General features: G+C 43.7%; 57 protein-coding genes, 1 riboswitch and 1 other annotated feature (1 of these 59 cut by a window edge). Of the genes, 38 read left to right on the top strand and 19 right to left on the bottom strand.

The window, feature by feature from the left end; genetic code table 11:
• Positions 1-401, bottom strand: the 5' end (the start) of a protein-coding gene (locus BLS23_RS14210) for a DUF1206 domain-containing protein (protein ID WP_089653418.1). It extends 448 nt beyond the left edge of the window; the window shows 401 of its 849 coding nt (coding positions 1-401); it begins with the start codon at positions 399-401; its stop codon lies off the left edge, out of view.
• A gap of 116 nt (positions 402-517) precedes the next feature.
• Between BLS23_RS14210 and BLS23_RS14205 the strand changes: the two genes are divergently transcribed.
• Entirely contained in the window at positions 518-748 is a 231-nt protein-coding gene (locus BLS23_RS14205; protein ID WP_089653416.1) for an excisionase family DNA-binding protein, read from the top strand.
• Between the two features lie 99 nt (positions 749-847).
• Here BLS23_RS14205 and BLS23_RS14200 read toward each other — a convergent pair whose 3' ends face one another.
• Positions 848-1,228, bottom strand: coding sequence for a RidA family protein (locus tag BLS23_RS14200; protein ID WP_089653413.1), 381 nt, complete (start codon positions 1,226-1,228; stop codon positions 848-850).
• Positions 1,229-1,508: 280 nt separating this feature from the next.
• Here BLS23_RS14200 and BLS23_RS14195 point away from each other — a divergent pair, with 280 nt between their 5' ends.
• The 3 genes from BLS23_RS14195 (at position 1,509) to BLS23_RS14180 (ending at position 5,113) form a co-directional block, all read left to right on the top strand.
• Positions 1,509-1,676, top strand: coding sequence for an aspartyl-phosphate phosphatase Spo0E family protein (locus BLS23_RS14195; protein ID WP_089653410.1), 168 nt, complete (start codon positions 1,509-1,511; stop codon positions 1,674-1,676).
• 360 nt (positions 1,677-2,036) lie between these two features.
• Positions 2,037-3,482, top strand: a complete 1,446-nt coding sequence (locus tag BLS23_RS14190) for a carbon starvation CstA family protein (protein WP_089653408.1) — start codon at positions 2,037-2,039, stop codon at positions 3,480-3,482.
• A gap of 686 nt (positions 3,483-4,168) precedes the next feature.
• Positions 4,169-5,113, top strand: a complete 945-nt coding sequence (locus tag BLS23_RS14180; protein WP_089653402.1) for an ATP-grasp domain-containing protein — start codon at positions 4,169-4,171, stop codon at positions 5,111-5,113.
• A gap of 36 nt (positions 5,114-5,149) precedes the next feature.
• On the opposite strand, the gene BLS23_RS14175 is transcribed toward BLS23_RS14180, so the two are convergent.
• Positions 5,150-6,208 carry an NAD(P)/FAD-dependent oxidoreductase gene (locus tag BLS23_RS14175; protein WP_089653399.1) on the bottom strand — a complete coding sequence of 353 codons (1,059 nt, stop codon included), beginning with the start codon at positions 6,206-6,208 and terminating at the stop codon, positions 5,150-5,152.
• Positions 6,209-7,193: 985 nt separating this feature from the next.
• On the opposite strand from BLS23_RS14175, the gene BLS23_RS14170 reads away from it, so the two are divergent.
• The 6 genes from BLS23_RS14170 to BLS23_RS14145 all read left to right on the top strand — a co-directional run bounded on the left by BLS23_RS14170 (position 7,194) and on the right by BLS23_RS14145 (position 12,682).
• Positions 7,194-8,261 carry a C45 family autoproteolytic acyltransferase/hydrolase gene (locus BLS23_RS14170; protein WP_089653533.1) on the top strand — a complete coding sequence of 356 codons (1,068 nt, stop codon included), beginning with the start codon at positions 7,194-7,196 and terminating at the stop codon, positions 8,259-8,261.
• Positions 8,258-8,770, top strand: coding sequence for a GNAT family N-acetyltransferase (locus BLS23_RS14165; RefSeq protein ID WP_143015276.1), 513 nt, complete (start codon positions 8,258-8,260; stop codon positions 8,768-8,770). The genes BLS23_RS14170 and BLS23_RS14165 overlap by 4 nt, the downstream gene beginning before the upstream one ends.
• A gap of 18 nt (positions 8,771-8,788) precedes the next feature.
• The gene (locus BLS23_RS14160) at positions 8,789-9,460 is read left to right on the top strand and encodes a Dph6-related ATP pyrophosphatase (protein ID WP_089653393.1); all 672 of its coding nucleotides are present in this window, start codon (positions 8,789-8,791) and stop codon (positions 9,458-9,460) included.
• Between the two features lie 53 nt (positions 9,461-9,513).
• Positions 9,514-10,293: an enoyl-ACP reductase FabI gene (gene fabI, locus BLS23_RS14155; protein WP_089653389.1), complete on the top strand. Its 780-nt coding sequence runs from the start codon at positions 9,514-9,516 to the stop codon at positions 10,291-10,293.
• Positions 10,294-10,423: 130 nt separating this feature from the next.
• Positions 10,424-11,800 carry a Glu/Leu/Phe/Val family dehydrogenase gene (locus tag BLS23_RS14150; protein ID WP_089653386.1) on the top strand — a complete coding sequence of 459 codons (1,377 nt, stop codon included), beginning with the start codon at positions 10,424-10,426 and terminating at the stop codon, positions 11,798-11,800.
• 105 nt (positions 11,801-11,905) lie between these two features.
• Entirely contained in the window at positions 11,906-12,682 is a 777-nt protein-coding gene (locus BLS23_RS14145; protein ID WP_089653383.1) for a 3-hydroxybutyrate dehydrogenase, read from the top strand.
• A gap of 89 nt (positions 12,683-12,771) precedes the next feature.
• On the opposite strand, the gene BLS23_RS14140 is transcribed toward BLS23_RS14145, so the two are convergent.
• The 3 genes from BLS23_RS14140 to BLS23_RS14130 form a co-directional block, all read right to left on the bottom strand.
• Positions 12,772-14,058: a GntP family permease gene (locus BLS23_RS14140; RefSeq protein ID WP_208599187.1), complete on the bottom strand. Its 1,287-nt coding sequence runs from the start codon at positions 14,056-14,058 to the stop codon at positions 12,772-12,774.
• Positions 14,059-14,956: 898 nt separating this feature from the next.
• Positions 14,957-17,713, bottom strand: coding sequence for a phosphoenolpyruvate carboxylase (gene ppc / locus BLS23_RS14135; RefSeq protein WP_089653381.1), 2,757 nt, complete (start codon positions 17,711-17,713; stop codon positions 14,957-14,959).
• 406 nt (positions 17,714-18,119) lie between these two features.
• Positions 18,120-18,617, bottom strand: coding sequence for a GNAT family N-acetyltransferase (locus tag BLS23_RS14130; RefSeq protein ID WP_089653378.1), 498 nt, complete (start codon positions 18,615-18,617; stop codon positions 18,120-18,122).
• Between the two features lie 137 nt (positions 18,618-18,754).
• Between BLS23_RS14130 and BLS23_RS14125 the strand changes: the two genes are divergently transcribed.
• On the top strand, positions 18,755-20,245 hold the full coding sequence (locus tag BLS23_RS14125; RefSeq protein ID WP_089653374.1) for a Na+/H+ antiporter NhaC family protein: 1,491 nt from the start codon (positions 18,755-18,757) through the stop codon (positions 20,243-20,245).
• Between the two features lie 49 nt (positions 20,246-20,294).
• Here the strand turns inward: BLS23_RS14125 and BLS23_RS14120 are convergent, their stop codons facing one another.
• Positions 20,295-20,783, bottom strand: a complete 489-nt coding sequence (locus BLS23_RS14120) for a DinB family protein (RefSeq protein WP_089653372.1) — start codon at positions 20,781-20,783, stop codon at positions 20,295-20,297.
• A 428-nt stretch (positions 20,784-21,211) separates the two neighbouring features.
• Between BLS23_RS14120 and BLS23_RS14115 the strand changes: the two genes are divergently transcribed.
• Complete coding sequence (locus tag BLS23_RS14115) at positions 21,212-21,904, top strand: AIM24 family protein (RefSeq protein WP_089653369.1); 693 nt, start codon at positions 21,212-21,214, stop codon at positions 21,902-21,904.
• 171 nt (positions 21,905-22,075) lie between these two features.
• Positions 22,076-22,197, top strand: a riboswitch (SAM riboswitch).
• A 121-nt stretch (positions 22,198-22,318) separates the two neighbouring features.
• Positions 22,319-22,792: a peptide-methionine (S)-S-oxide reductase MsrA gene (gene msrA / locus BLS23_RS14110; protein ID WP_089653366.1), complete on the top strand. Its 474-nt coding sequence runs from the start codon at positions 22,319-22,321 to the stop codon at positions 22,790-22,792.
• Between the two features lie 48 nt (positions 22,793-22,840).
• Here the strand turns inward: msrA and BLS23_RS14105 are convergent, their stop codons facing one another.
• Positions 22,841-23,245, bottom strand: coding sequence for an ion channel (locus BLS23_RS14105; protein ID WP_089653527.1), 405 nt, complete (start codon positions 23,243-23,245; stop codon positions 22,841-22,843).
• 144 nt (positions 23,246-23,389) lie between these two features.
• On the opposite strand from BLS23_RS14105, the gene eutH reads away from it, so the two are divergent.
• Both eutH and BLS23_RS14095 read left to right on the top strand, forming a co-directional pair.
• The gene (gene eutH, locus BLS23_RS14100; RefSeq protein WP_089653363.1) at positions 23,390-24,508 is read left to right on the top strand and encodes an ethanolamine utilization protein EutH; all 1,119 of its coding nucleotides are present in this window, start codon (positions 23,390-23,392) and stop codon (positions 24,506-24,508) included.
• A 23-nt stretch (positions 24,509-24,531) separates the two neighbouring features.
• Positions 24,532-25,185, top strand: coding sequence for a peroxiredoxin-like family protein (locus tag BLS23_RS14095; protein WP_089653360.1), 654 nt, complete (start codon positions 24,532-24,534; stop codon positions 25,183-25,185).
• A 321-nt stretch (positions 25,186-25,506) separates the two neighbouring features.
• Here BLS23_RS14095 and BLS23_RS14085 read toward each other — a convergent pair whose 3' ends face one another.
• Complete coding sequence (locus BLS23_RS14085; RefSeq protein WP_089653524.1) at positions 25,507-26,016, bottom strand: ribonuclease H-like YkuK family protein; 510 nt, start codon at positions 26,014-26,016, stop codon at positions 25,507-25,509.
• Positions 26,017-26,884: 868 nt separating this feature from the next.
• Between BLS23_RS14085 and BLS23_RS14080 the strand changes: the two genes are divergently transcribed.
• Complete coding sequence (locus tag BLS23_RS14080) at positions 26,885-27,406, top strand: AAA family ATPase (RefSeq protein ID WP_089653356.1); 522 nt, start codon at positions 26,885-26,887, stop codon at positions 27,404-27,406.
• Positions 27,407-27,449: 43 nt separating this feature from the next.
• Here BLS23_RS14080 and BLS23_RS14075 read toward each other — a convergent pair whose 3' ends face one another.
• Together BLS23_RS14075 and argS are read right to left on the bottom strand one after the other, a co-directional pair.
• Positions 27,450-27,680 carry a hypothetical protein gene (locus tag BLS23_RS14075; protein ID WP_089653353.1) on the bottom strand — a complete coding sequence of 77 codons (231 nt, stop codon included), beginning with the start codon at positions 27,678-27,680 and terminating at the stop codon, positions 27,450-27,452.
• 72 nt (positions 27,681-27,752) lie between these two features.
• On the bottom strand, positions 27,753-29,435 hold the full coding sequence (gene argS, locus BLS23_RS14070; protein WP_089653350.1) for an arginine--tRNA ligase: 1,683 nt from the start codon (positions 29,433-29,435) through the stop codon (positions 27,753-27,755).
• Positions 29,436-29,473: 38 nt separating this feature from the next.
• Positions 29,474-29,687 (bottom strand) — a binding site (T-box leader).
• A gap of 102 nt (positions 29,688-29,789) precedes the next feature.
• Here argS and BLS23_RS14065 point away from each other — a divergent pair.
• The 5 genes from BLS23_RS14065 (at position 29,790) to BLS23_RS14045 (ending at position 34,398) form a co-directional block, all read left to right on the top strand.
• A complete protein-coding gene (locus tag BLS23_RS14065) occupies positions 29,790-30,404 on the top strand; it encodes a DUF421 domain-containing protein (RefSeq protein WP_406945624.1) in 615 nt (204 codons plus the stop codon).
• Positions 30,405-30,461: 57 nt separating this feature from the next.
• Complete coding sequence (locus tag BLS23_RS14060; RefSeq protein ID WP_089653343.1) at positions 30,462-30,791, top strand: thioredoxin family protein; 330 nt, start codon at positions 30,462-30,464, stop codon at positions 30,789-30,791.
• 314 nt (positions 30,792-31,105) lie between these two features.
• Complete coding sequence (proC, locus tag BLS23_RS14055) at positions 31,106-31,948, top strand: pyrroline-5-carboxylate reductase (protein ID WP_089653340.1); 843 nt, start codon at positions 31,106-31,108, stop codon at positions 31,946-31,948.
• A 39-nt stretch (positions 31,949-31,987) separates the two neighbouring features.
• Entirely contained in the window at positions 31,988-33,118 is a 1,131-nt protein-coding gene (proB, locus tag BLS23_RS14050; RefSeq protein ID WP_089653338.1) for a glutamate 5-kinase, read from the top strand.
• 20 nt (positions 33,119-33,138) lie between these two features.
• Positions 33,139-34,398 carry a glutamate-5-semialdehyde dehydrogenase gene (locus BLS23_RS14045; protein WP_089653335.1) on the top strand — a complete coding sequence of 420 codons (1,260 nt, stop codon included), beginning with the start codon at positions 33,139-33,141 and terminating at the stop codon, positions 34,396-34,398.
• A 160-nt stretch (positions 34,399-34,558) separates the two neighbouring features.
• Here BLS23_RS14045 and BLS23_RS14040 read toward each other — a convergent pair whose 3' ends face one another.
• Positions 34,559-35,512, bottom strand: a complete 954-nt coding sequence (locus BLS23_RS14040) for a nuclease-related domain-containing protein (protein ID WP_089653333.1) — start codon at positions 35,510-35,512, stop codon at positions 34,559-34,561.
• A gap of 71 nt (positions 35,513-35,583) precedes the next feature.
• Between BLS23_RS14040 and BLS23_RS14035 the strand changes: the two genes are divergently transcribed.
• The gene (locus BLS23_RS14035; RefSeq protein ID WP_089653332.1) at positions 35,584-36,363 is read left to right on the top strand and encodes a nucleotidyltransferase domain-containing protein; all 780 of its coding nucleotides are present in this window, start codon (positions 35,584-35,586) and stop codon (positions 36,361-36,363) included.
• 14 nt (positions 36,364-36,377) lie between these two features.
• Here the strand turns inward: BLS23_RS14035 and BLS23_RS14030 are convergent, their stop codons facing one another.
• Positions 36,378-37,214 (bottom strand): STAS domain-containing protein, encoded by an 837-nt coding sequence (locus BLS23_RS14030; RefSeq protein ID WP_089653330.1) that lies wholly within the window; start codon positions 37,212-37,214, stop codon positions 36,378-36,380.
• Between the two features lie 151 nt (positions 37,215-37,365).
• Here BLS23_RS14030 and BLS23_RS14025 point away from each other — a divergent pair, with 151 nt between their 5' ends.
• Together BLS23_RS14025 and BLS23_RS14020 are read left to right on the top strand one after the other, a co-directional pair.
• On the top strand, positions 37,366-37,827 hold the full coding sequence (locus BLS23_RS14025) for a DinB family protein (RefSeq protein WP_089653327.1): 462 nt from the start codon (positions 37,366-37,368) through the stop codon (positions 37,825-37,827).
• A gap of 4 nt (positions 37,828-37,831) precedes the next feature.
• Positions 37,832-38,314, top strand: coding sequence for a hypothetical protein (locus tag BLS23_RS14020; protein WP_089653326.1), 483 nt, complete (start codon positions 37,832-37,834; stop codon positions 38,312-38,314).
• Positions 38,315-38,351: 37 nt separating this feature from the next.
• Here BLS23_RS14020 and BLS23_RS14015 read toward each other — a convergent pair whose 3' ends face one another.
• Complete coding sequence (locus tag BLS23_RS14015; RefSeq protein ID WP_089653324.1) at positions 38,352-38,912, bottom strand: CotY/CotZ family spore coat protein; 561 nt, start codon at positions 38,910-38,912, stop codon at positions 38,352-38,354.
• 893 nt (positions 38,913-39,805) lie between these two features.
• Between BLS23_RS14015 and BLS23_RS14010 the strand changes: the two genes are divergently transcribed.
• The 12 genes from BLS23_RS14010 (at position 39,806) to BLS23_RS13955 (ending at position 50,505) form a co-directional block, all read left to right on the top strand.
• Positions 39,806-41,017, top strand: a complete 1,212-nt coding sequence (locus tag BLS23_RS14010; RefSeq protein WP_089653322.1) for an acyl-CoA dehydrogenase — start codon at positions 39,806-39,808, stop codon at positions 41,015-41,017.
• Between the two features lie 4 nt (positions 41,018-41,021).
• Positions 41,022-41,801 carry an SDR family oxidoreductase gene (locus BLS23_RS14005; RefSeq protein WP_089653320.1) on the top strand — a complete coding sequence of 260 codons (780 nt, stop codon included), beginning with the start codon at positions 41,022-41,024 and terminating at the stop codon, positions 41,799-41,801.
• A gap of 28 nt (positions 41,802-41,829) precedes the next feature.
• Entirely contained in the window at positions 41,830-42,408 is a 579-nt protein-coding gene (locus BLS23_RS14000) for a TetR/AcrR family transcriptional regulator (protein ID WP_089653318.1), read from the top strand.
• Positions 42,398-43,270, top strand: coding sequence for a 3-hydroxyacyl-CoA dehydrogenase family protein (locus tag BLS23_RS13995; protein ID WP_089653315.1), 873 nt, complete (start codon positions 42,398-42,400; stop codon positions 43,268-43,270). Before BLS23_RS14000 ends, BLS23_RS13995 begins: the two co-directional genes overlap by 11 nt.
• 12 nt (positions 43,271-43,282) lie before the next feature.
• Positions 43,283-43,681, top strand: a complete 399-nt coding sequence (locus BLS23_RS13990; RefSeq protein ID WP_089653312.1) for an acyl-CoA thioesterase — start codon at positions 43,283-43,285, stop codon at positions 43,679-43,681.
• A gap of 12 nt (positions 43,682-43,693) precedes the next feature.
• Positions 43,694-44,755: a phosphotransferase family protein gene (locus tag BLS23_RS13985; protein ID WP_089653309.1), complete on the top strand. Its 1,062-nt coding sequence runs from the start codon at positions 43,694-43,696 to the stop codon at positions 44,753-44,755.
• Between the two features lies 1 nt (position 44,756).
• Positions 44,757-45,500 carry a 2-phosphosulfolactate phosphatase gene (locus BLS23_RS13980; RefSeq protein ID WP_089653306.1) on the top strand — a complete coding sequence of 248 codons (744 nt, stop codon included), beginning with the start codon at positions 44,757-44,759 and terminating at the stop codon, positions 45,498-45,500.
• Positions 45,481-47,241, top strand: coding sequence for an acyl-CoA dehydrogenase family protein (locus tag BLS23_RS13975; protein WP_089653304.1), 1,761 nt, complete (start codon positions 45,481-45,483; stop codon positions 47,239-47,241). The genes BLS23_RS13980 and BLS23_RS13975 overlap by 20 nt, the downstream gene beginning before the upstream one ends.
• Before the next feature lie 17 nt (positions 47,242-47,258).
• Positions 47,259-48,044: an enoyl-CoA hydratase/isomerase family protein gene (locus BLS23_RS13970; protein ID WP_089653301.1), complete on the top strand. Its 786-nt coding sequence runs from the start codon at positions 47,259-47,261 to the stop codon at positions 48,042-48,044.
• An 11-nt stretch (positions 48,045-48,055) separates the two neighbouring features.
• The gene (locus BLS23_RS13965) at positions 48,056-49,030 is read left to right on the top strand and encodes a quinone oxidoreductase family protein (protein ID WP_089653298.1); all 975 of its coding nucleotides are present in this window, start codon (positions 48,056-48,058) and stop codon (positions 49,028-49,030) included.
• Between the two features lie 105 nt (positions 49,031-49,135).
• Positions 49,136-49,693: a GNAT family N-acetyltransferase gene (locus tag BLS23_RS13960; protein WP_089653295.1), complete on the top strand. Its 558-nt coding sequence runs from the start codon at positions 49,136-49,138 to the stop codon at positions 49,691-49,693.
• Entirely contained in the window at positions 49,690-50,505 is an 816-nt protein-coding gene (locus BLS23_RS13955) for a protein phosphatase 2C domain-containing protein (protein WP_167356092.1), read from the top strand. The genes BLS23_RS13960 and BLS23_RS13955 overlap by 4 nt, the downstream gene beginning before the upstream one ends.
• A 38-nt stretch (positions 50,506-50,543) precedes the next feature.
• Here BLS23_RS13955 and BLS23_RS13950 read toward each other — a convergent pair whose 3' ends face one another.
• From BLS23_RS13950 to pxpB, 5 genes are all read right to left on the bottom strand, one after another.
• Entirely contained in the window at positions 50,544-51,206 is a 663-nt protein-coding gene (locus BLS23_RS13950) for an O-methyltransferase (RefSeq protein ID WP_089653289.1), read from the bottom strand.
• Positions 51,207-51,594: 388 nt separating this feature from the next.
• A complete protein-coding gene (locus BLS23_RS13940) occupies positions 51,595-52,785 on the bottom strand; it encodes an NRAMP family divalent metal transporter (protein WP_089653283.1) in 1,191 nt (396 codons plus the stop codon).
• A gap of 51 nt (positions 52,786-52,836) precedes the next feature.
• Positions 52,837-53,610, bottom strand: a complete 774-nt coding sequence (locus BLS23_RS13935) for a LamB/YcsF family protein (RefSeq protein ID WP_089653281.1) — start codon at positions 53,608-53,610, stop codon at positions 52,837-52,839.
• Positions 53,611-53,622: 12 nt separating this feature from the next.
• Complete coding sequence (locus BLS23_RS13930; protein WP_089653278.1) at positions 53,623-54,624, bottom strand: 5-oxoprolinase subunit C family protein; 1,002 nt, start codon at positions 54,622-54,624, stop codon at positions 53,623-53,625.
• Positions 54,621-55,340: a 5-oxoprolinase subunit PxpB gene (gene pxpB, locus BLS23_RS13925; protein WP_089653276.1), complete on the bottom strand. Its 720-nt coding sequence runs from the start codon at positions 55,338-55,340 to the stop codon at positions 54,621-54,623. Before pxpB ends, BLS23_RS13930 begins: the two co-directional genes overlap by 4 nt.
• Before the next feature lie 216 nt (positions 55,341-55,556).
• Here pxpB and BLS23_RS13920 point away from each other — a divergent pair, with 216 nt between their 5' ends.
• Together BLS23_RS13920 and BLS23_RS13915 are read left to right on the top strand one after the other, a co-directional pair.
• Positions 55,557-56,024, top strand: a complete 468-nt coding sequence (locus BLS23_RS13920; protein ID WP_089653274.1) for a DUF2188 domain-containing protein — start codon at positions 55,557-55,559, stop codon at positions 56,022-56,024.
• A 63-nt stretch (positions 56,025-56,087) separates the two neighbouring features.
• Positions 56,088-56,300, top strand: coding sequence for a DUF2188 domain-containing protein (locus BLS23_RS13915; protein WP_089653273.1), 213 nt, complete (start codon positions 56,088-56,090; stop codon positions 56,298-56,300).
• The last annotated feature ends 497 nt before the right edge of the window (positions 56,301-56,797 follow it).

Genomic DNA, 56,797 nt, shown 5'->3' with positions numbered 1-56,797 from the left:
TTGAGGGCAAATTTAATTGCATTAAAAGCCAGGGAACCATAAATAATGGCACCTACAATGTAACCAAGTCGAGTAATCAACCCTTTCCCATCTGTTCCTTCATTGTTGGGGTCCATGATGGCTTTTATCGCGAGCCAGGAGATATATCCGATCAAACCGATGCCAATAATCCAAAGTAATATTTCTCCAAAAGCGACGCCGGCAAGAGAGCGGAACATCCCTGTCGTTCCGGTTGTTTTCCCGCCGACTCCAAGAGCGGCCATCAGGGTCAATACTCCGATAAGAGCATAAACAATCCCCTTGGCCATGAAACCGGTCCTTCCGAATCTCCGCACCCATGGTTTGATTTCTTCGCTTGCTTCTGATCGCTTGTTTTTGTTTGTTGTTATCGTAGAAGCCATAGTATCCCTCTCATTTCGCTAGAATAGTTTTTAATGTATTTCCCACATTTGTAGAAAAAGAAACTTTCCGTAAAAAAAGAAATGGTATAATGCAAGGGAAAGAAAGGTGACGGATCATGTATTTAACAGTTAAAGAAACAGTAGAATTCCTTGAGCTTCCTGAAGACTATGTCCGGCAGTTGATCTTGAATCATAAAATTAAGACCATTTATGATGGGCGGCAGTATCTGATCAATAAAAATCAATTCCACAACCATCTGGAACAGATGGAAAACTACCGGAAAATGATTCAGGAATACCTGAGCGAACCTCTCCCGGAGGATCCGGATGTTAAAGATGAAGATTAGTGAAATGAAATAAAAGAAGCAGAGCCATTTCAGCTCTGCTTCTTTTAGAAGAATGTGGACAGAAAAACATTATGATTTTCGAATATTATGAATATAGACTTAATCTCGCGTAGCAATGGCTTCTATTTCCACTTTTGCACCTTTAGGAAGTTTGCTGACTTCTACAGCTGCGCGAGCAGGATAAGGCTCACTCAAATAACTTGCATACACATCATTGACTACAGCAAAATCATCCATCGAGTCTAAGTAGATGTTCATTTTCGCAACATTATTGAAAGAGAGGTCTACCTCTTCAAGTATCGCACGAATGTTTTTCATCACTCTGTGTGTTTGTTCTTTAATATCGTTAGAGACAAATTCCATCGTCTCCGGATCCAGAGGGATTTGCCCAGAAATAAAAATGATATGTCCAAGGTCTGTGGCCTGAGAATATGGACCAATCGCACTTGGTGCTTGATTCGTTGAAACAGCTTTAAACATGACTGCCACTCCTTTATGTAGGTTTTCATTCATCCTATCACGATTTTTGTGATAGAGAAATAGAATCATTACCCGGGAAATATCGACAATATATCTAAAGAACCACCGTAGAACAACTAGAAAATGACAAGAAAGACTTATTTCGAAATATTTTTGTCCGATATAATACTTATATAGCGTAGTTAAATAATCAGAAGAATTATTATGTTTTAAAGTTATTTTAAAATAGTAGTTTAGATTCGTTTATTTAGGGTAAGGTACGAGTGAAGGAGATGAAATTATGCCTTATAAAGTACGGTTAGAACAACAAATAGAAGAATTAAGAACGCGCATGTATGAAATCTATAACAATAACCCTACGGATGATGAACTATTGAGAATTTCACAAGAGCTAGATGACCTATTGAATCGTTTTAGTGAACAAAGAAAATACCAATGTTCCAATTAAATTAGATTAAAAGTACATAGGGCCATGTGTGCTTGAATCCCTACAGCCACTATGGTATCTTAATATCAATGCCACCCTAGCAATCGAAACGACTGCGGGAAACTTAACCATTTCTATAGGGTGGCAGGTTACATAACAATCATGGACCTCCTGCGAGTTGCGCAGGAGGTTTTTTATGTTTAATTTTCGGTTTCAGACTTATAAAAGACTGTAGAGAAATAACAATAGTGAATACTCTTGGAATCGCTTTATTTTTAAGAAAAAAAAGATAAAAATATAAATATTCAGAAAATGGGTTGTGATTCGACAAAATCAGCGCTAGAATACTTCTTACATTCAAATTTGAAAGGAGGCTCAGCGATGATCACATTTATCGCATCTATCGTTTTACTTGTCGTCGGATATCTTTTTTATGCAAAGGTGGTTGAACGAATTTTCGGGATTAATGATCAAAAAAATACACCTGCATATGAAAAGAACGATGGTTTTGACTATGTGCCGATGAGCTGGTGGAAAGCGAGTCTTATCCAGCTATTAAATATCGCTGGGCTTGGACCTATATTCGGAGCAGTGATGGGAGCTTTATACGGCCCCGTGGCATTTATCTGGATCGTTGTTGGTTCTATTTTCGCAGGAGCTGTTCATGATTACTTCTCAGGGATGCTTTCCCTTCGTCATGACGGCGCCCAATACCCGACACTTGTAGGGAAATACCTAGGCCGTCCGGCCCGCTCGGTGATCAATCTTTTATCTATTGGCCTTATGATCTTAGTAGCTGCAGCCTTTACTGCAGGACCGGCTCAATTGATGGCAGAAATCACCCCACTAGGATTTTTTACATCTGTTTTAATCATATTTGCATATTTTCTCATTGCGACACTTCTACCCATCAACAAAATTATTGGTAAAGTGTACCCGATATTTGGGGCAATTTTAATTTTTATGGCTGTATCAATTGGGGTAGGGATGTTTTTCTTTGATCATCCAATTCCAAATTTAACAGTCAGCAATCTTCATCCAGATGAACTACCGATCTGGCCAATGCTGATGGTGACGATCTCATGCGGAGCTATCTCTGGGTTTCACAGTACCCAAAGCCCGATCCTTGCTCGAACGTTGAAAAAAGAGAGTGAAGGAAGAAAAGTGTTCTATGGTGCCATGATCGCAGAAGGAATTATCGCCTTAATTTGGGCAGCTGCCGGTATGACATTCTTCGGTAACACAGGAGGTCTTCAAACGGCACTAGCAGAGGGAGGACCAGCAGGAGTCATTAATGAAATCAGTAGTACCACACTTGGTACGCTAGGTGGAATTCTTGCCGTTCTTGGTGTCATTATCCTGCCAATCACTACGGGAGATACAGCGTTGCGATCTTCACGTATGATGCTTGTTGATTTTGCTAGTCAGGTCAGTAAAAAGAAATTCGAAGGAAAATGGACACCGCTACTATTTGCAATTCCGGTTACGATTCCAACGTTCCTGTTAACACAAATGGATTACAGCTTTCTCTGGAGATATGTAGGTTGGTCCAACCAAGTTGTAGCAACAGTTATGCTTTGGACAGGAGCTATGTACTTGTTGAAGAATAACAAGTTTCACTGGATCTGCAGTGTTCCCGCCCTGTTCATGACAGCTGTAGTAAGCTCTTATATTTTCTACGCTCCTGAAGGGTTTGGTTTGGAGTATTCCACGTCCATGATCTTAGGGTCCATCATCTGGCTTGTTGTGGTAACATGGTTCGTATGGCAAGTGATCAAACAGAAAGTGAGAAAAGAAGATACGGTCATCACCTCAAAAGCAGGATAATAAAAAGTCGCTTAGCCCCAAGGCTAAGCGACTTTTTATTATTTTCCATCTTATTAAAGATAATGGCAGGATTGTGGAAGGCTCAGTTTCGAGATACCAGGGATTCGTTTGCCGTATTCAGAGTCAGGGGTGGCTGGGAAGCTACTCGCTTTCCTGTGGGGGAGCGCCGAGCTTCCTCGGACTACGTCCTGCGGGATCTCGCCTATCTCCTTCTCCCACGGGAGTCTCGCAGCTTCCCAACCACCCCATTCGATGTAGGTGAGAAACGAACCCCTTTCCTGTGGGAGGTTGCCTTCCATTATTCTTGTGTTATAAGCATAAAGCGCACTATAACAAGCTTTTCGCATGCAATTACCATATGCATAAAAGCAGCTTATTCCGGATGTGGTTTCGAAATACTTATATGGCAAAGGGGCGGAGGGGAATGGCGAGACTCCTGCGGGACAAAAGTGCATGGTGAGACCCCACAGGACGCAGTCCGAGGAGGCTCACCGCGCTCCCGCGGAAAGCGAGTCATTCCCCGCAGCCCCCATCCATTCAACAAAAGTCTCGAAACTGAGTTTTCAAGAAAAGGGTGCGTTTATGGGATTTGGTATTTCCTTGTAATGAGCTTATTCCTAGTAACCTTATCGGTTTTTTGTGATATGATGATAAGTAACAAGAAGAAATGGAAAGGAGTCGGTTCGATGAGCAAAATTTATATTCTCCATGAGAACGATGAATGGACCGATCATTTGACGGAGCGTTTAGAAGAGCTCGATCTTCCATATGAGCTCTGGCATTTAGATCAGGGGACGCTTGATTTGACAAGCGAGCCTCCGGAAGGGATTTTTTACAACCGCATCAGTGCTTCTTCTCATACAAGGAATCACCGTTACGCACCTGAGTTTACTGAAGCTGTCCTTGCTTGGCTCGAACGCCATGATCGCACCATAGTAAATGGCAGCCGGGCTTTAAGGCTTGAAGTCAGTAAGGTCAATCAATATATGGCTTTAAACCAAGCTGGCATTCGCACACCGAAGACGATTACTGCTGTAGGAAAAGAGAATATTCTGGATGCTGCGCGGCAGTTGGAAATGGGATCGTTCATAACGAAACACAACCGTGCTGGAAAAGGGCAGGGAGTTCAGCTTTTCCATTCTACGGAAGCGTTGCGTGAATACTTGGATAGTGACTCTTTTGAGGAACCAGTTGATGGGATTACATTGATTCAACAATATATTGAAGCTCCAGAGCCTTATATTGTCCGGCATGAATTCGTAGGCGGAACGTTTGTTTATGGGGTGAAGGTCGATACGTCTGAAGGTTTTGAACTTTGCCCGGCAGACGCGTGCTCGATTGAAGATTTGTATTGCCCGACGGATGTGGAACCACAAACACCAAAAGCGAAGTTTGAAGTTCTCGAAAATTATCGACCGTCCATCGTTGATGATTACGAAAGGTTCTTACGGGAAAACAATATTGCCGTAGCTGGAATTGAAGCGATTCAGGATAAAGAAGGTCGTTTTTACACCTATGATGTGAACACGAATACAAACTACAATTCGGATGCTGAAGCAAAAGCAGGAACTTATGGGATGCTTGAGCTGGCAAAATATCTCGGAGGTCTTTTACAAAAGTCACTCGTATAACAAAAAGATCGATCACATTTATGTGATCGATCTTTTTTAGTGGCGTTTGCTTAACCAGAGAACCCCTGATTTAGCAAGACGAGGAAGGACACCTGTCATCGGTTTTTGAAGCATGTTGCCAAATCCGTCATTTTTCCCAAGAGAGCCGAGAGCACCTTTTAGCTTCACCTCAGAAGGACGTTCAGGTACGCGGTCTCTAAGTACGGCATTAAGTACATCAGCTACCTTCTCTCCTTGCTGACCGGCAAGCTGTGCACTAGGAGAGTGTTCAGAAGATGCACAATCACCTACAACATAGACATTTTGATGGGTAGGCACTTGGTAAAAATCATTGACGATGACTTTTTCCTGGTCATCTTTTTCAAAAGGAAGCTCTCTGACAAGGAAGTTTGGACGAACCCCTGCGGTCCATACAGTCACATCGTTCAAATAACAAACACCATTGTTGCATACGCCATCTTTTTCAACGTATTCAACGTTTGCCCCGTGGATGACTTCAACCTCATTATCCTTAAACCACTTCTCCACATAATCTTGAATTTTGGAATCGAAGGCTTTCAATACCGTTTCGCCACGGTCCAACAAGCGAATGTTCAAGTCCGGCCTGCTTTCCCGGACTTCTGAAGCGACCTCGATCCCACTTAGTCCAGCTCCGACAACGGTCACCTTTCCGTAGGCCCCAAGGTTGTTAATAGAAAAGCCTGCACTTCTTGCTTTAGAGAACGTCTGCACACTTTCGGTGAATTCTCGCGCTCCTTCGATGCCGTGATAGTTATCCTCACAGCCGAGACCAATTAATAAGTAATCGTAGGGAAGACTTTTTTCTCCGCCTTTTATGATGATGGTCTCGTTTTCTGTGTCGATTTTCTCCACTTCATCGAAGACATAAGTGACTTGCTCGTGCTTCGGGAAATCAACGCGAGCATGACGGTCAGACTCCGTTCCTGCTGCTATAGTGTAAAATTCAGTTTTTAATGAATGGTAAGGATTCCTGTCGACGACAGTGATATGTACATCTTCTGGGATTTGATCGAGCAACCCGTGCAAAGTGTTCATACCGCCGTAGCCGCCCCCCAAAATAACGACTTCTTTCATCTTTGTTCCACCACCTTTTCCTTAATCCCCTATTCGAAAACGCTTTCTGATTGTTACAACCTTTAGAGTACCAAAATTACTGGTGAAAAACTAGAATGATTAAGCAAATTCTCTCATCTTTCCTTATTATTCGATTCCCTCTCCCAAAATATTTAAAAGTCTAAATGTATCAATCCCTAACCAATTCTTTCACATAAGCTCCCTATTGTGGAAGACTCAGTTTCGAGATAATCGGGGTTCGTTTGCCGGAATGGGAGTCAGGGGTTGTTGGGAAGCCACTCGCTTTCCTGTGGGGGAGCGCCGAGCTTCCTCAGGCTATCGCCTTGCGGAATCTCGCCTGTCTCCTTCTCCCACGGGAGTCTCGCAGCTTCCCAACAACCCCATTCGATGTAGGTGAGAAACGAACCGCTTCGCCCAGAAGGACAGTCTTCTACTATCCCAGTGCTATACGCAGAAAGCGCTCTATATCAAGTAGATGAGATTTAAGTACCTGAGCCAGGTGCTTAAACGACTCACCTCCATCAAATCGGAAATGAGCTGTTTCCAGAAGTGATTTCGAGACACTAATATGGCAAAGGGGCGGAGGGGAATGGGGAGACTCCTACCTTAAGTGTGATGGCGCCTCGATCAGCGGCGTATGGACTGGACTGAGCTGGCGGAGATAAAGGAAACACGAAGAACGGAGTGATTCGATGTTGACTTATCGTACAGAAGCGAGGGAAGTCTCACTAGCCGCTAGGCGCCGGAACCGGATATCTAAGAGGAAAAAAGTGCTTGGTGAGACCCCGCAGAGCGAAGCTCGAGGAGGCTCAACGCGCTCCCGCGGAAAGCGAGTCATTCCCCGCAGCCCCAATCCACTCAACAAATATCTCGAAACTGAGCCTTACACAATCCTCCCATTATGTTTAATAACAGTAGGGGAGAGTTCAATTTTGAAGTGGAATCTGGTACATTGAAGGCAGAAATGGTTAGAAAGGAAACGATGATGAAAAAAATACATAGCGATCTTTTGCAATTTAGAGGCACGCATTATGATTTTGGGTTTTATCAAGGACAACTGCTGAGAGATTCGTGGACAGTGAAGAATAGAGAAAAACAATGGCGGGTGAGGAAGCCTCGTTTTATTGTAGAAGAACAGGAAGTGAAGGAAGCGATCACACGTTTCGCTCCAGGCGTATGGGATGAGCTTCTTGGCTTGAGGGATGCGCTGGAATGGCCGATGGAAAGAGTGATGATGGAGTTTGGTGGATATCGCATCGACTATAAACGGAGTGGATGTTCGATTATGACCGGTGACGGCTATTTCATTCGGAATTATGATTACATGCCGAAGACATATGAGGGACGGTATAGTCTTTTTCAACCGACCGACCAAGGGTACAGCATTATAGGACCGACGCAGCGTATTACCGGACGTATGGATGGGATGAATGAAAAAGGGCTTGTGATGGGCTATAACTTTATGCACCGCAAGCGCCCTGGAGATGGGTTTATTTGCTGTATGATTGGTCGTCTTGTGCTTGAATCTTGCGCGAACGTAACCGAAGCTGTTCAAATGCTGCGTGAGATTCCTCATCGCCATTCATTCAGTTACACCGTATTCGATAAAAGCAATGTGACGTATGTAGTGGAAGCCTCTCCACGGGGAGTGGAGGTAAGAGAGTCGGACGTTTGTACGAATCATTTTGAAATTTTAAAAAAGGAAAATCGAAATCATCTTGTGGATTCTATGAAACGCATGGATGCGATCCAATCGAATCGTAAAAATATTAAAGATGCATATGATGCCTTCCGGTTAATGAATGATACAGATCGTGGCGTATTTTCTAAGCTGTACAGCAATTGGGCCGGGACAATTCACACGTCTGGATACTTACCAAAAGAAAACAAAGCCTGGTTTGCTTTAGGTGGGGATCGAGAACCGGTGGAATTTGATTTTTCCCGATGGTTGAATGGAGACGACCTTGAAGAAGAAAAAATTGATGGGGAAGTTGATACCGATATTCCTTTTGCTCACATGGAGGATGGCGCCTATTGGAGTGGGAAGAAATGATCCCGAAGAGATGTGTGATTCGTAAGGGGGAACCAGAAGATGCGACCTATACGATGGCGATTGCTAAGGAAATATTAACCGAAGGCTATGGGTTGAAACACCTTTCTGAGTTCCATGACTCCTTGGAAAAAGAAAAAGCATGGATCAGCCGGTATGAAGAACCTGAGTTTTTTCTGGTCGCTGAGATGGACGGTGATGTTGTCGGCTTTTTAAACTTTGATCTGGGCGCTCTTTCTTCCACAAGACACCAAGGCACATTCGGTGTTAGTGTAAAAAGGGGCGTAAGGAACAAGGGAATTGGGCGGAAGCTCGTGACAACAATGATAGAACAATGCCGGCGGATCGAAAGAATTGATATTATCCGGTTGAATGTATTGGAATCCAATGCCCGAGCCATTCACCTTTATGAGTCTCTCGGTTTTCAAAAGGAAGGCTGCTTTCTAGATTACATTCGAAAAAACGGGAGAAGTGAGAACCTGATCCACATGGCACTGCATTTACATTGTTAATAGGGAGTGGTGAGGAAGATGCCTGAGAAAGTTATAGTCTCTTGGAGTGGTGGCAAGGATTCTGCCCTTGCCTTGCAAAAGGTGATGGACGATGAGAAGTACAAGGTCGAGGGTCTTTTTTCAACCGTTTCTGAACAGTCTCTGCGGTTACCTGTCCATGAAGTCAGTGAGCACCTGCTTATGAAGCAAGCCGATGCGCTTGGTCTGCCAATTAGAATCGTTCCGATCGCGGAAAAAGCGTCTAATGAGGATTACGATGAGGTCATGAAGCGGTTCTTTCAAAGCTGTAAGGACAGAGAAATCCACAAAGTGGTTTATGCTGATCTTTTTTTGGAAGATATTCGATCGTTTCGTGACGATTTATTAAAGAAGAATGAAATGGCAGGCGTCTATCCTTTATGGGCAATAGGTTCACATAAGGTGGCGGCAGAGATCATTGAAAAGGGATTTCAGGCAGTGATCACTACTGTGGATACAGAGAAGTTGGATGAAAGGGTACCTGGGGTTCTCTATGATCAGCAGTTTTTGCATACCATGTCTCCTGAAATTGACCCGTGCGGTGAAAACGGAGAGTTTCACACATTTGTATATGGTGGACCTTTATTTCATGAACCTTTAAGAATTCAGCCAGGGGGACGATTCGACACACTGGGTGGAAGATTTTCTCATGTAGAATTGAAGGAAAAGTAGACAACTCTCTTTGGAATAAGGTATAACTAAGAAAACACATGTTGGAGGTTACTATGGAAGATATTTTACAAATGAAAGATAAAAACATCGTCGTCATGGGTGTGGCGAACCAGAGAAGCCTTGCCTGGGGTGTGGCTAAATCCCTTTATCAGGCAGGAGCCAACGTTATTTTTACATATCGAAAAGAAAGAAGTTATAAAAAGCTCGAAAAGCTGCTTGCAGACGGTGGTTTAGATGCGAAAGCCATCGTTCAATGCGATGTGAACAGTGATGAAAGTATTCAGCAGGCATTTGCAGAGATCGGTGAGAAAGTCGGAGTCATTCATGGGGTCTGTCATTCCATCGCGTTTGCACATGCGGAGGATTTGAAAGGGGATTTTGTTGAAACTTCCCGTGACGGATTCGCTTTTGCGCAGGATACAAGCGCTTATTCACTTATTGCTGTAGCGAAAGCAAGTCAACCTTATATGACGGAAGGCGGATCGATGATTGCCATGAGTTATCTTGGGGCTGAACGTGTCGTCGAAGGTTACAACGTCATGGGGGTAGCGAAAGCATCCTTAGAAGCCACTGTGCGTTATTTGGCATCCGATTTAGGGAAAAATCAAATCAGAGTCAATGCCATTTCGGCTGGTGCGGTACGTACACTTGCAGCAAAAGGGGTTCCAAGCTTCAATGAAATCTTACACAAAATTGAAGAAACTGCTCCACTGAAAAAGAACGTCACTCAGGAAGAAGTCGGAGATATGACGCTGGCCATGATGAGTCATTTATCCCGAGGAGTGACAGGAGAAATTGTTTATGTAGATTCGGGTTACAATATATTAGGTTAATGGAAAAGTCCCCTAGAGCAGGGGGCTTTTTTCTTTGCTGAAAACGTTTCATAGCTTCTTTTTGGGGAATGGACACTTAGATAAGGAAATCCACATAGGACCAATTCATTAGAACGGAGGCTGTCGGATTATGCAAAGACAACAAACCATTATCGAAGAGTCATTAAAAGCGATCATGGAGGATGAAGATTTTCTCCCGGATTTGAAAGCACAAACACGGGAGCAGGCCTACAACTCATTGGTGGCCCTGCTTTCGACCCCGAATCATGTCCACAAATCTTTCCTGCGCATCACTACAGAAAATGGAACGATTGTAAGGATTCCGTCATTCCGCGTACAACATAGTGATACAGTGGGTCCTTATAAAGGCGGGATTCGTTTTCATGAATCAGTCGATGAAGATGAAGTCTCCAATTTAGCAAAACTAATGACTTTGAAAAATGCCCTGCATGAACTTCCTTTTGGCGGAGGTAAAGGGGGAGTGGTCATCAACCCGAAAGAATACAGCGTAAAAGAACTCAATTTGATATGTAAAAAATACGTGCAATATTTCAATGATATCCTTGGACCTGACAAAGACATTCCAGCCCCGGATGTCGGTACAGGGGAACGGGAAATGGACTGGATGATGGGAGAATTCAAGAATATTCATCCCGGAGAGCCGTACCGCAACAGTTTTACAGGAAAAAGCATCGTAAACGGCGGGTCGCTCGGAAGAAGAGAGTCAACGGGAAAAGGGGTCTATTATACGTTTCGGTACATGATGCATGATTTCGTCAATGAACATAGAAAATGGTTGAGTGATACAGAGAACATTTTTGCTCATACGGCTCTTGACCATGCTGATAAAAAGTTAAAAATGGCGGTTCAGGGCTTTGGTAACCTTGGTTCTGTCGCTGCCCTTGAAGCGTATCAATGCAATCATCTGCAAAACCGTGTGGTTGCCGTGAGCGATGCGAATGTCATGCTGTATAATTCAGATGGCCTGGACATTCCTGGTCTTGTCAAATTCGCGAAAGAGCATGATGGTGATTTGCCTTCAACAGAACAAGAACTGAACGAGCATGAACTTGTGGCAGAGATTAAAGAGCGGGATGACTTGCTGGAAATGGATGTTGATGTTCTGATTTTAGCAGCGTTGGAAGATCAAATCCATAAAGATAATATGAAGGACATTCAAGCGAAGATCATTGTAGAAGGTGCAAACGGGCCAATTACAGAAGAAGCGGATCGGTATCTTGCGGATAAAGGTGTATTGATTGTCCCTGATATCTTAGCAAATGCAGGTGGTGTCATCGTTTCTTATTACGAATGGGTTCAGGGGAGAGAAGCACAGTTTATGGCGGAGGATCAGATTTTTGAAAGACTTTTTGATAAGTTGAAAGGTACGATGGATACGATTCTTCCACAGTTCTTTGGGGATCCGTTCCCCCTAAGACAAAATTGTTACATCCACTCCGTCACCAAACTATCCACGATTATGTACCGTCAAGGAAAACTTTATTAGGGTATAAAAACTCAGCCTTTCATGAGGCTGAGTTTTTTTTTTGCACATATTTTCTTAGAAAAGGGAAAATTAAAGGAAGAGTGTTTATTTTAAGGAGGAGTTGCAATGCTTGAAGGAAGATCAGCATTAATTACTGGTTCAGGGCAGGGGATTGGACTTGAGATCGCTACAGAATTTGCAAAAGCCGGCGCGAAAGTCATGCTTAATGATATCAATGAGGAGACCCTCAACAAATCAGTTGAACAGCTACGATCTCAAGGACATACAGTCGAAGGGGTCGTTGCCAACGTAGCAAAAGAAGAAGATGTAAAGAATGCAATTGAAGAAACGGTCAGTAAGTTTGGCAAAATTGATATTCTAGTCAATAATGCAGGAATTCAACATGTCGCTCCAATTGAAGAATTCCCTAGTGAAAAATTTGGATTGATTCTGGACATTATGCTGAAAGGACCATTCTATGGGACGAAGTACGCGTTCCCACACATGAAGGAACAGGGGTATGGTCGTATTTTGAATATGGCTTCCATCAATGGACTCATCGGTTTCGCTGGAAAAGCTGGTTACAACAGTGCCAAGCACGGGGTCATCGGACTAACGAAGGTAGCTGCTTTAGAAGGAGCGGACCACGGTGTAACGGTGAACGCAATCTGTCCTGGTTATGTGGATACGCCACTTGTCCAGAACCAATTAGAAGACCTTGCGAAAACAAGAAACATCGATAAGGAAAAAGCGTTAGAAGAGGTTATTTATCCCCTCGTACCACAAAAACGATTGTTGCAAGTCCAGGAAATTGCAGATTATGCAATCTTTCTTGTCAGTGAAAAAGCGAAAAGCATCACAGGACAAGCAGCGGTCATCGATGGTGGCTACACTGTTCAATAATAATAAAACACGTCCCCTTGTGGGACGTGTTTTTCATTTGTTCGATCAAATCAAAAAGCTTCCCTCCTTAAGAGAGAAGCTTGTGTTAGTTAATTGATGCCGATCATGGCAAGGAAAATAATCGCAATCGTTGCGACCATCGGAATAAGAAGGCCAACTACGAATACATCCTTGTAAGAATCCTTGTGTGTCAGCCCTGTAACGGTGAACAATGTCAATAAAGCACCGTTATGAGGGAGAATGGATGCTCCAGATGCTACCGATGTAATACGGTGAAAAGCTTCAAGACTCAACCCTTGATCGACCGCAATATTGTAATATTCCTGTCCGAGAGCTTCAAGGGCAATTCCCATTCCGCCAGAAGCCGACCCTGTAATCATCGCAAGCAGACTGACGGCAAAGGCTTCTGAGAAAAACGGGCTTAGAGGAATACTGAAAATCAAATCCTTTACGGAGTCAAACCCAGGTGAAGCCGTAACAACAGTACCAAATCCGACTGCCGCACTTGTGTTAATGGTAGCCATAACTGAACCGGAAGCCCCGCCATTGATGGCTTTTATGAAATCCTTATAATCCTGCCAGTTAAAGATCATGATTAAAATGATTCCGATGAGCAATGCGGCTAAAATACTGATTTCGAATACGTTCAACGTCAAAACAACAGCGATTAGTGGAATGGTGGAAAGAATCCAATTTGGAAGTTCTTCTTCGTTCACACTTTTAACTTGGTTGTCACCTTCAGGCTCAGTAAATTTCTCATCTTTATTGTTAAGTTGTTTTTCACGGAATTTCAAATAAAAATATCCGCCGACAGCCATAATCAATGCGGCAACTATTCCTAGAATTGGAGCTGCCATCGTGTCTGTCTTAAAGGTGTTGATTGGAATGATATTCTGAATCTGAGGTGTTCCAGGAAGAGCTGTCATTGTAAAAGTGAAAGCTCCGAGTACGAACGTGGATGGAATCAACTTTCTGGAAACATTCGCCTCACGGAACATCGCGACAGCCAATGGATACACAGCAAAGACAACAACAAACAGACTAACCCCGCCATACGTAAGAATCGCTGCAGATAAAAGCATTCCGAGAATGGCACGCTTTTTACCAATTACGCTCGAAATCTTATGGGCAACCGACTGTGCAGCTCCCGTATCTTCCATCAACTTCCCGAAAATCGCACCGAAGAGGAAAATCGGAAAGTAGTCTTTAGCAAAGTCAACAAATCCCTGCATATAGGTATCTGTATAAGCGGGAAGGATATCCATTCCACTTAAAATCGCGACAATACCTGATACGAGTGGCGCAATCCAGATGATGGACCATCCAAGATAAGCCAAAAGCATAAGTAATACGAGTCCAATTAGGATACTGATCATGATGAATCCCTCACTTTATTTAATTTCTGTTTTACTTTGTCCAAAACTGTAAAATACATGAGGGATTCCATATGAATTCAATTGTTTAAAAGAACTCAAGCGTTCGTTCCTCCACTAAAGCTCCCGTTTGTGGAAGACTCAGTTTCGAGACTTTTGTTGAGTGCATGGGGGCTGCGGGGAATAGCTCGCTTGCCGCGGGAGCGCGGTGAGCACATTCCCCGCAGCCTTAAGGGCAGCCTTTCTAGTTGAAATAATGTATGACAATTCCTGGCCATGGATACGGGGTCAGGGAAACGACGATTTGCAGTGTTTTGGAATCAGTCAGTAGAAAAACACACACGTTCGTGTCTCCATTCGCTTTTCATGCGGACGTTTCCCAGACCCTGTTCCCACACCTTATTCGTGCAGAATCTATGGTTAAAACGACTCTATAACGGCGTGGATGAGCAGGTCTTTCATTACCGAACTTGGCAGGTTACTATTAGAGCGATTTCGAGAACCTCATATGGCAAAGGGGCGGAGGGAAACGGTGAGACTCCTACCTTAAGTGTGCAGGCGCCTTGGTCAGCGGCGTATGGACTGGACTGAGCTGGCGGAGATAAAGGAAACACGAAGAGCGGAGCGATTCGATGTTGACTTATCGTACAGAAGCGAGGGAAGTCTCACTAGCCGCTAGGCGCCGGAACCGGATATCTAAGAGGAAGTGCGTGGTAGATGAGACCCCGCAGAGCGTTAGCTCGAGGAGGCTCATCACTCGCCCACGGAAAGCGAACCTTTTCCCGGAGCCCCTAAATACCCACAAAAGTCTCGAAATCGAGTCTTACACAATCCTGCCATATTGTTGAAAAAAAACCGAGTATAACCTGGGAAGGTTATACTCGGTTTTGGTATTTATAGATCAGCCTGTGTTGCGAAGGCCGGCTGCGATTCCGCTGATGGTGAGAAGAACTTCTGTCAAGATATCTTCATGATCGTCGACTTGGCGTAGTTCCTTGATGAGTTCCACTTGAAGGAAGTTCAATGGATCCACATAAGGATTACGAAGGCGTACGGATTCTTTGATTGTCGGTTGGTGATCAAGAAGTTCAGCATCCCCTGTGATTTGCAGCAAGATGTCTTTGGTGCGGTCGTATTCTTCTACGATGTTTTGGAAAATACGTTCCCCAAGTTCTTGATCATTGACAAGGGCTTTATATTCTTTAGCTGTCTGAATATCCGCTTTTGTCAGGGCCATCTGCAAATTGTTGATGGTAGAGCGGAAGAACGGCCAGTTCTCATACATTTGCTTGAGAACTGCGAGGTTATCTTCGTTATTATCAACATAACTGGCGAGCCCTGTACCTGCAGCGTACCATGCCGGAATGAGCTGACGGTTTTGTGTCCAAGCGAAAACCCATGGGATGGCTCTTAAGTTTTCAAATTTGGAACTGTCTTTACGCTTCATTGGACGTGAACCGATGTTCAGTTCACTGATTTCCTGTAACGGTGTCGCTTCGTTGAAGTAAGTCAAGAAGTCTGAATCACCGAATACGAGCGATTGATATTTTTTCAAGGATACATCAGAAATGTCTTCAAGAGCTTGCTCCCATAGTTCTTCCCGATGGTGACCTTGTTCGGACTCTTTAGAAATGTTCATGGCTCCCTCTAAAAGGGTAGAGGCTCCTTGCTCAAGACTTCGGTATGCGATATCTCTCAGCAAGTAACGAGAAGAGAGGACCTCTCCTTGTTCTGTAATTTTCACGCCTTCGCCAAGAGTTTCCACTGGTTGAGAAAGCAGGCTCCGGTTCAATGGTCCGCCACCACGGCCAAGAGATCCACCACGACCATGGAAGAATTTCAATCCAACATTGTATTCAAGAGCCATATCGTGAATTTCCTGCTGGGCTTTGTAAAGTCTCCAGTTGGCTGTGAGTGTTCCACCATCTTTACTTCCGTCAGAATATCCAAGCATAATTTCCTGGTGGTTTCCATGCTTGTCCAGATGTTTGCTGTAGACATCCATTTCAAAAAGGGTCTTCAAAATGTCAGGACCTGCGACAAGGTCGTCGACGGTTTCAAGTAGTGGGGCAACGTTAATATTGCTTTCCACTGTACCATCCGCATGCAGACGATAGATGCCTGCTTCTTTAGCCAATACAAGGACTTCAAGAAGATCACTTGCAGATTCCGTCATACTAATCAAGTAGACTTCAATCGAACGCTCACCGAATTCCTTATGAGCTTTGCGGATCATTTGGAAAACATTCAGCATTTTTTGTGTCTCTTCGGAGTAGTCTTCGTTCAATAATGAAATCGGACGTGGATCCTTCAAGACATCTTGGAGCACTTCAAGCTTGTCTTTTTCTTCTAGGGAAGAGTAGTCCTCGACAATTCCTACTTTTTGTAGAAGTTCTGAGACTGCTGATTCATGTTCGCCACTATGATTACGAATATCGAGTGTTGCGAGGTGGAATCCGAATAGTTCCACTTGACGAATCAGTTTGCGTAGCTTTTTAAGTTCGCGCTTGTTCGGCTGGTGTGTTCGGGCACTGTCACGAATTTGACGCAAGTCATTGAGAAGCTCATCCGCATAACCATAGCCGATATCAGACTTACCTACTTGACGAAGGCGTTCTAGGATAATGGCAAATTTACGTCGGTAAATTTCGCGCTCCACTCGCCATTTCTTACCTTTTGGAAGCATTGGTTCTTCTTTTTCAATCGCGTTCTTCAACTCATCTGTGACAGTCACTTGTGTTGACGAATGGCTGAATCGTTTCATCAGCTCGACGAGGACCGCATCATATTTTTTCAAAACAAGCTTCCGTTGTTTTTGAAGTGTTTGCCACGTGATATCAGGTGTTACGTTCGGGTTACCGTCTCGGTCGCCACCGATCCAAGAACCAAAACGAAGGAAGTTCGGCACGTTCCAGTCTTCATTAGGATAATGATCTTCCAACCGGGCTTCGAGTTCCTGGTGGATATCTGGCAGCACATCAAATAAGGTTTCGTCAAAATAATAAAGGCCATTGCGCACTTCATCCATAACGGTTGGTTTCCGTTCGCGTAATTCGTCTGTCTGCCAAAGAACCGTGACTTCATTTTGCAGGCTGTCCTGCAAACTTTCACGTTCGCTCTTTGTCAGTTGAGGCTGATCAAGCTTTTTAAGGATGGTTGCAATACGCTTCTGGATTTCAAGCACGGTCCGCTTTGTAGCTTCTGTAGGGTGGGCCGTAATAATTAATTCCAAAGAAAGCTTATTCAACACCTCTTGAATAGCACCCTTAGAAAAGTCATTGTTTTTCAAGTTCTGTACAGCGCTTTCGAGCGAGAATGGTTGAGCGCCATGATCTTCGCGCAATTGGTATTCGCGACGACGACGAATACGATGATTTTGTTCAGCGATATTTACGAGGTGGAAATAAATTGAGAATGCGCGGATGACTTGGGAGCGCATCGGTGGTTCGAGGTTTTGAATCTCATTTTTCAGTTGATTATATGTTGAGGGATCTGGACTCTTCCTCAAGTCTTTCGTTAATTGTCGGATCGTTTCTACTTTGTTTAGTAGTTCCTCTCCGCCGTGGTGGACGAGAATATCACCTAGCATTTTCCCTAATGCATGGATGTCCCGGCGTAAGGGAGTTGTATGATCGTTTGTGTTTTTTACAGTTGTCATACTTTCACCTTCCTGTCAGATCATTTAAGTAAGATAAAATTGCCTATGTGTTTCATAATGTTATCAGAATAATTTGCATAGTCAAACACTTCGAACCGTGTTACCATCAACGGTTGCCCCATTACCACTGTCAGAAGAATATGGTAAATATAAGAATGCCAAGACATGTAAGCGTTAACTTATAATCATGCATAAACATACTTCTTCTATTTTAAATTCTTTCCCCATAAAACACAAAATGAAAATCTTAGATGTGTTATTTGGAAGAATATGTATGACCTGGTCACCCAATCATTTACATAAAAAACGGTCTATGAGAGGTTTCGTGCGGGCGGGGGTGTATAGGAATGTGGGGAGTATGAAAAAGTAAGAGGAGAGAACGCGTGATATTCTCCCCTCATAGGTTTTATGTATATTTATTGAGACTCATTTCATAAAGGCTCCACATTTCGTCTTCGAAAGACCGGTGGTTTTTTAAGTATCGGTCTATAGTGAAACCGGCATTCTCATAACAGCGGATGGCTCCTGTATTAAAGTCGAAGACACCTAATGTCACTTTTTCTAGATCGAGTTGCTGAAAGGCGTACATGGAAATTAGCTGGATCATCTGTTGTCCATATCCCTTTCCTCTGTATTCAGGAGAAACGATGACCTTTCCAATTCGTCCCTGTTTTTGATCTTTATCTATACGTCCTATGGAGAGGTGTCCAATGATTGTATCCAGTGACGGATCATACACTTGGAAAGCTCGGCGGTCTTCGGCGTCTTTGTAATCCATCAGTTGCTGGTGGGTTAATGGAAAGTTGAACATCGGTCCACCCCACTGCATAAGGAATCTTGGGGAAACAATCCAATCGAATATTGTATTGAAATCTTTTTCTTGAAAAGGAATCAATTGTAGCATATTCCATCTCCTTTCATTACTTTTCACTTGATGATACACCACTTTTCAAAAATTATGAAAAAATTCGTGACATTACATCTATACACATGGGATGATAAACTATTGTACAGTTAACGTTGGTAGAGGAGGGAATTCTAGTGGCAGATAAAGATCAAAAAAAAGAACAAGTCATTGATGAAGCGTTAGGAGAAAAAGACGTACGGAAGTTAGAGTTTCGCGGAGGCGTCTTCACTGCTACCATACCTTTAGTGTTTTTCATCATATGGGCAATTGTATTAAGTGTCACAGGGCTTGTGACAGAACAAGCATTAGTCTTGGGCATGGTCATTGGTATTGGCCTTGGTCTATTCTTGTGTAAATCCAAATGGTCGGATTATGCCCAGAGTTTAATTTCCGGCATGGCCCAGCCTGTAGGAGTCGTTGCGATCATTGCCTGGTTTTGGGCAGGAATGTTTGCGAACATGTTGTCTGCCGGTGGATTAGTCGACGGTCTTATTTGGTTCGGTTTTCAGTCCGGGCTTGAGGGAGGAGCTTTCGTAGGAATTACCTTTCTTTTAGCAGGATTATTTTCGACCGCTGTCGGAACCGGCTATGGTACCGTAGCGACTTTTGGAGTCCTGATGTATCCTGCCGGGGTCATTTTAGGGGCGGATCCAGTCATTCTTCTTGCAGCCATATTAAGTGGAGCTGTCTTTGGAGATAATTTAGCGCCTGTATCGGACACGACGATTGTTTCTGCGACAACCCAGGATGCGGACGTACCTGGAGTTGTGCGTTCACGCTTTAAATATTCCATCACTGCAGCCATTCCAGCTCTTATATTATTTGTGATTTTTGGCGGTGGTGGAGAGATGGGCAGTCAGCAAGTAGTCAGTCAGCTTCAAAATGAAGTTTCTCCTGAAGGGCTTCTCATGTTAGCACCATTTGCATTAGTTCTATATTTGGCCTTAAGCGGTCATCATCTTTTGACGTCGCTATCATACGGCATTCTGGCAGCTGCCGTGTTCATCTTTCTTACCGGTCATTCCTTGAAAGATGTCCTGCATATCCATAAAAACGATGCCGGTGAAGCCGTCATTGAAGGGGCATTGATCGATGGTATCAGTGGCTATTTCAATATGGCGATCTTAATTTTATTCATCTTGGCAGCCGCTTACCTGTTGGATGTTGCAGGTACCATGGATGTCATCAAAAACTTCTTCTTGAAGTTGATCAATAATGTGGTGCGCCGAGCTGAACTTTCCATTTTCGGAATCGTTGCTTTCTTGAATGTATTTATTACGATTAATACAGCGGCTGAGATTGCTGCTGCGCCGTTTGTTCGTAAATTAGGAACAGAAATGAACATTCACCCGTATCGAAGAGCCAACTTCCTGGATACGGTCACCTCTTCACTTGGCTACATTTTTCCATGGAGTGGTGGAGTTTTGCTCGCATGGGCTACGGTCCAGGGGGCAGCGGATCAATACGACTTCTTACCTGTCGTGGGCCCTGGAGAAGTCTTCCCCTTCGTCTTTCAGGGCTGGTTGCTATTAATCGTTATGTTTATTGCGGCATGGACAGGCTGGGGGCTTCGTTACACCGGTAAAAATGGTGAGGAAGTAAAACCAGAAGATTTTAAAAAATAAGTCGTATGAGTAACCCCCTGAGTTATAAACTCAGGGGGTTGTTTTTGTATTACGCATGAATGTGGGCTTTTACTTCTTTCATTTGATCCAGGTGGCGTAGTTCGTGCCAACCGATAAACTCTACCCATTGTTCCAAGTTCATATCTCCAAAAGAGGGGTGAGGGAATACGCGGTTTTGCAAAGTTTCTTCATCCTTATTGTGAATAAGGAATAACGTCGCTTCACGTGTTTTTTTCAAACCTTCTTTCGCTTCATCCAATGTATTGAACTCGCCTTTCGGGCGAACGGCCTCTGGTGCCTCGACTTTATAATCGCGGTTGGTCGTCTTATGGATCGGTTTTTCTGTCGCTTGTTGTGTGTCACCTTGCTTGAGAGCCTGATTAATCTGATAAACGATTAATTGTTCCATTAAGTATAAATGTTCTAAAACTTCAAGGATGGACCAACGATTTTCTTCAGGCTTGACAGATGCTTCTTGCTCTGAAACTTCTTCAACAAAATGGAGCAGTTCATTTCTTTTTTCATCTAAGCCATACATACAGATTCTCCCTTTCAAGTGAAGTTACATCGAGTCTATCACAACTCTTATAGAAGTTTCTTTCCCTAGCACCTCCAAAAATGAAACCTTTCACACGCCCTTCCGTATGTAAAGTTAGGAAAAGGAAGATTTTTCATGACCGGGTCATACAGATTATTCCAATTGTGCGGAGGCCACGGACTAAGGCTGCATTTCAAAGAGTATGCGCCTGAGGTGTTGGATTGGTTTGACAAGCATTTGGAGGGAGAATGAAAATCCTTATTTACAGTAGGGATTTGTCCGTCTTTATTGAATAGTAAATGACGAAGGCTCATTAAAATCATAGCCACTAAGATCCGAAAACTTTAGGCCTCGATTTTGATCCATCGTGGTATAGAAGCAATGAGAAAGCATAAATAATCATAGAATACGCTAAGGAGGAACAGATGATGAGTGACTACTCCATTGATGAATTTATTAGAAAAACGAAGCAGGATGAATCCGAGAATGATTACTTTGAGCTGGAGACCCCGAGAATCCTTGAGGTGAATCTACTCGATCAAGTATGGGCTAAAGCAGGCGCGATGATTTCCTATAATGGGAACATCAAATTTGAAAGAGAGGGCATCCTTGAGCATGGCGTCGGTCGTTTATTTAAAAAAGCGATGACTGGTGAAGGGAGTTCTTTAATGAAGGCTACTGGCCGTGGTCGTCTTTACCTTGCCGATCAGGGTAAGAAGATTACTATTTTTGACCTGGATAATGAAACAATCACAGTGAATGGAAACGACCTTCTGGCATTTGAGCCGAGCATTGATTGGGATATAAAACTGATGAAAAAAGTGGCCGGGATGGTTTCGGGTGGTTTATTCAATGTAACCCTCAGCGGAAGTGGACGCGTCGCGATTACTTCGCACTATGAACCATTGACGCTGCTAGTTCGTCCAGGGGAACCTGTAATCACTGACCCGCATGCTACTGTGGCATGGTCCGGGCACTTGGAGCCGAATTTCAGAACAGACATCAGTTTCAAAACATTGATTGGACGCGGAAGCGGGGAGTCCATTCAAATGGAGTTTGAAGGCGATGGATTCGTCATTGTTCAGCCGTTTGAAGAAGTTTACACGACAGGGCAGAACTGAGCTGAAGCGGATTTTTTTACAGACAGGCATGAGCATGTTAAGCTCTGAATACAATGAAATCAAGAAAGACAAAACTCGATGTACAATCATTTGAAATTTTTAATCTGTTATCCTTTACTTCGTTACAAAAACGTAGTACTATGGATACTAACAAAAATAAATAACGGAAACTTCTTATCCAGAGAGGCGGAGGGACTGGCCCTTTGATGCCCGGCAACCATCGAATCAATCTACGGATTGACGAGAACGGTGCCAATTCCTGTAGAATGTATCCACATTCTAAGAGATGAGAGGATCGTGCGGATATTAGCGACCCCTTTTCTTACTGGATAAGAAAAGGGGTCTTTTCGTGTAAGCACCATAACCGTCAAGGCTCTCGATAGAAGTTGCGTTAAGGGAAAGGAAAGATGTTAAATGGCAACAGCTATTTTCGGTGCAGGATGTTTTTGGGGAGTAGAAGCGTTTTTTGAAAAATTCGAAGGGGTTACAGAAACGAAGGTCGGTTATATTGGCGGCCATCTGGATAACCCGACATACGAACAAGTCAAAGCGGGCAAGAGTGGACACGCGGAATCTGTGAAAGTGAACTACGATCCAACCGTAATCACTTATGCAGAACTTGTAAATATCTTCTTTGAAGCTCACGATCCGACTTCCCGCAACAAGCAGGGAATCGACGTTGGTCACCAATACCGTTCTGTCATTTTTTATTCGGATGCAAGCCAGAAATACATTGCTGAAGAAAAAATTAAAGAATGGGAAGGTAAAGGGATTTTCAAACGCCCGATCGTTACAGAAGTAGAAGAGGCCACAACTTTTTATGAAGCAGAAGAGCATCACCAGAAATATTTACAAAAGCATGGATCTGCCGCATGCTCCATTGGATAATAAGAAAGGACCCTTTCGCGAGGGTCCTTTTTATATAGGTAAACCTTCTTAATCTTCTTTTTGCCTGGATGCATCCATGGCTTTTAAGAAATAGGCTGTAGGGAGAAGGATGCCGATTCCCGATTCAAGCAAGGCAAAGAAACGAGCCATCCCCACAGGTAACATGTCACCATAACCTACGCTCAACAAGGTTTCCCCACTGAAGTAAAGCAAGTCCAAAAAGGTTGGTTCGACAGGTTCCCGGGATGATAAACTAGTAACTAGAATGACTCCATCTAAAGATAGCAAATAGTAGAGGACCGTAAACCCTAGTAATACACCTGTCAGTACAAAAAATAATTGAAAGAAAAGTGCCGTGCTGAAGTAGCTTTTTCTGTATGTTTTATTCGTGAAAAAGTACACGAGATTCGCTGCAATGAAAATGACCGCAACGATGAACAGAGCTTGTACCATTTCTTCTTCTCCTTTATAAAAAAATTGAATGGCTATGTTAGCGTCCACTGTGTAAAGACGAGCAAGCCATTATAGAAGAACTCCTACCCTGTGTAGAAGTTCCCGTAAACATTGATTAAAAAATGTAAGGAAGGGGCTGGGCTTTTGTGGGTTAATGACGCGATTCTAATTGTGATGTGTATTTTCATGGTATTGGGTGCCCTTGATTATTATGTGCTTAATCACCGGCTATCTCTCGGGTGGCGTTTTTACGAAGCGTTTATGATGATGGGACCGCTTGCTCTTTCGATGGTAGGGATCATATCCCTAGCACCCGTACTGTCCCAGTGGCTGGCCCCTGTCATCCGCCCGTTGTTTTTATGGTTCGGGGCGGATCCTTCGATGTTTGCATCTATGATGCTTGCTATTGACATGGGTGCCTACCCTTTGGCAGAATCTCTAGCTGTGGAAGAGGAAGCGGCCACTTTTTCCTGGGCACTCCTCGGTACGATGATGGGACCGACGCTTGTTTTTACAATTCCTGTTGCGCTTACGATTGTAAAAAAAGAAGATCGGCCTTTCTTTTCAAAGGGAATTTTAGCAGGTTTAGTTACGGTTCCGATCGGATGCTTTGTCGGTGGTGCACTGGCAGGATATGAAGCGGCGTGGATGTTACGTAATTTGACGCCGGCTATCTTGCTTTCCGGCTGTATCGGGGCGGGATTATGGTTGTTCACGAACATAACGATCCGGTTATTTTCTTATTTCGGAAAAACCATTGAAATCATCATCATTACAGGTCTTGCTCTCATTATTATCGAAACGTTGACAGGGTTCGTTGTCCTGCCGGGGATGGCTCCTTTATCGGAAGGGATCATCATCGTTGGAAGGATTACCGTTACATTAGCTGGTGCTTATCCTCTTGTCGCTTTCATCAATCAGCGGGGAGAGAGATGGATAGGACAACTGAGTGAAAGGTTAGGCATGAATGCTACGTCCTTAACAGGGCTGATCGCTTCTACGGCACATCACTTACCCATGTTAGCGACGATGAAAGATATGGATGAACGAGGGAAAACGGTCAATGCTGCCTTTGCGGTGAGTGGGGCGTTTGTCATCGGCAGCCATTTTGCGTTCGTGGCTAGTGTAGAAAGGGATATGATTTTCCCAGTATTGGTTGGTAAATTAACAGCTGGGGTATTAGCCGTTGGTCTTGCCTTATGGATGACGAGAGAGAGCAAATCAGTTTCTTCGAGTGTCGCACCCCTATATAATGAAAAGTGAATCCGCTGAAAAGGAGTTTTTTCATGAAGACAGAAATGAGAAAGCATTATAACGATTACATTGAAAAATTCAAGAAAGCAACTCCTGATGAAATACAAGAAAAAATGAAGAAGGCGATTGATGAACTTGAATCTTCAAATGATGGAGAAGGTTTGTCAGCAGGAGAGAAAGCGCCAAACTTCAACTTGCCTGACGCGAAGGGGGAAACGGTCGAGCTTTATGAACAATTAAAAAGTGGACCGGTCGTCCTTACTTTTTATCGCGGAGGATGGTGTCCTTATTGCAACATGGAACTGAGAGCCTATCAGCAAATCCTAGATGAGATTCATGGAGAAGGAGCTGAATTGATTGCGATTAGTCCACAAACCCCCGATCAGTCACTGACGACACAGGAGAAAAATCAACTGAACTATCATGTGGTGAGCGACGTTGGGAATGAAGTGGCCAATCAATACAATTTAGTGTACCAATTACCAGATTACCTTGTAGAGGTATATAAAGACAAAGGGCTGCAAGTGGACAAACATAATGGCGACGAAACTTGGACCCTGCCTGTCTCCGCAACATATATCATTGATACAGATGGGACGATTTTGTATGACTATACGAAGGCTGATTATAAAGATCGAGCCGAACCGTCTGACGTTCTTGAAGAATTGAAAAAAATAAATACGTAAGAACAAAGCGCCCTCTGGATCCAGAGGGCGCTTTGGTATTTTTTGTTTTACATAAAGAGATTCAGATTCATAAAAAAGAAATAGGCAGCAAGGACAAATATCAGGATACAAGACTGCAGGCAAATCCCAAGGATGCTACATACCTTTCCGCCTAAGGCGAAACGGTATCCCGGTTCTTCGGTGGAAAGTTTACCGAGAGCTTTATTTGCAAAAAGTATCCCTACCCATCCAAGAATGATACCGATAAGAGGAAGAAAGATGGACATGATTCCAAACACACAAGAGGTAACGGCTTTTTGATACAACCATGATCACCTTCCATTACTTTGTATATCGATTGGCATAACTGCTTGCGACAATGGAATCCGGTTTGATCTTCGCTTCCATTCCGAGCGACTCGATTCTTGCCATCATTTCATTTACATAGACTCTTGTCCTGTTTCGGTCTCCACTCCCGATATCGATGTGACCTTCGATTGTAAACGTTGCTCCTTTATAAATATAAGGGAGGACGACTTCGATGAGATCATTCTTCTTCTCTTCCGTAAATAAGGCAGCCACTTGCTCCGTTAAGGACGTTTCATAGGAAATACGTTCATGCAATGTCGTCATTTCTCTGTGTACCACTTCTTTGCGGAAACAGGCCCAGGCTCCTTTTCCAACTCGTTGGATGACAATACCGGTAATGAATAGGGTGTGGGAGGGGTGAACTTGGGAATCGGTCCCCATCATGAGCTTGTAATCCCCGATGGGCTCACTTTTCATAAACGTCAGAATATGAGAAAACACTTCTTCAAACTTCATTTTTTTATGCGTGAGGTTTTGAAACATATGGGATTGGTTCACATTAGCCAACTCCTTAAATTTTTCAAAAGAAAGAGATTGTACGTCAATGAGCTAGTGACCATTCTGTTATTAAGATATTCATAGACCTACTCGAAAGATAACATGAATTTATCGAGAGTATGTGTCAGTGTTGAAAAATTTATGTGCATTTTCACTTAGAAAAAGTTTTCCTCCCCCGTGTGACAAAGGAATCACCACTGTAAATCGAGAAGGAGTATTACACAAAAGTTCATGAACTAAGTGTTCAATTAAAGCTCCCTTTTCTGGAAGGCTCAGTTTCGAGACTTTTGGTGAGTGGATGGGGCTGCGGGGAATAGCTCGCTTTCCGCGGGAGCGCGGTGAGCACATTCCCCGCAGCATTAAGGGCAGCCTTACCTAGTTGAAATAATGAATGACAATTCTTGGCCATGGATACGGGGTCAGGGAAACGACGATTTGCAGTGTTTTGGATCAGTCAGTAGAAAAACACACACGTTCGTGTCTCCATTCGCTTTTCATGCGGACGTTTCCCTGACCCTGTTCCCACACCTTATTCGTGCAGAATCTATGGTTAAAACGACTCTATAACGGCGTGGGTGAGCAGGTCTTTCATTACCGAACTTGGCAGGTTATTGTTAGAGGGATTTCGAGAATCTCGTATGGTAAAGGGGCGGAGGGAAACGGTGAGACTCCTGTGGGAAGTGCGTGGTAGATGAGACCCCGCAGAGCGTTAGCTCGAGGAGGCTCATCACTCGCCCACGGAAAGCGAACCTTTTCCCGGAGCCCCTAAACTCCCACAAAAGTCTCGAAATCGAGTCTTCAAGTATACTGCCATATACTTGAATAGAAAAAATGAGGGAAAGGAGGGGAGGAGATGGTGGTTGAGGAGATCATTCGAAGAATTCCTTTATTAAATGAAGGAGAAAGATTCGTATTAGGAATCGATGGTTTGAGTCGTTCAGGAAAAACGACGTTTACGGAGAAAATAAAAAAGGAACTACAGAAAAAGTCTATTCCAGTCGTAACGTATCATATCGATGATTATGTTGTGGAAAGAGAGAAGAGGTACCATACAGGATATGAACCATGGTACGAATATTACTTTCTACAATGGGATGTCAAAGCGTTAAAGAAAGACTTATTCGAAGCACTAGAGAAAGAGAGTACATTAGTTATTATGGAAGGCGTGTTTTTACAAAGGAAGGAATGGCGAAGTTTTTTTGATTTTATGGTCTATGTACAGTGTTCGAGAGAATTAAGATTCTCAAGAGAAAGTGAGGAAACGAGAAAGAAAATCGACAAATTCAAAGAACGGTACTGGAAAGCGGAAGATTACTACATAGCAACGGTCGAGCCTGAAAGACAAGCTGATTTTATTGTGAAGTCTTCTTTGTGAAAACAAAAAAGGAGAAAAGGCGCACCTCTTCTCCTTAAACGTGTTAAAAAATGAAAATCCACATAAGAATGACTGTAATGACAAACGTGATGGCGTAGATGGTCGTCAGTAACGGAATGCTCCCTGTGTCACTTCCTGCGTTTTTCAACTGCTTGGCGTCATCTTCTGGTGAAGATGTGTTTTCGGGTTTGTTTACATTTTTAGCTATAACGATCGTGCCTATCAATGCGGCTACCGAGGCAATAATGGCAAGTCCATAATAAATCGGGTACATAGGATGAGCTCCTCTCCCTTTTGTTACTTTTATTATAATAGAAGAAAGGTGGAAGTGCTAAAGTTCTCTATGTTACATATTTTCAGGTGCCTGGATCCCGAGGATGGACAAACCATCTTTTAATTGATAGTTAACGGCATAAATCAATGATAGAAGCGCTTGTTCTTCCTCACTTCCCACCACTTTTGTATGGGCGTAAAATTTATTGAAATGACGTGCGACATCTAGGAGGTGTCTCGCAAGCTTGGATGGATCATATTCTTGATATGCCTTCTCAATCACTTCTGGGAAAAGACGGATGGTTTTAATCAATGGCCACGCGGCTTCTGCTTGGACGTCTGTGACAGGATGTTTGTGATCAAAGTTCCCTTTTTCTAACAAAGATACGGTACGCGCGTAGGTATATTGGATGTATGGAGCCGTATGGCCTTCAAAGGTAAGCATATCCTCTAAGGAGAATTCCACATCATTGCGACGATCGTGTTTAAGGTCGTGAAAGATGACGGCACCTACTCCTACTTGTTCCGCGACCTTTTGAGCATTCTTCAAATCAGGATTCTTTTCTTTTATATTTTTGGCTGCCTGTGAAATAGCCTCCTGGAGCGCTTGTTCAAGTAAAACGGTCTTCCCCTGGCGAGTAGACATTTTCTTGCCATCTTGAAGCATCATTCCAAAGGAGATATGTTTTAATTGATCCGCCCAGGAAAACTCTGCTTTTTTCAATACATGCTTGATCTGCTGAAAATGAAGGGTTTGCTCATGACCAACGACATAGAGTGCTTCATCAAAATCATATGTCTGCTTGCGATCAAGCGCAGCTGTTAAATCTCTCGTTGCATAAATGGTCGTGCCATTACTTTTTCGAATCAGGCAAGGAGGTAACGCTTCCTCATCGAGGCGGACGACTTGTGCGCCATCCGATTTTTCCAACAATCCTTTTTCCCGCAGCATGTCGATGGTCCCATCCATCTTGTCATTGTAGTAGGCTTCGCCACGGACCAAATCGAATGTGATGCCTAAGAGTTTATAAATCTTTTCAAACTCTTCCAGAGATACGGCTTTGAACCATTTCCACAAGGTAACAGCCTCTTCATCGTTATTCTCCAATTTCTTGAACCATTCTCTTCCTTCTTCAATCAAAGATGGATCCTCTTTCGAAGCGTGGTGAAATTTTACATACACGCGGGTCAATTCTTTAATCGGCTTCTGTTTGAGACTTTCTTCCTCGCCCCATTTAAGATAAGCGGCAAGTAGTTTCCCGAACTGTGTCCCATAGTCTCCGATATAATTGATCTTCACCGTTTCATATCCACATTTTTGTGCAAGGTTAGCGAGAGCATTTCCAATGACTGTAGACCTTAAGTGCCCCATGGAAAAAGGTTTGGCAATATTCGGAGCTGACATATCAAGAACGACGGTTTTTCCTTTTCCGAATTCGTGAGCTCCATAGGCTTCTGGATCTTGGTAAAATTGTTTCAATGTGTGTTCAGCGACAAACTTCTGATCAAGAAAGATATTGATATAGCCGCCTACTGTTTGCACTTCTTTAAATATCGGATGTTTTAAATGACTGGAAATCTCTTCAGCGATCAGATGCGGGCTTTTTTTCAATGTCTTTGCCAGCGGAAAGCAAGGAAAAGCCAGGTCGCCGTGGTTTGGCTGCTTAGGAGTTTCAATCTGTTGCTGCACCCAATCTCGCTGATAATCCTCCCCAAGGATATGAGCAATTTGCAGGGCAAGTATTTGTTTTTCCATAAACGACACCTCCATAAAATAAAAAACCTCGTCTCTAAAAAAGAGACGAGGTTTGTGCTCGCGGTACCACTCTTATAGCTATCGTATAGCCACTCGATGTTGTTAACGGGGACGTCCCCGGCTTTTCCCTACTCCATGATTCAGGAAAGCTTCTCAAAAGTCCGTTTCACTACAGAAATCCTGCTCAGGCTTCCACCACCCCTGAGTCGCTGTTCTGTTTCTGGTAGCTACTCTCTTTTTCCTAGAATTTCTATATTTGAAAAGATTATAGCGGAAAGCATTCCCATTTGCAATCCCTTCCTTGCGAATATCCTGGTTTATTTAGGTGAACATACGATATAGAGGTGATTGATGATGGATTGGATTTGGAAAGCCGTTCTCATTATTATTGTAGGAACAATCATTCTACGTATTGCTGGCCGGAAGTCTATTTCTCAGATGACGTTATCACAGACGGTTATCATGATTGCAATCGGTTCCTTATTGATCCAACCTGTCGCGGGGAAAAGTATATGGGTGACGTTCGGCGTGGGGGGAGTGCTTGTTCTTACACTGATGGTTATGGAATTCAGCCAGGTGAAATTCGATTTTATGGAACGTTTCCTCACAGGCAGGTCTGTTTCCATTATTGAAAACGGACAGCTGAACGAGAAGAATATTAAGAAGTTACGTTTTACCGTCGACCAACTGGAAATGAAGTTAAGGCAGAGCAACATCACATCCATTGATGACCTTAAGTCGGCGACCCTGGAACCAAACGGGCAGGTCGGGTATGAATTGAAAGAACATAAAAGGCCAGCGACAAAGCAGGATATTGATGATTTGTACCAACAAATCCTTTCGTTAAAACAGATGTTAAATCCCGATCAGGCTACACAGATCCCAACTGCAAAACCACCTGCTGAGGATTTATTTAAAGAAGTAGAAACAAAGCAGCACCAGCAGGTTCATCCTGATCGCTTGAATTAAGTTTCCATACAGGCATTTCGATCTATTCCTTGATATAATGGAGCAGAGGTGAGAAAAGTGGAATCCATAAACACCATTGAAGAACTCAATACGTTTGTTCAAGAAAAATCGCTTTCGATTGTCTATGTTTCGAGGCCGGGATGTTCGGTCTGCCATGGTTTGCTTCCGCAAGTGGAAAACTTGTTGAAGGAATATCCTGACATTGAGTCCAGGCATGTTAACGCTGATGAAGTTCCACAAGTGGCGGGAGAGTTTTCTGTCATGACGGTGCCTGCCGTTTTGATCTACTCCGAAGGGAAAGAACTATTCCGCAAAGCACGCTTTGTTCCAATCGGGGAGCTGAACCAGCAACTGGCTAAACTGAATCATTTCATTAATGAAGAATGACCATCTGTTGATTTCCTCAACAGGTGGTTTTTTCTGTTTGCATACAAAAAAATAAAGTCAGATAATTCCCTCAATTTTGCTTTCTCCGGCTTTTCTTGAAAATTCAATGCCCAAATATATGTCTGAGGCGAGATTATTTGCGATGAGAAGCGATGAAATGGAAATACCTCGCAGTGAAACCGTTTACACTAACTAATTGGCGTATATAGACCCGACTTGCCAAAAACCCCTTGAATAAGTTCTGCCCAGTGTTATGATGAAAAACGTCTTAAATAAAGCGAACAAAAAATGCGAACGGGAGAGATTAACCCAATATGATTAAACAAACGATTGCTTTTCTAGGTGCAGGCTCAATGGCTGAAGCGATGATTTCAGGCATGGTGGAATCCGGTAATATTCCAGCTGAGAACATCATCGTGACCAATAGAAGTAATCAAGAACGTTTAAACACAATCAATTATAAATACGGCGTACGCACGGTATTAAAAGATGAATTGAACTTTGCAGAAGTCGACCAGTTCATTTTGGCGATGAAGCCGAAAGATATTGATGCTGTACTTGCCGATTTGAAAGATAAATTGACAGCAAACCAAGTACTTGTTTCTGTACTTGCGGGAATCTCAACATCTTATATGGAAGAACGATTGAATGAAGGCCAGCAAGTGATCCGCGTAATGCCGAATACGTCAAGCATGCTTCGCGAATCAGCGACAGCCATTACGCCAGGGCGTTTTACGGATATGGACAATGTACTTGTTGCAAAAGAATTACTGAAATCCATTGGCGAAGTTTTCGTCATTGAAGAAGATAAAATGGACGTTTTCACCGGAATAGCGGGAAGCGGACCAGCTTACTTCTATTACTTGATGGAACACATTGAAGAAACAGGCCGTGCAGAAGGCATGGATCGTGAAACTCTTCGTGAAATCGGAGCTCAAACATTGCTTGGAGCAGCAAAAATGATGCTGGAACGCGATGAAAGCCCGACTGAACTACGTGAAAATGTAACATCACCGAACGGTACGACAGCAGCGGGGCTTAACGCTCTTGATCAGGCTGGTGGAGGTTACGCCATTTCTGAAGCAATTAAAGGAGCAGCCGGTCGTTCGAAAGAGTTAAGCAAAGAACTTGAAGGACTACTTGTAGGCAGTAAGTAAACGAAGCAAATCGACGCGAAAATGTTAAACAGGAGTGATATGTTGAGTCAAGATAAAAAAAGGGTAGTAATTAAAATAGGGAGCAGTTCCCTCACCAGCATGCACGGAGAAGTCAGCCGCCGTAAATTAGAAAAATTAGTAGATGAAGTCGTCCAACTAAAAGACGACGGCCACGAAGTTTTACTCGTATCCTCAGGAGCCGTAGCTGCAGGTTATCGTAAACTCGGTTGCCTCGAGCGCCCGAGCTCTTTACCTGAAAAGCAGGCAGCCGCATCCATTGGCCAAGGATTGTTGATGGAATCTTATTCCGATCTTTTCCTATCCCACGGTTATATGGGTTCTCAGATTCTCATTACACGTAGCGACTTCTCTGATGAAGACCGCTATAACAATGCACGTAATACGATTAATGTCCTACTCGAACGCGGCATTATTCCAATCGTCAATGAAAATGACACCATTACAATCGATCGCTTGAAATTCGGAGATAACGACACTCTTTCTGCTAAAGTTGCAGGTCTTGTCGATGCCGATCAATTGGTCATTTTATCCGACATTGATGGACTTTACGATGCAGACCCTAGAAAAAATGAGGACGCGAAACTACTTGATAAAGTCCACGAAATTACCCCGGAAATTGAAGCCGCAGCTGGTGATCCAGGTAGTGCAGTCGGAACAGGTGGCATGAAATCCAAAATTGACGCATTTAAGATTTCCATGGCATCCGGCATCTCTTCCTTCTTAGGAAAAGCCAACACACCAAACATTGTTTATGATGCTGTATACGGAAATGCAACAGGAACGTATTTCGAAACAACGACAGATGCCGAAAACCTTGATCAGAAGAAACAGTGGATTGCGTTCAACTCTGGACCGGAAGGCGAAGTCATTATCGACCATCGCGCGAAAGAATCAATCGTTGATATGAAGAAGAGTCTTCTACCGATGAACGTTCACCATGTAAAGGGACGTTTTGAAAAAGGTGCCGTTGTCCGCATTCACGACCTGGACGGAGACGAAATTGGATTAGGCGTTGTTAATTATTCTTCAGATGAAATGGAAGAAATGATCAGCCTGACTGAACCTGAACTTGAATCATATGAACAAGCAGCCATTGAACGTAAAGATTTTGTCTGCCACTTAGATGTTGCCCTGCCCGTAGGTGTTTAAAATAATCAAGGAGGTCTTTGATGACACTAACAACAAATGTGAACGTTGAAGCACAAGCAATTGAAGCGAAGAAAGCTTCGAAAAAATTGATGATTCTTTCTGAAGAAGAAAAGAACCAGGCGCTTAATCATTTAGCCGATGTACTTGAACGTGAATACGAGACGATTCTAGCGGCCAACGAGAAAGATTTGGCGAATGGTCGTGAAAAAGGCTTCACCGATGCATTTATGGACCGTCTATCCCTTACTAAAGAGCGTGTAGCTGAGTTTGCCCAAGGGTTACGCGATGTTTCCAAACTAGAAGATCCAACAGGTCAAGTGGTGACGGATTGGACGCTTGAAAATGGTCTGCAAGTTGAAAAAGTAACCGTACCTTTAGGTGTTATCGGTATGATTTACGAAGCTCGTCCGAACGTGACTGTTGATGCGACTGGTCTAGCTTTGAAATCCGGTAATGCAATTGTTCTAAAAGGTGGATCTTCTGCAATCAACTCGAACCAGGCGATTGTTGAAGTGATGCACCGTGGTCTAGAAGAAACGAAGATCCCGAAAGAAGCGGTACAATTCATCGCATCCACAGACCGCGCAGCAACAAATGAACTTTTCAAAATGAAAGAACACATCGACGTACTCATCCCACGTGGGGGTGGCAAATTGATCCAGGCCGTTGTTGAGAACGCAACAGTACCTGTACTTGAAACAGGTGTTGGAAACTGCCACATCTATGTCGATAAGCATGCAGACGTTGAAAAAGCGATCAACATTCTCGTGAACGCGAAAACAGACCGTCCGGCGGTATGTAACGCTGCCGAAACACTCGTTGTCCACAAAGAGTGGTTGAGTGAGCATAAAGATGCGCTCATCGCTGCATTGAAAGAAAACAACATTGCTGTGCACGGCGATGAGTATATCCTGGATATCATCCCAGGCTCTGTACTTGCCGGTGAAGAAGACTGGGCGAACGAATACTTGAGCACAGATATCGCAGTGAAAGCTGTAGACGATCTAACCGATGCGATTGCACACATCGAAACGTACGGCACGAAACACTCAGAAGCGATTGTGACAGAAGATGCAGAATCAGCAGAGACATTCTTTGCACTTGTGGATGCTGCTGCTCTTTATCACAATGCATCCACACGTTTTACGGACGGTGGTGCGCTAGGCTTCGGAGCTGAAATCGGTATTTCCACACAAAAATTGCATGCCCGTGGCCCAATGGGACTTCCTGCACTAACGACAGTGAAGTTCTTAATGAAGGGTACCGGCCAAATTCGATAAGCTTTTTAGCGGAAGGGAAACTCTCAGGAGTTTCCCTTCTTTTTTTGCTGAGGAGATGAGGCGAGGGTGTCGAATACTTAATTAACGTTGTCGAATTCTTAAATAGCGCTGTCGAATTCTTAATTATCTTTGTAGAATACTCAAATAACCAAGTCGAATTCTAAAATAACAGCTTAATGATATATTTTCTATTCCTAGTACGCCCGAAATTAGGACTACAGCATTCATTCAAAAGCTTTCTTGCAATATATTCTGTTTTAACTCCAGCAATTTTCCTGAATTCTGCATTTGTTATAGTATCACCGATCAGCAATTGATGATCTCTCAACAAATGTAAATGCGCATCCTTTGATTTCGATCCACACCGTCCGCAAAGCCAGTGATCACGACGGCGAATCATACCAAGTAAGCGGCACGAGGGACAAGGGGCTCCCCAAATGAGCTCACCTTTAGAGATCCCATATTGTTTCATGACATCCGAATCGTAGGGGGTATACTCTGATTCAATCTGTGCTGAGAATTCGTTCAAGTAATCGTCAGACCACAAATCCTCTCCTTTGAAACCTTCCAAGAATGCTGTCAGATGAGTAGGGAGCTGTTTCACTAGAAGGACTCTTTTTCTTTTGTTACGATCTTCTCCTTGAAATGTAAGGGAGGCATTTGAGTTAGCGATGACAATGAAGGAGTAGATGGGGATGGAGGGAAAGCCAGACCTCTGGATCCAGCGCTGCAACTGGAATTTCTGTAGTTCTACTTGTACAAAGGGATCCTGAAATATTTCGCTTTTTCCTTCTGTCATTCTAATGAGTTTCCTGTGATCAAGGTCAAATTGGAGCTCTCCTTTGTAGTTCTTCACCTCTAGAATGACCAAGCATTTCTGTGAAAGGAGGAGAGCATCAATTTGAAAAGGTTGGATACCATCGTGAAGCCTGATGTCTTGTATGCTTTTTCCAGGCAGGTATTTCATGTAATGATCCGCTGTTGATTCGCCAAAATGCCCAGCAGACAAGCGCCCTAGATGGTTTGCTATTTCTTCTCGGAAGGGATGGTGGATGGAAATTCTATTAAAGAGAGATTCGAGCTTTGCAATTTCCGGTGTTTTTTGTCGAGACATAATCAGACTCCTTTTACAAAAAATTCATTCTATTATATGATGGTGTAATCTTTATTTTTAGGAGGGGTTGGATGAGACAGAGAGAAGCAGTTGAAGCGATAACGGAAAGTTTGAAAAAGGATGATCTTGTGAAGGCTGTGTTTTTAAAGGGTTCGATGGGGAGAGGGGAGGATGACGAGCACTCGGATGTAGATTTGTATGTGCTAGTCGATGAGGCAGATAAGGAAGCTTTTTTGAAAAATAGACAAATGCATCTCGAAAGCTACCAACGAATCATTTTTTATGATGATATTTTTATTATCGCTCCTCAAATCATTGCTGTATATGAAAATTTGCTGCACGTCGATCTTTTTACGGTTACGGACGACACACTCATACATAAAGATTTCTTCCATGTTGTCTATGATCCAGAGAAACGCATGGAAAAGCATGAAGCGCATCAAAATCTATATTTGGATAAAAAGGACTTTTTGTATGCGGTCGATGATATTGCTTTCTTTTTCCTTCAATATAAGAAAGCGGCTGACCGTGGAAATGATCTTTGGGCTGTAAAGGTAGCCAATGATATAGGCTTGAATGTGGCGAAGGTTCTTCTGCAAAGATACGCACCGGATCGAGCACAGCTTGGTTTGAAGGCTGTTCCGCATGCTCTTTCCTCCTCTCGCGTTCAGGAGATGGAGAACGTGTATCGATGGATTTCTTTGGACCATCATGAAAAGGCTGTGGTTCAAATGGCTGCTTTGATGGAAAAACATTTGGAGTGGCTTGAAGATTGTTGGGGGAATGAAACGTACACCATTCCTTTCTTGAAGAGAATGATTGAAGAAATGAAAAATAGAACCCCCTCATGAGGGAGTTCTATTGATTAGAATGATTGGCCGGCCATCGCTTGGGAAAGCGTAGCGGTTGTTGTGACATTTCTGAAGTCGACACCGAGCTGCACGGCGGTCTGAGCAATTTCAGGTCGAATACCGACTACGGTCGATGAAACACCAATTAATTGTAAACTATCAATCAATTGAAAAATCTGATGAGCCACCATCGTATCGACGAGATAGACACCGGATAGATCGATATAAAGGACATCAATGTTTTCTTCCGTACAATTTTTTAGTGTGTTTTCCAAAATCGCTGTAGCGCGCTCGGTATCAATATTACCGACTAGTGGGAGTAGGGCACGCTCATTGGATAACTGAATGAGCGGAGAACTTAATTCGTTAATAACCGTACGCTGCTGATCAATCTTTTTATTCAACTGATTGGATTTTTCTTCTGTCACCTTGTAAATGATCTCATCAAAGACTTCAATTAACAAACGCTTCCATTCATTTTCCAACTCCCTGGAGATGGCGGCTCCATGTTGGAAGATGAATTCTTCCAAGAAATCCAGATATTGTTCACGAACGCGCATAAATTCCCTGATGATTTCGTGTGTTGGAGTTTCCAGGTGATGGGGGTCTCGACCGATTCCAATAATCCATCCATTAATATTGTTAAAGAATTGATCGCGATCCAAAATGAAAAGTTGGGGCATATATTTGTTAAATTCATAATTCTGAGCTTTTAAATGATTGATGATCTCTTTGTCCTGGGCAGCATATACCCCTGACACATCATGTTGGTTTAACGTATTGTACCAATCTTCGGTTAAAACCTCTGCTTTCTGCAAAAGAAAGTCATGTAAAGCTTGGTTCGTTTCCATTCGCAAGCTCCTCTCTGTTCTATGAGCCTCTATTTGAGTGGGTTGAGAGGATCATCAGTTATTTCCATTATAAATGGTATAACTATTCTTTTCCAATAGGATGGACTTAAGGTTCTTAAAAAAGGGAATATCCAAACGAGGAGGTGGTGAAATGGCTTTAAGAGAAGTTTTATTGGAGCAGTTGAAATCCGTTCATGATGAAAACAGCTGGTTCGTTTGCTTCAACTATGCCGTAAGAGAATTGGAAGAACCACAAGCGGTAGAAAAAGTGCAAGGCCAACCTCATTCCATTGCGGAAATCGTCCATCATCTTTATTTTTACAACGAACGGTATTTAAGCCGATTCCGTGGTGAGGAGGTGGCAGAGCGCCCGCGTCACTATGATACGTTTCAAAATCACGGACAAATGGAGTGGCATTCAAGAGTGGCTGACTTCCAAGTGGTCATGACGATGTTCAGACAAGAGATTCAATCATGCAGTCAAGAAAAGCTGGAAATGTGGGCAGAGACTCTGTCGAATTTATTCATGCATAACGCTTACCATATCGGTCAGATCGTAACCATTCGAAAACGAAACGGATGGTGGGGTGTAAATCCAGTGGTGAAAGGTTAATTTTATGAAGAAATATAGTGTAATCATCGTACTATTAGTGGTCATTGCGAGTGTAAGTCTCTTTATTGGTAATGGAAACAATAAACAAGAAGCTTTGAAGAAAGAAACCATCGGAGAGATCACTTTAGAAATAAAAGGACAATCTCTTCCTTTAAGGGGAAAAGTGGTTTGCATACACGAGGAAGATTGCTCTGTTTCTGAAGAACAACGTTCCATTTCTCAATTGGAGAAAGAATTGAAAATTAAAGAGTACGAGTTGGAACGAGGTTCAGAAATTACGATTAGTTTTTCTACAGTAGATCCAGATATGATCTTCTATGATGAAATGGATAAAAACTCTGTTACAACCAAATCTGTAGAGGGGAAGAGTTTCGAAGTCTATGGATTGAATGGCTCTGAAAAGGTTTACCGCATTGGGGTTCAGTGGGAGGATGCCGATGGAGAAATCACGCGCGCTTATTATCCGATTCGTGTATCCATTATGTAAAAACGTGCAGGAATAGGATTCCATGCACGTTTTTTAATTAATCTTCGAATTGAGACATAGCGTCGTCCATTTCCTGACGTGTTGCCATCAATGGAGTCGTAGGCTCTAGACATGTGATGCTGCAGAAGCAGTCAAGGTCTACAGTAATGCAGACTCCTGTCGCACGCAAATTACGAATGGAACTTCCAGGGAAGTAATCACATACCTGCTTTCCACCACCGGATGGACCAGGCTGTGAACCGCCCATGGTTACAGGGATCAACAGCTCAAGCTTGACGCATTTTCCATCGTTCGTGAATTTTTTTGCTCTGAAGATTGGAGAGTTCAAGCAATCAAGAAATGTGTTATCAGACATTCCTAGTTGCTTACGAATGACTCCACTACCGATAAATGGCTTGCAGTCTTTGCAGTACAAAATGAAAGGGACAGTTGTGTTACGTGGTGTTTCGGCAGCAGGTGAAAGCAAATCACGAATGGAACGCTCACAGCTGACATCACAACACCCATTATCCATCAATCCAGCTACTTCATCTTGTGCTTTAATGATTTCTTTAATGACATCACGTACGCAGCTGCTATCTTTTCCTTTACAACTCATAAAAACATCTCCTTCTTTGTTTTTCTCTACATTCTATGGCTTTTCATAGTGAGTGCTTGTATAGGTGCCTATTATTCTAAGAATCTTCATAGTTTGTAAAAATGGTAGGTGAACGCCAAGGCAAAGAGAGGATAGAGGCATATCTTATAGTACTGAGAGCTCATCAAAGCTCAAGGTTCATGGTTTGCCACGCCATGGAAAATTTCCCTACGGTCTGATGCCAGCGTACACTGGCATCTTTTTTATTTCTCCTTATTAAACATAATGGCAGTATTGTGTAAGGCTCAGTTTCGAGATTTTTGTTGAGTGGATGGGGGCTACGGGGAATAGCTCGCTTTCCGCGGGAGCGCGGTGAGCCTCCTCGAGCTTCGCTCGCGGGGTCTCACCATGCACTTTTTTCCCGCAGGAGTCTCCCCATTCCCCTCCGCCGCTCTATCATAATCAGTGTCTCGAAACCACTTCCGGAATAAGCTCATTTCCTACCTAGTGGGGCAGGGAACATCCAATCCAGTTATTAGAGGTCCGAAAGATTGACGCAACGCGCTTTGTACATATATCTCTGGGATAGTGGAAGACACTCCATCTGGGTATAGGGGTTCGTTTCTCTCCTGCATGGAATGGGGTGGTTGGGAAGCTGCGAGACTCCCGTGGGAGAAGGAGATAGGAGAGATCCCGCAGGACGCAGTCCGAGGAAGCTCGGCGCACCCCCACAGGAAAGCGAGTGGCTTCCCAACCACCCCTGACAATAGGAGCTTTAGTTGAATTAATAATTAATACGATCTATCAAGAGATATGAATAATCATTCACTTTTTGTTGAATTTTCAGAATAGTAGGTATAAAATGAATACATACTAACCGTTTGGTATGTTTTTGTGAAGAAGGGGGAAAAAGGGTGAACTTTGATTATTCCGATAAGGTAAAAGGCTACCTCGAAAAGCTGCAGCGGTTTATGGATGAACATGTTTATCCAAATGAGTCAGTGTATGAGGATCAATTAAATGCACAAAAAGATCGTTTTTCGGAAGTGCCTCCTATCATGGAAGAGCTGAAATTGAAAGCGAAGGAAGAAGGACTTTGGAATTTATTTTTACCTGATGATACATATGGAGCGGGTCTGTCGAATCTTGAATATGCTCCGCTCTGTGAGATGATGGGGCGCTCGCTCATTGGTCCCGAAGTTTTCAATTGCAATGCACCTGATACTGGTAATATGGAGGTGCTTGCCCGCTATGGAAGTGAAGCTCAAAAGGACGAATGGTTGGAACCTCTTCTGAAGGGGGAGATCAGATCGTGTTTTTCTATGACAGAGCCGGACGTAGCTTCTTCTGATGCTACGAATATAAAGTCTAGTATTAGGAGAGATGGAGACGATTACGTCATTAATGGTCGGAAATGGTGGTCTTCGGGTGCAGGAGATCCAAGATGTAAAATAGCCATTTTTATGGGCAAAACGGATCCGGAAGCCAATCGTCATGAGCAACAGTCGATGATTCTTGTCCCTTTGGATACAGAGGGCGTTAACGTTAAACGCATGTTACCTGTGTTTGGGTACGACCATGCTCCTCATGGTCATGCGGAAATTGATTTCCATAATGTCCGTGTACCGAAGGAAAACATGATTTGGGGAGAGGGAAAAGGATTTGCCATCGCTCAGGGCCGTCTTGGACCTGGAAGGATTCATCATTGCATGCGGTTAATCGGAGCAGCAGAGCGAGCGCTTGAGGATTTATGTAAGCGCGTTCAAAAAAGAGAAGCTTTTCATCGTCCTTTAGCTGAGCAAGGAGTCGTGAGAGAATGGGTCGCCGATTCCCGGATTGAGCTTGAACAGGCACGCCTGCTCACTTTGAAAGCCGCTTATATGATGGACACGGTCGGAAATAAAGAAGCGAAAACCGAAATCGCCATGATTAAGGTCGTCGCCCCGAATATGGCATTGAAAGTGATCGACCGGGCGATTCAGGCTCATGGGGGGGCGGGAGTCAGTGATGATTTTACCTTAGCTGCTCAATGGGCGAACTCCCGAACATTGAGGTTGGCAGACGGCCCGGATGAGGTCCATCGGAGACAAATCGCTAAACTTGAATTATCCAAATATGAGGAGTGAGATCATGCATGTCAAAGATCTTTTTGATTTGAAAGGGAAAACCGCACTCGTTACAGGAGGCGGCCGTGGCCTTGGTGAGCAAATTGCGGAAGGTCTTGCGGAAGCAGGGGCGAATATTATTGTTTGTTCCCGTAAAAAAGAGGCGTGTGAACAAACAGCAATCAGGCTGGAAAGTGAATGTGGTGTGGAGTCGCTTGCGCTTGGGTGTGATGTTACGAACCCTGAAGATATTGACCGTGTAGTAGATGAAGCGATAGCCAAATTCGGGACGATTGATATTCTTGTTAACAACAGTGGGGCCACTTGGGGCGCGCCAACACTTGAAATGCCACTCGAAGCTTTTCAAAAGGTAATGAACGTCAATGTGACCGGGACATTCCTAATGTCTCAGAAGGTTGGCGAGCATATGGTCAAGCAGAATTCAGGAAAGATTATCAACATCGCTTCTGTTGCTGGACTTGGCGGAGCGGATCCGAGGTTTATGGAGACGGTCGGTTACAATGCCAGTAAAGGCGCGGTCATCACTTTTACTAAGGATCTTGCATTGAAATGGGGAATGCATAACATCCAGGTGAACGCATTGGCTCCCGGATTTTTCCCGACGAAAATGTCGAAAGGAGTGCTTGAGCATGGTGGAGATTTCATTCTTGATCGAACGCCTCTCGGACGATTCGGTTCTGAGGAGGACTTAAAAGGAGCTGCTCTATTTTTGGCATGCCGAGCATCGGATTATGTAACCGGAGACGTTCTCGTTGTCGACGGTGGCATGCATGCATCCTGTTAATCGATTTTGCTGAGTTAGGACGGTAGACATGAAAGAAAAAATGATGGACACAATCATAGAGTTATTTGGTAAAAAGGGGTTCCAGGGCACTTCAATCCAGGACATCGTCGAAGCGAATGGAGTGACGAAAGGGACATTTTATTACTATTTCAAAAACAAAGAAGATGTGCTTATTCACATTCACCAAACTTTTATTGATCACCTTCTGGAAGGACAAGAGAAGATTATCACGAATGTGGATCTTTCTCATAGTGATCAGTTGTATCAAATCGTAGAGTTGTTGATTCATAATATTCGCACGAACGGTCATAGTGCACTTGTTTTTTTTCAAGAAATGAGACACCTGAGTGAAGAGAAGACAGCCATCATCTTGCCGAAGCGCCAACAATTTCAAGAGAATATCCAGAAAGTGTTGGAAGAAGGGATGAAAGCCGGAGAGTTCAAGAAAGACTTGCGTGCAGACATGTTGTCCTACGCGGTCCTCGGGATGGCGAACTGGAGCTATTTTTGGTACGAACCTGATGGAGAAGTGGACGAAAAGTCGTTGACAGATTTGTATATGCGATTGATTTTTAAAGGAATTGAGGAGGAGACCAATGACCATTAAAAATTTAGCGGTTGTCGGAGCGGGCAGCATGGGGCATCAGATTGCCATGCTTGGCGCAATAGCTGGATATGAAACGAAGCTGCAGGACATCAGCCAGGAATCATTGGAAAAGGCAGAGGCGAAATTGGCAGGAATAATGGATAAATGGGTAAAAAAAGAAAAAATTTCAAAGGCCGCGCGTGAAGAAGCTTTTACCCGCCTTCATTTCACAACAGAACTGGAGGAAGCCGTCGCAGGTGCAGACCTTGTCATTGAAGCTGTCGTTGAAAAGCTGGATGTAAAACGACAAGTGTTCGCAAAATTGGATGAGTATGCTCCTTCCCATACGATTTTTGCGACCAATTCCTCGACCATCGTCAGTTCGCTGATTGCTGATGCCACATCGAGGCCTGAGAAAATGTGCAACATGCACTTTTTCTTCCCGCCACTCGTCATGGACTGTGTGGAAGTCGTCAAAGGGGAACATACCTCAGAAGAGACGGTTACTGTGGCCATGAAGGTATGCGAAGAGATGAATCGCACAGCGGTCCTTTTACAAAAAGAAATCTCGGGATTTATCGCCAACCGTATTTTATTTGCAATCCAAAAAGAAGCGATGAGCTTGTATGAAGGTGGATACGCCGATTATGAAGATATCGATAAAATAATAAAAAAAGCGCTGAACCATCCAATCGGACCGTTTGAACTGATGGATTTGTCAGGGATAGATGTCGGGTATTATGTCATGCAGCAACAGTATCAGGAAACAGGTGATCCTAAAGACCGCCCATCTAAAACTTTGGAAGAGAAAATGAAAGCCGGGGAACTTGGGCGTAAAACAGGGAAGGGTTTTTACACGTATGAAAACCCCGTGAAAAGTTGAGGAGGAAGACGAATGCATGAAATAGAAGTGAACGTCAGATTTTGTGAAACCGATTTATTAGGGCATGTAAACAACAACAATTTCTTTGTCTATATGGAGGATGCCCGTATTCAGTTTTTTAATGATTTAGCGCTTGTAGGTAATGATTGGAACTTCATCCTTGCTTCGACGAAGTGCGATTTCATCAAGCAGGTGTATTTTAATCAGACGCTGATCATTCGCAGCCATGTCGTGAAAATTGGACGCTCCAGCTTTCATCTGGAACAGGACATGTTTGAAAAAGAATCAGGGGAACTTGTGGCCAAAGGCTTGTCGGTCATTGTTCAATTCGATTTTGAACAACAGCAAAGTGTTGCATTGACATCTGAGATGAAAGAATCCTTGTCATCCTATCAAATGGTAGCAAAATAAGGGAGGTTCTTCATGGTTTATACACAAGATACAAGGCCTGTCCGTCATGGGGAGGAGCTCGATGTAAACAAGCTTGAGCGTTTTTTGAGACAAAAGTTAGAAATTCCTTCGGGTGACATGCAAATCAGACAGTTCGGGGCGGGCCATTCCAACTTGACTTATGAACTGTCGGTCGGTGAAGAGTGGAAAGTGGTCTTACGTCGTCCTCCCATGGGGCCGGTTGCTCCAAAGGCACATGACATGGAACGTGAATTCAAGGTTCTTCAATCCTTACATCCGGTCTATCCTTTGGCACCGCAACCCTACCTCTATGAATCTGGCAATCTGATTGGCCGACCTTTTTTTCTCATGGAACGCAGAGATGGTCTCGTTTTTGATCATAGCTTTCCGGAAGGTGTGGACGCGACGGAGGAACTAGGAAGGCAACTGTCTGAAACCATGGTCGACCGGTTGGCAGAACTTCATTCCCTGGATTACCGCAATACTTCATTGAAAGATATGGTGAAGCCTGATGGTTTTATGGAAAGGCAAGTGCACGGCTGGATGAAAAGGTATGAAAAAGCGAGAACTGATGATGTGGTTTCCGGGGAGCGTTTGAAAAAGTGGTTGGCCGATCATATTCCCACATCCAAAGATGCATCCATCATTCATTATGATTACAAGCTGAATAATGCCATGTTTAGTAAAGGTGATCCTTCAAAGATGGTAGGTTTGTTTGATTGGGAAATGACGACCGTCGGTGACCCGCTGGCCGATGTTGGTGCTGCCATGAGCTATTGGATCCAACAAGATGACCCGGAACTTCTAAAAACAGGACTAGGGAAGCCTCCGCTCACTGTTCGTGAAGGGTTCTATACAAGGGATGAATTCATTCACCGTTACGCTGAAAAGAGTGGTCGTGACGTGGAGGACATCGACTTCTATGTGACCTTCGCTTATTTTAAACTGGCAGGAATCGTCCAGCAAATCTATTATCGTTACAAAAATGGACAAACCGAAGATCCAAGATTTGCAGGGATGCACGTTTTCGTCAATCATTTGATCCGTCATGCGGAAGAAACAGCAGGTCTCTAGTATGGGGGAAGTTCAAGTCATCTTTAAGAAAGAAGACATACAGCCGGAAGAGCTGAAAGGGAAAGTTGTCGTCGTCTTTGATGTCTTATTTGCCACATCGACCATTACAGCAGCGATCGCAGATGGTGCGGCCAGTGTCATTCCTGTATTCAGCGTGGACGAAGCTCGGAAAAAAGCAGAACAATTCAAAGATCCCTTCGTAATGGCTGGAGAAGATAAAGGGAGAAGGATTGATGGGTTCGAACCACCACTAAGAACCTATTTGAAGTCGATCATCCAGAATAAACACCTGATTTTATCGACAACAAATGGAACGGTCGCCTTACATCAATCAAGACTAGCATCTTCTCTATATGCCTCTTCACTCCTGAACAATCCAGCGATGGCGGTTCATATGGCAGAGCATCATAAAGAAGAAGATGTCGTGCTCGTCTGTGCAGGGTCAAGCGGGAAATTTACGGTCGAAGACTTTTATGGTGTCGGTAGTTTAGTCTATCACATGCAAAAGAAGGGCAAGTGGGGGCTTTCCGATGCAGCTGTTACGGCTCTTGGTTTTTATAGAGGTAGTGGTGCTCCAAGGGAATTATTAATGAACTGTAGGATAGGAAGATTACTGGTTAATGCCGGGCTTGATCCTAAAGAAATTGATTTTGTTGCTGAGGAAGGTTTATTTGAATCTATACTAACGTATGACCGTGAAAGCGGACAAATCAAGGAGGGTAAAAATGCAACCAGTTCAGCATAACGTTCGAGGTGGGGAGTTTTTGATTTCGGAGATTTCAGAGGAATCAGTGTTTACACCGGAAGACCGGACCGATGAGCATAAGATGATGGCTGCCACGGCTCGACAATTTATTACCCGGGAAATTCACCCGAATAGAGATCGAATAGAAAACGGAGATTACAATTTCGTAGCGGAAAAAATGCGTCATGCTGGAGATTTAGGACTGCTCGGTCATAGTATTCCTGAAAACTACGGGGGACTGGGTTTAGATAAGATCAGTAAAGGGATCGTCGGTGAAGCATTGGGGAATGCGAGTGGCTATAGTGTTGCGCATTCGAACCACACATGTATTGCCACTTTACCGATCACCTATTTTGGTACAAAGGTGCAAAAAGAAAAGTATTTGCCTAAACTCGCATCAGGAGAGTACATAGGGGCGTATTGTCTTACAGAACCGGAAGCAGGGTCAGACGCCCTATCAGCAAAAACGACCGCTGCGCTTAATGAAGCAGGTACCCATTATCTATTGAACGGGACTAAGATTTATATCACGAATGCAGCTTTTTCCGATACGTTTATCGTCTATGCGAAAGTAGACGGAGAGCACTTTTCCGCTTTTATTGTTGAAAAGGATTTCCCTGGGCTTTCAATCGGACCAGAAGAACAGAAAATGGGAATTAAAGGTTCTTCGACTTGTTCTGTAGTGATGGAAGATTGTGAGGTACCGGTTGAAAACTTGCTTGGGGATGTCGGTAAAGGACATCTGATCGCTCTTAACGTTCTGAATTTAGGGCGTTTCAATTTAGGGTTTGCCACAATGGGAGCAGCGAAATACAGTTTTCAGTTAGCCATTACCCATGTGAAAGAACGGAAACAGTTTAAAAGAAGCATTGCAGAATTTCCGGCAACGAAGGAAAAACTCGCCATGATGGCTGCAAGAATCTATGGTACAGAATCTCTGCTTTATCGAACAGCAGGACATATAGAAGCTTCTCTTCATGGCCACTACGATTCAGAGGATCGACAGGCCACGGCTAAAGCGATGAATGAGCATAAGCTCGAAGCTGCGATTTGTAAGGTCACCGGATCAGAAACTCTGGACGAAGTGGTAGATGAGGCCTTGCAGCTGCATGGAGGAGCGGGATTCATCAAGGAATATCCGATTGAACAAGCTTATCGAGATTCAAGAATCAACCGGATCTTTGAAGGAACCAATGAAATCAACCGTCTATTGATTCCGGGTGCCTTTTTCCAAAAAGCAGCGAAAGAAGAATTTGATGCGGCATCACTTATGGAAAAAGCAGAATATTCATTGAAAAATGGTGGGTATAAACGATCTGATCCATGTCTGGAAGTTCTCGCGCTTATGAAGGATTTGTATCTTGTTTGTGCAGGAGCAGCTTATCGCATGTATGGAAAAGCCATACAGGAAGAACAAGAAGTATTAATGAAGCTTGCTGATCTTGCTATTGAAATTTATCGTGTCGAGTCCGCGGTCTTAAGGACGAGAAAAGCGGAACATGCGAAAGACCCAAGCCTTCCATTGAAAGAAATGAAGACCTATACGTTAATTGAACACTCAGCATTGAACGTACAGCGTTCAATCACGCAGCTCTTGTCCGCGCTGTTACAAGGGGAGGAACGTGTTCAAACGTTACGTCATATCCCCGTGCTATTGAGTGAATATCAATGGGAAGGGTCGATGGAAAGGAACCGTCAGCTTGCCGATCGAATGATTGCAGCAGGTCAGTATGTATCATAAAAAAGGAGATGACAAGAATGAAATTAGGTAATGATCACTTAACTGTCGACATAAAAGGTCCGGTATTATCGTGTGTGCTGAACAGACCGGACGCTTTGAATGCTTTTTCGGATCAAATGATCATCGGGCTGCAGGAAGCCCTCGGTGAAGCTGAACGTAATGATGATGTGAAAGTTGTGGTCCTTTCAGGCGCTGGACGATCTTTTTCAGCGGGTGGAGATGTGAAATCCATGGGGACGGCTGATGCAAAACAATTGTATGACCACGTGGGGGAACTAAATCAATTGATATTAAAAATTAAAGATTTAGCTAAGCCAGTAGTTGCCGTGGTGCATGGATACGCAGCGGGGGCCGGGTTCAACCTCGCCCTTGCCTGTGATCAGATTCTGGCAGGGGAAGAAAGCAAATTTGTGCTTAGCTTTGCACAAGTCGGACTTGTTGCTGACGGTGGCGGCCATTACTTTTTATCAAGGTTGCTGGGCCCTTACCGGACGAAAGAACTGCTGTTCCGCGCAGAACCAATTCCTGTCGAAACAGCAGCCGAATGGGGACTTGTCAATCGTGTCATTCCACTGGCTGATTTAGAAGAAGAGGCGATGAACTATGCCCTTGCTCTTTCCAAAGGTCCGGGCCGAGCCATGGGGATGATGAAAAAGATTGTGGACCAGGCCGACCGTTCAGACTTAGCTGCCATTCTTGAACAAGAAAGAATGACACAGGCTATGATGATTTCAACGGAGGACCATAAAGAAGGCGTGCAGGCATTCAAGGAAAAGAGAAAACCTAACTTCGTTGGGAAATGAGGAGGAAAACAATGAAAGCAATCCAGTTCAAAGAATATGGAGGACCTTCCGTATTGGAAAAGGTTGATGTCGAGCGTCCAGAACTTGACGAAGGGGAAGTTCTTCTCAAGGTTCAAGCCATAGGAGTGAACTATGCGGACACAGCAAGGCGTGAAGGGTCGTATGTAGTACCTACACCACTTCCTTTTATCCCTGGAGCAGAAGTAGCCGGGATTGTGGAAGAAGTTGGTGAAGGGGTGAGCCGTGTTTCTAAGGGAGACCGTGTAGTGACTCTCATTGGCTCAGGAGGTTATGCAGAATATGTTAAGGCGAAAGAGAGTACCTTGATTCCCATTCCAAACGAAGTTACAGATGAAACGGCTGTTGCTTTACCGTTACAAGGGTTAACCGCTTATCATATACTCACAACAATGGGGAGGCTGGAAAAAGGGGAAACCGTCCTTGTCCATGCAGCGGCTGGGGGAGTTGGTTCTCTCGCCGTCCAACTAGCCAAACTTTTCGGCGCAGGAAATGTGATTGCGACAGCAAGCTCGGAAGAAAAGTTGGAGCTGGCCCGTGATTTAGGGGCTGATCATGCGATCAATTACACGAGTCCAAATTGGCGTGAAGAAGTAATGGAGGCGACAGGGGGAAGAGGCGTCGATGTGGCACTTGAAATGGCTGGAGGCGATATTTTTCACGAGACCGTTAAATGCATGAGAGCATTCGGAAGAGTCGTTGTTTATGGGGTAGCCAGTGGAGAGCCAGCTCAAATGTATCCCTCTGGGTTAATGAATCGCAATCTATCGGTGATCGGATTCTTTTTACCGCAGGTTATGAAGAAACCCGTCCTTTTTGAGAAAAGCTTGAATCATTTACTAAAAATGATTAAGTCGGGAGAATTGCAGTTGACCGTTGGCGGGGTGTTTGATTTAGAGGAAGCGGCCCATGTACATGAGGTCATGCAAGCTAGAAAAACAAAAGGAAAGCTGGTCTTGAAGCCATAAAATATAAAAAGTACGGCAGACTTGTTCTGTCGTGCTTTTTTTGCAGGAAGAAACGAGGATTCTGTCGAATATAAGTGACCACAGGTAAAAAGGGGGAGAAGACCAATGTTTGAACACAGAATCGATGAAGAATTATCACTGAAAATGATTGATCACCGCGATGCGGAAGAGCTATTCGAATTATCAGATCGTTCCAGGGACCACATAAGGACATGGCTTCCATGGATCCATTTTACGAAAGAGGTCGAAGATACAAGGAATTACATAAAGATGAGTTTACGCCGCTATGCAGAAAACAACGGTCTGACCGTTTGTATTCTTTATAAGGGAAACATCGCAGGCGTCATTGACTTTCATGAAATTGATGAGAAAAACAGAGTTACAAGCATCGGCTACTGGATGGGATCCGATTACAAAGGGAAGGGACTGCTTACACGTTCTTGTAGAGTTCTGTTCGACTATGCGTTTGAAACACTGGGGATGAACCGCATTGAAATCCGAGCGGCATCTGAGAATAAAAAGAGCCGGGGAGTGCCGGAGCGTTTGGGTTTCATGCAGGAAGGTGTCATCCGTCAAGCAGCTCGGCTTTATGACGAATATACGGATCATGTGGTTTATGGGATGTTAAAAGAGGATTGGGTGAAAAAGGAGGTCGTCACTTGAACGTCACATCCGTAGAGCATATCCAAAAAAAGAGCCCGGTAAAAAAGGAATGTGAAGATGCCCTGGTACTAAACGAACAAGCTGGTATTTATGGCGTTTTAGATGGGGCTACCCCCCTCGTCTGTTTTGAGGATGAAGCAGGCCATAATGGAGCATACCTTGCCGCACAAATTTTCAAAACGAAAATGGAGCGGTTAAAGGGTGGAGAAGGGTTAAGGCAAGCGGTAGCAGAAGCGAACCTTCATCTGAAGGAAAAAATGGAAAGGCATGCTGTCCAGACAGACCTCGGAGAAGAACGTTGGTCCACATGTGTGTCTGTTGTTGAAATCAAGGATGACCACATTCATTATGTCCAACTTGGAGACTCTATGTTTCTCATAGAGGATGAGGCTGGAAATTTTACAGTCGTCACAACGGACTCTGTAAAAGGAATTAGCGAAAGAGCGAAGCAAAAACGTGCCGAAAGAAGAGAGGGCGGGGAGGAAATACCTCCCGAAAGTTATTATGATATACAAATAAACAAGCTCCGCTACAATCGTCGGCTCGCGAATGTGGAAGGTGGCTATACCGTTGCTAATGGAATGCCTGAAGTGATGGACTATCTTGATCAGGGAGTAATAGATAGAAAAGGTATCCGAAGCCTCTTACTTATTTCTGATGGTTTCTTTCATCCGGAACTTACCCTCGAAGAGACGTATCATAGAATCCGAGAAGTAGGGTTGGAAACCTATGTTCATGAATTGACGGACCACCTAAATAAACATTCACTCCATATCGATGACAGGACAGCGGTGTGGATCAAATTAAAGTAAGTGTACCTTTTATGTAAGGTACACTTACTTCTGGTGTATCATGTTACGACCGCAAGGACAAAACCGTCATACCCTTTGCTTCCCACAGTCTGAAAGGCTGTGGAATCTAGTTGTGGGTGGTTATTTAATAAGTCGAACATCTCTCGTATGCCCATAATACTCTTATCCTTGCTTTCTGAGTCGAGCAGTCTTCCATCCCGGACGACATTATCTACTAAAATTGTCGTTCCGTGTTTAGATAACTTAAGAACTTCTTTGATATAGTGAGGATTATTATTCTTATCCGCATCGATAAAGATAAAATCAAAGGGTTCACGCCCTTCTAATGTGGGCAGTGTATCAAGCGCGGGACCGACAATCACTTCTACCTTATCCCTTACTCCTGTCATTTCCATATTCCTGGTGGCCACTTCCGCATGCTTCGGATTAAATTCGAGAGTAGTGACATGACCATTTTCAGGTAGGGCTTTCGCCATCCAGATGGTGCTGTATCCACCGAGTGTGCCAATTTCCAATACATTTTTCGCGGCTTTCATTTTCACGAAAAGTTGAAGCATCTTCCCCTGGGTGGCAGACACGTCGATGGATGGGAGTTCTGCTTCTTCGTTTGCTTTTAGCACGTTCTCCATGACAGGGTCTGCGGGAATTAACTGATCGATAAAGTATTGATCCACTTGCTTCCAAGTATCCAAATTACTCAACCAAACCACTCCTTATGTATAGGTTTCTTCCAGTGTAATCCTCCTCCATTAAAAACACGAGCAAAAAGGTTCTTTGGAAAACCAGTCCCCTTATTAAAGTATATGTAAGGATTGTGGATGACTTGATTTCGAGACTTTTGTGGGAGTTGAGGGGCTCCGGGAAAAGGTTCGCTTTCCATGGGCGAGTGATGAGCCTCCTCGAGCTAACGCTCTGCGGGGTCTCATCTACCACGCACTTCCCACAGGAGGCTCACCGCGCTCCCGCGGAAAGCGAGCTATTCCCCGCAGCCCCCATCCACTCACCAAAAGTTTCGAAACTGAGTCTTCTACAAACGGGAGCTTTTGTGTATGAAAAAAGAGCTCAGTGGGACTGAGCTCTTTGGGGAGGTTAACCGAATAGTTTTGGAATGCCCTGGATGAGCGACATGACGCCCATGTATGACATGGCAATGACGATCAGGACTCCGAAGATGGTCAACCATAGCGGATGTTTGTAATCTCCGACAATTTTTTGTTTATATGCCGCAACCAGCATAACACCTAGTGCAATTGGCAGAATCAAACCATTTAACGAGCCAACAAGGATCAATACTTTGACAGGCTCACCGACAGAAACGAAAACGGTGGTTGAAATAACGATAAACGCGACAATGAACCATTTGTGATGCTTGTTGATTGTTTTATTGAATGTACGAATGAATGAAACGGAGGTGTAAGCGGCTCCGACTACAGAAGTTACGGCAGCAGCCCACATGATGACACCGAAGATTTTGTAACCGACATTTCCTGCTGCTGCCTGGAAAACAGAAGCGGGTGGGTTTTCAGGGTTTAGTGTGAAACCTGAAGCTACAACACCTAAGGAAGCAAGGAAAAGGAAGATCCTCATGACGGAAGCAATTCCAATTGCCGACACGGAACTTTTTGTGACTTGTGGGAGTGCTTCTTTTCCTTTCACCCCTGCATCTAGAAGACGGTGGCCGCCTGCGAAGGTAATATATCCTCCAACGGTTCCACCGACGAGCGTGATGATAGCCAGAAAATCAATAGTATCAGGGACGAAGGTTTTCGTTACGGCTTCTCCGACAGGTGGTTGGGCAGAGAACATGACAAAGATCGTTAGTGCAATCATGACAAATCCTGCAATCTGTGCGAATCGGTCCATGACTTTCCCAGCTTCACGCACGAGGAATACGGCGACGGCGACAACGCCGCTGAATAATGCCCCCATTTCAGGCGAGATTCCGAAAAGTACATTGGTACCAAGGCCAGCCCCTGCGATATTTCCAATATTAAAGGCTAATCCACCGGCAACAATGAGTACAGATAGAAATACTCCAAGGCCTGGGAGTAGGTTATTGGCGATGTCCTGAGCCGGTTTTTCCGATACGGCAATAATTCGCCATATGTTCAGTTGGGCCCCGATGTCGATAATAATGGAGATTAATATGACAAATCCGAAACTTGCTGCAAGTTGTTGAGTGAAGTGAGTCGTTTGTGTTAGAAAGCCAGGACCGATGGCGGACGTTGCCATCAGGAAAGCGGCCCCTAACAGGAGACTTCTTGTCGATTGTTCCTTCATGGAGTAGCTCCTTTGCTATGTTTATTGTGATATATGTTTTCTATTGTTTGCTTATTTTGTGATAAATTCACCAATGGATTGGAGCGTGATTCCTGCTTCTTTCAAGGCTTTTGTAATATAATTGGCGAAATCGATGGCGCTTTCTCCATCACCATGGATACAAATCGTGTGCACATCAATATCGATATCCGTGTCTTGTACGGTACGGACTTTGTTTTCTTTAATCATGCGAATCACTTGTTCAACCGCTTGCTCGTGATTGGTGATGAGCGCGTTTGGCTCTCTTCGTGAAGTAAGTGATCCATCTTGTTGATAGGTACGATCCGAGAATACTTCGCTTGCAGTCTTAAGTCCTTGTTCATGTCCGGATTTCACGAGTTCACTTCCGGCCAGTCCAAAGAGAACTAGTTCTGGGTCCACATCGTAAACAGCTTTGGCAATGGCACGTGCCAACGGTTGATCTTTCGCAGCCATGTTAAACAGAGCACCGTGGGGTTTGACGTGTTGTAATCGGCCACCTTCCGTATCCACAAATCCTTTGAGAGCTCCGATTTGATAGACAACCATATCATAAGCTTCTTCTTCAGAAATATCCATTGGTCGTCTCCCGAACCCGGCTAGATCTGGCAGGCCTGGGTGTGCTCCAATTCCAACGTTATGCTCCAACGCTCTCTGCACCGTTTTTTTCATTGTGGTTGGATCTCCTGCGTGATATCCGCATGCAATGTTCGCGGATGTTACGTATTTTAAAATTTCTTCGTCGCGGCCAATGGTATAGCGACCGAAACTTTCTCCCATATCACAATTCAAATCGACGATATGCATGGAATCTCCTCCTTAACGTAGTTTTGTTTCTATTCCTCTTTGTAACTGTTTCAAGTTTTTTTCTTTTTCTAAAAGCAGGCGTTGAGCTTCTTCATGAGTAATAGGGGAGAAACTGACACTTTCCCCTGGGCGCATTTGTGCGATTCTAGGCAAATCGATGGAAGCCACTTGTCCAATCTTTGGATAACCACCCGTGGTCTGGTGGTCCGCTAATAGTAAGATCGGATTTCCATCTGGAGGCACTTGAATGGTGCCGAATGTAACGGCTTCTGAAACGATATCTTTCTTATTTTCAAGATTTAAGGCCGTGCCGTTTAATCGGTAGCCCATACGGTCTGATTTCGAATCGATTTGAAATGGCCCGTTAAAAAAATCTTCTTTACTCTGCTCTGTGAATAAGTCAAACTCACGGCCAGGCATGACTCGGATCGGCTGATCGTTTTTTGTATAATTGGTAAACTCAGGACCGACGAACCAGGACGCTTCTTTAAAAGATAGAGCTTTGTCCACAGTTTTGAGTTGTTCTTTCAAATGTTGAGGTTGAGAGTCGAGATGACCAAAACGGAGCTGGTCTCCTTTTTCTAATGTCCGTCCATCAAAACCACCCATGTTTGCGCGCAGATATGTAGACGAGCTTCCCATGACTTTCCGCACCTGAAATCCTCCGGCTATGGAAAGGTAAGTTCTAAACCCTTTCTTGGGTTGGCCGAAACGAAGCTCACTTCCTTTTTTTATGTACAAAGGTTTCCACATGGAAACACTGTCACCGTCAATCATGGGCGTAAGGTTACCACCGCAAATAGCAATGAAGGCATCTTCTTGAAATTCAAGGACAGGCCCCATAAGCGTGATTTCCATTGTAGCGGCATCGGCAGAATTGCCGAGGAGGAGGTTCGCGATCCGGTGGGCCAGTGGATCCATGGCGCCACTGACAATAACTCCATCCTTTTGATAGCCATACCGGCCTGTATCTTGAATGGTCGTCATCAATCCTGATTTTAATACCGAAATCATTGGCCGCCCTCCTTTAATTGGTCATATTCCGCTTTATCAATACGTGTAAAACGAATGCGGTCTCCTGCTTGAAGGAGAGAAGGTTCATCTTTGTCAGGTTCAAAAAGTTTGAGTGGAGTTCGGCCGATCAACTGCCATCCTCCTGGAGTTTCGATAGGATATACTCCTGTTTGCTCTCCTGCAATTCCAACTGAACCTGAAGGGATAGAGAGCCTTGGATCATCACGGCGAGGGGCTGCGATTTTTTTATCCATTCCTCCAATATAAGGAAAACCAGGTGCAAATCCTATCATATAAACAAGGTAATTCCCCTTCATGTGGGTGTCTATGACTTCTTCTTCACTCATGCTATTGTGTGAAGCGACAAAAGAGAGGTCCGGCCCCCATTCTCCTCCGTAACACACAGGTATTTCTATTGTTCTCTCCTCAGAATAATAGGAAGAAGATTGGGATAACAAGGTTAATACTTCTGTTCGAGCCCATTCATAGGGAAGGATCTCTTTTGGACTTATTTGTATTTGTTTAGCTATGTAGAAGGGGTTATAAAGAATGGTTAGAGTAGAAAAAGCTGGGATGTATTCAATCATCCATTTGGGCTTTTGTTCATCTAGTTTTGCGGCAGCTTGACGTACTTGTTGATTGGTCTCCTCATTTATAGATTCTCCAAAATCAATAAGGAGAGCCTGATCTCCAAGAGGATGAATGCTTATATTCAAGAAAATACCTCCTATGCCCGATTAAAATAGTGATGCAAAGCATCCATAATTTTGGTAATAAAATATCAAAGTATGTCATTTTTTCTAACTTATCGACGTTAATATCGTATCTTATTTTTCCTCTTGTTTCAATTCGACGAAGGTCCCCGATTGGTTTAATGACGCTTTGTTGAAGGGAATGGTAAAGATAAACAATCAACGAGGAGGACGATTAAGATGCCATGGGATACAGACGATTATCCAAGTTCTTTTAAAAATTTGGAGACACCCATTAGGAAAAAAGCGATTGATATAGCGAACGCCATGATTGACGAAGGGTATAAAGAGGGGCAGGCCATCCCTATTGCTACAGAGCAGGCGAAAGAATGGTATGAAAATGCAGATGAAAAAGAAATCAATCGTGTAAAGCAAATGAGCGATAAAAATCTGAAAACAAGGGATGAAGAAGGAAGGCAGGGAGAGAGTCGTCCAGAACTCCTGGAAAAAGGACAGCATGTAGTCGCACATGAAGAAGGTTGGGCAGTTAAGACGGAAGATGCAAGACAACCATCCGATGTTTTTGACAAAAAGCAGGATGCGATTGACCGAGCGAAAGAGATTGCTGAAAACAAAGGCACACAAGTAGTCATTCACAAAAAAGATGGAAGGATTCAGGAAAAAATGTCAATGGATGGAGAATCTTAGGTTTACGACTTATCGTTACAGGATATATAGCTTATATAATAATTATTCAAGGAGGAATTCAAAGTGGCTGAAAGTAGAAATCAAGCTGAACATGTAGTTTCTCATGAAGAAGGTTGGGCAGTAAAAGCGGAAGGTGCGGAACAACCGACGAAAGTGTACGAAAACAAACAGGATGCGATTGATCGCGCGAAAGAAATCGCTCAAAACAAAGGGACTCAAGCGGTCATCCATACAAAAGAAGGTAAAATTCAAAATCAATTTAATTACAGCAGTTAATCAAACATAAAAAAAGCACTCACTTCAGAGTGCTTTTTTTATGTTCATCTTTATAAAGGTAAAGTATTATTAAACTAAATGGCAGGATTGTGTAAGACTCGATTTCGAGACTTTTTGGGTATTTAGGGGCTTCGGGAAAAGGTTCGCTTTCCGTGGGCGAGTGATGAGCCTCCCTCAGTAAACGGATCCGTTCTCAAAAATCCTTGGTTTTTCTCTGGTATTCTTCTTCTTTGAATATTGAAACATAGGTCATTCATTCAAATATATCCCATTTTTTAATGAATATGGAATACGTATAGGCGCTTAAACAGACTGGAGAGGTTAAGTTCCAGTAAATGGGTTTTATAATCGCACCTTGGATCTCCACATTAAACATGGTGGTGGACCCTCCCATATCTCTCGGCGTCTGTGCGCGCAAATTCCTTCGTTCGACCTGACCATGTGTGGATGCCGGAAAAGCTCCTCGGGTGGGTCTGTGCCCTAATGCTCGGAATGTG

It is taken from the genome of Halobacillus aidingensis, from assembly GCF_900104185.1.
In the GTDB taxonomy this organism is placed as follows: Bacteria; Bacillota; Bacilli; order Bacillales; family Halobacillaceae; genus Halobacillus; species Halobacillus aidingensis.
Note: the sequence above shows the minus strand (reverse complement) of the source record. Positions and strands in the feature narration are given on the sequence as shown.

Excerpts from the sequence above, each read along its gene's own strand:
- BLS23_RS14205 (WP_089653416.1), top strand. The coding sequence starts at position 518 with ATGTATTTAACAGTTAAAGAAACAGTAGAATTCCTTGAGCTTCCTGAA.
- BLS23_RS14200 (WP_089653413.1), bottom strand. The coding sequence starts at position 1,228 with ATGTTTAAAGCTGTTTCAACGAATCAAGCACCAAGTGCGATTGGTCCA.
- BLS23_RS14195 (WP_089653410.1), top strand. The coding sequence starts at position 1,509 with ATGCCTTATAAAGTACGGTTAGAACAACAAATAGAAGAATTAAGAACG.
- BLS23_RS14190 (WP_089653408.1), top strand. The coding sequence starts at position 2,037 with ATGATCACATTTATCGCATCTATCGTTTTACTTGTCGTCGGATATCTT.
- BLS23_RS14180 (WP_089653402.1), top strand. The coding sequence starts at position 4,169 with ATGAGCAAAATTTATATTCTCCATGAGAACGATGAATGGACCGATCAT.
- BLS23_RS14175 (WP_089653399.1), bottom strand. The coding sequence starts at position 6,208 with ATGAAAGAAGTCGTTATTTTGGGGGGCGGCTACGGCGGTATGAACACT.
- BLS23_RS14170 (WP_089653533.1), top strand. The coding sequence starts at position 7,194 with ATGAAAAAAATACATAGCGATCTTTTGCAATTTAGAGGCACGCATTAT.
- BLS23_RS14165 (WP_143015276.1), top strand. The coding sequence starts at position 8,258 with ATGATCCCGAAGAGATGTGTGATTCGTAAGGGGGAACCAGAAGATGCG.
- BLS23_RS14160 (WP_089653393.1), top strand. The coding sequence starts at position 8,789 with ATGCCTGAGAAAGTTATAGTCTCTTGGAGTGGTGGCAAGGATTCTGCC.
- fabI (WP_089653389.1), top strand. The coding sequence starts at position 9,514 with ATGGAAGATATTTTACAAATGAAAGATAAAAACATCGTCGTCATGGGT.
- BLS23_RS14150 (WP_089653386.1), top strand. The coding sequence starts at position 10,424 with ATGCAAAGACAACAAACCATTATCGAAGAGTCATTAAAAGCGATCATG.
- BLS23_RS14145 (WP_089653383.1), top strand. The coding sequence starts at position 11,906 with ATGCTTGAAGGAAGATCAGCATTAATTACTGGTTCAGGGCAGGGGATT.
- BLS23_RS14140 (WP_208599187.1), bottom strand. The coding sequence starts at position 14,058 with ATGATCAGTATCCTAATTGGACTCGTATTACTTATGCTTTTGGCTTAT.
- ppc (WP_089653381.1), bottom strand. The coding sequence starts at position 17,713 with ATGACAACTGTAAAAAACACAAACGATCATACAACTCCCTTACGCCGG.
- BLS23_RS14130 (WP_089653378.1), bottom strand. The coding sequence starts at position 18,617 with ATGCTACAATTGATTCCTTTTCAAGAAAAAGATTTCAATACAATATTC.
- BLS23_RS14120 (WP_089653372.1), bottom strand. The coding sequence starts at position 20,783 with ATGTATGGCTTAGATGAAAAAAGAAATGAACTGCTCCATTTTGTTGAA.
- BLS23_RS14115 (WP_089653369.1), top strand. The coding sequence starts at position 21,212 with ATGAGTGACTACTCCATTGATGAATTTATTAGAAAAACGAAGCAGGAT.
- msrA (WP_089653366.1), top strand. The coding sequence starts at position 22,319 with ATGGCAACAGCTATTTTCGGTGCAGGATGTTTTTGGGGAGTAGAAGCG.
- BLS23_RS14105 (WP_089653527.1), bottom strand. The coding sequence starts at position 23,245 with ATGGTACAAGCTCTGTTCATCGTTGCGGTCATTTTCATTGCAGCGAAT.
- BLS23_RS14095 (WP_089653360.1), top strand. The coding sequence starts at position 24,532 with ATGAAGACAGAAATGAGAAAGCATTATAACGATTACATTGAAAAATTC.
- BLS23_RS14085 (WP_089653524.1), bottom strand. The coding sequence starts at position 26,016 with ATGTTTCAAAACCTCACGCATAAAAAAATGAAGTTTGAAGAAGTGTTT.
- BLS23_RS14080 (WP_089653356.1), top strand. The coding sequence starts at position 26,885 with ATGGTGGTTGAGGAGATCATTCGAAGAATTCCTTTATTAAATGAAGGA.
- BLS23_RS14075 (WP_089653353.1), bottom strand. The coding sequence starts at position 27,680 with ATGTACCCGATTTATTATGGACTTGCCATTATTGCCTCGGTAGCCGCA.
- argS (WP_089653350.1), bottom strand. The coding sequence starts at position 29,435 with ATGGAAAAACAAATACTTGCCCTGCAAATTGCTCATATCCTTGGGGAG.
- BLS23_RS14065 (WP_406945624.1), top strand. The coding sequence starts at position 29,790 with ATGGATTGGATTTGGAAAGCCGTTCTCATTATTATTGTAGGAACAATC.
- proC (WP_089653340.1), top strand. The coding sequence starts at position 31,106 with ATGATTAAACAAACGATTGCTTTTCTAGGTGCAGGCTCAATGGCTGAA.
- proB (WP_089653338.1), top strand. The coding sequence starts at position 31,988 with ATGTTGAGTCAAGATAAAAAAAGGGTAGTAATTAAAATAGGGAGCAGT.
- BLS23_RS14045 (WP_089653335.1), top strand. The coding sequence starts at position 33,139 with ATGACACTAACAACAAATGTGAACGTTGAAGCACAAGCAATTGAAGCG.
- BLS23_RS14040 (WP_089653333.1), bottom strand. The coding sequence starts at position 35,512 with ATGTCTCGACAAAAAACACCGGAAATTGCAAAGCTCGAATCTCTCTTT.
- BLS23_RS14035 (WP_089653332.1), top strand. The coding sequence starts at position 35,584 with ATGAGACAGAGAGAAGCAGTTGAAGCGATAACGGAAAGTTTGAAAAAG.
- BLS23_RS14030 (WP_089653330.1), bottom strand. The coding sequence starts at position 37,214 with ATGGAAACGAACCAAGCTTTACATGACTTTCTTTTGCAGAAAGCAGAG.
- BLS23_RS14025 (WP_089653327.1), top strand. The coding sequence starts at position 37,366 with ATGGCTTTAAGAGAAGTTTTATTGGAGCAGTTGAAATCCGTTCATGAT.
- BLS23_RS14020 (WP_089653326.1), top strand. The coding sequence starts at position 37,832 with ATGAAGAAATATAGTGTAATCATCGTACTATTAGTGGTCATTGCGAGT.
- BLS23_RS14015 (WP_089653324.1), bottom strand. The coding sequence starts at position 38,912 with ATGAGTTGTAAAGGAAAAGATAGCAGCTGCGTACGTGATGTCATTAAA.
- BLS23_RS14005 (WP_089653320.1), top strand. The coding sequence starts at position 41,022 with ATGCATGTCAAAGATCTTTTTGATTTGAAAGGGAAAACCGCACTCGTT.
- BLS23_RS14000 (WP_089653318.1), top strand. The coding sequence starts at position 41,830 with ATGAAAGAAAAAATGATGGACACAATCATAGAGTTATTTGGTAAAAAG.
- BLS23_RS13995 (WP_089653315.1), top strand. The coding sequence starts at position 42,398 with ATGACCATTAAAAATTTAGCGGTTGTCGGAGCGGGCAGCATGGGGCAT.
- BLS23_RS13990 (WP_089653312.1), top strand. The coding sequence starts at position 43,283 with ATGCATGAAATAGAAGTGAACGTCAGATTTTGTGAAACCGATTTATTA.
- BLS23_RS13985 (WP_089653309.1), top strand. The coding sequence starts at position 43,694 with ATGGTTTATACACAAGATACAAGGCCTGTCCGTCATGGGGAGGAGCTC.
- BLS23_RS13980 (WP_089653306.1), top strand. The coding sequence starts at position 44,757 with ATGGGGGAAGTTCAAGTCATCTTTAAGAAAGAAGACATACAGCCGGAA.
- BLS23_RS13975 (WP_089653304.1), top strand. The coding sequence starts at position 45,481 with ATGCAACCAGTTCAGCATAACGTTCGAGGTGGGGAGTTTTTGATTTCG.
- BLS23_RS13970 (WP_089653301.1), top strand. The coding sequence starts at position 47,259 with ATGAAATTAGGTAATGATCACTTAACTGTCGACATAAAAGGTCCGGTA.
- BLS23_RS13965 (WP_089653298.1), top strand. The coding sequence starts at position 48,056 with ATGAAAGCAATCCAGTTCAAAGAATATGGAGGACCTTCCGTATTGGAA.
- BLS23_RS13960 (WP_089653295.1), top strand. The coding sequence starts at position 49,136 with ATGTTTGAACACAGAATCGATGAAGAATTATCACTGAAAATGATTGAT.
- BLS23_RS13940 (WP_089653283.1), bottom strand. The coding sequence starts at position 52,785 with ATGAAGGAACAATCGACAAGAAGTCTCCTGTTAGGGGCCGCTTTCCTG.
- BLS23_RS13935 (WP_089653281.1), bottom strand. The coding sequence starts at position 53,610 with ATGCATATCGTCGATTTGAATTGTGATATGGGAGAAAGTTTCGGTCGC.
- BLS23_RS13930 (WP_089653278.1), bottom strand. The coding sequence starts at position 54,624 with ATGATTTCGGTATTAAAATCAGGATTGATGACGACCATTCAAGATACA.
- BLS23_RS13920 (WP_089653274.1), top strand. The coding sequence starts at position 55,557 with ATGCCATGGGATACAGACGATTATCCAAGTTCTTTTAAAAATTTGGAG.